Genomic DNA, 57671 nt, shown 5'->3' with positions numbered 1-57671 from the left:
TGCAGTTAAGTTATAGTGTCCCCATGCAGAAAATACTTGTTGACCTGGTGCATAACCATTTTCCGCTGGATCAGCTGTATAAGCTGTAGCTTCTACATAAATTTCTTTCCCACCAGCAGTTGGCTTAGAAGATGGTTCAGGTTGTGCAGTTTTTGTAGGTTCTACCTTCGAATTATTATTAGCAACTGGTTCAGCTGGTTTATTAGCTTTTTCTTGTTTTTGCTTTTCAGCAATTTCTGCTTGTGCTTTCGCTAAAGCTTCTTGCTCTGCTTTTGCAGCCGCTTCTGCTTTTGCACGCTCTTCCGCTGCGATTCTTGCTGCTTCTTGCTCACGAGCAATCGTTTCTTGTACTGCCTTCATATTTGACTCAATTTTAGCTTTCTCTTCCGCAGCTAAATTAAGTTGACTTGCAACCTGATTATATTTAGCTTGAACTACTTGTAAGTTATCTTGACGTTTTTTCAAGTTATCTTGCAGTTCAGCTTGTGCTTTTGCTAATTTTTGTTTGTCTACTACTAAAGATGCTTCTTTTTCGTCAATTGTTTTCTTATCTTCTTCAATTTGACGAAGATCTTGTTCTTGTAGACGTAAAATTTCTTTATCAGCTTCTAGAATAGTAGAAACTGCATTCATACGTTGTAAGAAGTCTGCAAAGTTTTTTGACTCTACCACAACTTCTACTACTAAACTTGTATTTGAACTGTTTTGAACAGAAACCATACGTTTTCTCATAATATCTTTACGAGCAAGGACTTTATCCTCTAAAACGACAATTTCTTGCTTTTTTTGCTCAATCTGCTTATGTGTTTCATCGATTTTACGTTGAATAGCAGCTTGATCCTCTTTATTTTTTGCAATTGTATTATTTAAATTATGTAGTTCGTTTTCGATACCTTTAATTTCTTTACTAACAGCTTGCTTCTCTTGCTCTTTCTTTTGCATTTCTGCATCGTTTTGTTGCAATTGCTGTTGCATGTTGTTAAGTTTCTCGTCGTTTGACTCTGCTTTTACAGCGACTGTACTAGAAAGAACGATAATTCCTGCTAATACTAGACTACTGATTCGCTTAAAATAGTTCATAATCCGACTCCCTTCTTATACAGTTATACATGATTTATTTTACAGTTTGTTTACAAAACGATTAAATACAGTTTATTTTTCGTGACGAAAAAACGAAAATTATGAATAAAATGTAATAGATTCTTAAATATTTAACAATTCCTATATTTAAAAAATACAAAAGATGCTAAAATCCAAATATAGAGAAAATATAACTTTTGAAGGCGGTTGAAATAAATATATGTTTACTCAAAAGAAATCACTCCAACATACAATTGCTCAATTAGAAGAGCGTATACAAGAATTAGAAGCAGAATTGAAACAAAAAGATATTGAAAAACAAGAGACTATTTCTACTATCCACGATCGTGTACAAAGCGTTGTACAAGAGCATCAACTTGTAAATAACCAACACAATACACTCCAAAATTTAGTTCAACAATTAAGTTCATGTTTCGAAAATGTTTCAACACGTACGACACATTCCAATGAGTTAAATAATGAAATGTTGCAAAAGGAACAAAGCTTAATTCAGTCTATTTCAGAAATTATTGACTGCTCTAATGAAGGAAAAGAATCCGTTCACCGCTTACTTATTGTAATTAATAAATTAGGTGAACAATCTCAACGCACGTCTAATAGTATGAATCATCTAAGCGAACGCTCAAAAGAAATCGAGCAAATTGTAGAAGTCATTCAAAACATTGCAGCACAAACAAATTTACTTGCTTTAAATGCGAGTATTGAAGCCGCACGTGCTGGAGAGCACGGTAAAGGATTCGCTGTCGTTGCCAATGAAGTAAGAAAACTAGCGGAAAGTACAGCAGAAAGCACAAAAAACATCGGCAACTTAACGAAAAAAATTCAAGAAGAAATTGAAAAAGCATACGATAATACAAAAGATAATTTACATTTAGTCGATGAAGGTGTAGAAATGAGCGCCGATACAAACGCTAGAATTGAAAATATTTTAGTTATGATTCAAACGTTACAAAATGGCGCTACAAATGTTATTAAGGCTATTGAAAACCAAAAGTCTTGTAATGATGACATATTACGAGAATTCGCTAACACACAACAAATGTTCCAAAAATTAAATACTACTATTATGAATCATATTCATGATGCTGAAAAAGTCGATGTTCAATTGTCTAAAAGTCTTCAAGAAACAGTAACTTCTTAATTAAAAATAAAAATCCCTTATACTGCTATAAGGGATTTTTATTTTATTTCGAATATTTATTCCTTTTCAATATTCATCCATATCTTTGTTATAATGGAAAAGTTGTTTCTTTCAACTAATAAACAAGGAGGTTATTATGGAACAATTTTACTACGTTTTAAAATATTTAATTCTCGGTCTGTTCCAAGGACTAACAGAACCAATTCCGATTTCTTCAAGTGGTCACCTCGTTTTAGCACAACATTTGCTAGGACTAAAAATAGAAGGATTTAGCTTCGAACTACTTGTTAATTCAGCTTCATTATTAGCTGTATTACTTATTTATAGAAATGATTTAATTCGTCTAACGAAGAATGGTCTCTCTTATATATTTACAAGAGCAGAAGACGCAAAATCAGATTTCTTCTTTATTATTTATCTTGTTATTGCAACCATTCCAGCAGGTGTTATTGGTGTTTTATTTAAAGATTACATCGATCAGTACTTAAAAGGTGTGAAGATGGTTGGGATTTCTCTTCTTATTACTGCTGTCGGCCTTTGGATTATTAGAAATTTACGCGGTCGTAAAAATGATGGCGACCTTTCTATGAAAGATGCAATCATCGTCGGATTAGCACAAGCTTGCGCACTGATTCCCGGAATAAGCCGATCTGGTGCCACAATCGTAGCAGCAATGTTACTTGGGATGAAGCAAGAAACAGCTCTTCGCTTCTCATTCTTACTATACATTCCTGTTAGCTTAGGTGGCTTATTGTTAAGCATTACAGACATTGCAAATGATCCAAATCTAGACACATTATTCGTACCATATGTCGTTGCATTCATCGCAACATTTATCATGACGTATATTTCACTAAAATGGTTTATGAACATTATGGCAAAAGGAAATTTAAAATATTTCTCTTTCTATTGTATTATCGTAGGTGTACTTACTCTTATTTTCTTATAAAATGAAACTTACAAATTGAAAGCGAGTCATTCTATTACACTAGATGACTCGCTTTTTTATACCTTTATTAAGTTAAAATCTATCGTTTACTTTGAATTTTCTGAATAGTATGATATCATTTAAGTTCACTATTATAGTAATTCTATCTTTCCTACTATTATCGTAAAAGAGGTGTTTATATGTTTATAGTTACTAAACTCATTCACATGAAGTACGAATATGAAAATGAGCTACTTTATGGGCTTAAACAATATTATCCTTCCCCCGGAACGAACGGTTGTATTAACATAGAGTTTTCACCTGTTCATCATACAAATGATAAGGCAGAATATATGATTCGTATGTTATGGAAAACACAACAAGATTACCATACATGGCTTTCTCAAAGAGAAAACAATGAAACTTTGAAGCAAAAAATACAAGGCTATATCCTTTCTTCCAAATCAAATGCTACCTATGTGCATTAACCCTTCTTTTTTTATTCCTTACGAGGGGGAAAATGATAAAGTGAAACTTTAATCAGCCCTCGTCAATCGGGCTGTTCACAAATAACAAGATAAGGACCCTCTTACTTTTCATACTGTAAGAGGGCTTCTCTTATGCATACACTTTCTTTTCTTGACAATACAAACGAATAACATGTTTATTTTGTTGAAATACATCATGCGTCAGACGAATAATAATAAAGTTTCTTTTTGTTTGATCATCATGAACAAAAATCTGTTCTCCCTCCTGAAAACGCCATGCACTTTCAAAAGTCGTAATATGATCCCCACTTACAGAAAAAAGTTCATATCGCATCTCTTGTACCCTCTCTCAACTTACATAATCATAATATCCTTATATTAAATTTATTATAACTTAATTCCTATAAAATTAGTAATTATTTCTATTTCGAAAGATTTTAACTTTGTATTTAAATATTTTTAGCGCTATAATGATAAACGAATTTTTATTGAAAGGAGTTTCACTTTGACTGCATATTTATTTCCAGTAAAAACAGCATTTATTTTATTTCCCTTTTTAGCAATGTTTCTTTTAATCCCTTTTCTAATATTTAATTATCGAAAATACGGTTATTTAAATAAATGGCGCTCATTTATTTTATACTCATTATTACTTTACTTATTAAATGCCTATTTTCTTGTTATTTTGCCGTTGCCACAAACGTTTGATACTTGTAGCCTACAATCGGCTAATACACAACACATGCAACTCTCACCATTTTATTTCATACAAGAGATTAGTAGTCATACATCGGCAGTTTTAACGAAACCGGCTACTTATTTCTACTTATTAAAAGAGTCTGCTTTTTTACAAGTTGCATTTAATGTCCTATTAACTGTTCCATTCGGTATTTACTTACGTTATTATTTCCGACGTAGTTTCTTACAAACAATTTGCATTTCCTTTTTCTTTTCACTATTTTTCGAGCTAACACAAGTGACTGGATTATACGGTATATACAATTGTGCATACCGATTATTCGATATCGATGATTTGTTTTTAAATACATTAGGTGGCGTAATTGGTTTTATCATTGCACCAATATTTACGTACTTCCTTCCGAAGACAAACGAGTTAGATAGTCATATTGATTTAGAAACGAAACCAGTCGGATTTATTCGTCGCCTTATCGCGATGCAAATTGATTGGATCTTCTTATCTATCGTTGTACCTGTCGTTAAAAACAAAGGAAATTCTTTCTTCGTTTCTAATATGCAATCTTACACCAATATGTATGAACTCATTTTCATTACGTGTTCAATCCTTATTTATTTTATTGTTTTTCCATACTTTACGAATGGAAAAACAATTGGGAAAGCATTGCTTCGCATTCATTTGAAAGGAAAATCAGATCGTATTACATTAAAAGAACTATTTATTCGCTACGGTATATTTTATTTTGCGTTAGGCGGAATCAATTATATTCTTTCTAGTAGCTCTATGTTAAATCATACAGAACCTTTAGTATTACTCGTTACATTGTTATTCCTATTTATCATTAACGGCCTATTCATTATTCATGTTTTACTGCATGTATTTAGCCGTGATAAACTACTATTTTATGAACATATTAGTCATACAAGAAATGCAATTACACTAAAAAAAGCTGACAAATAATTATTTGTCAGCTTTTTCATATACATAATGTGAAACTTTAATCAGCCCTTCCCAAACGGGCGGTTATCTCCCAGCGAATTTTGAGACGGGAGTGTTACTGCCCGTTAATGCGGGATAAATAACTTTTCTGCATAAGGATTAAAAAACATTCCAAGTTCATCTAGAGACTTCCTCGCCTGTAAAAACGAATGAAACTCTGGATATATATCTTGTAATTGCTCATACGATAATGTATGCATTTTCCCCCAATGCGGACGCCCTTCATACTTCAGAAAAATTTTTTCCACTTCGCCAAAGTAAGCAGCATATTTCATACCTTTATACATATGAACAGCGATATACGCTGAATCTCTTCCATAGGCTGGACTAAGCCAGATATCATCACCTTTCACATAGCGGCATTCGATCGGGAAGTGCACCTTATACTTTTTCTTTTCAATAAGATTTGAGATTTCTTCTACAACCGTCCTCATATACTTTGAAGGAATGCTATACTCCATTTCATAAAATGGTACCGTACGTGATGTAGCAAATACTTCATAGCTCGGGCCAATTATTTTTGTGTTTGGTACAGCCTTAGCTGATAATCGACTCACTCCTTTACTTATAGACGGAAACCATTTACACCCTTTAGATAGCAAAGAGAACATCCTATTTTCAAGTAACTCCACCTTTAGTTTATGCCATTTCAAATCACTGCCTTGATTCGTTGTTTCGTTCGTAAGTTTTACTTGTACTTCATCAGAATAAGGAAAAACGAAAAATTCAAAGTGACGATGCTTCTTATATTCTTCTAGTTTGTTCATTACAGTAGATAATGACTGTTTTTCACTTTCATAAACGAGTGAATACGCTGGAATAACCTTCAATTTTATCTTTACAATGATACCTAACATTCCAAGTGACAACTGAAACGCTCTCCAATATTCCACATTCACAGTTTCCGAACAAACTATACTCTCACCTGTAGATAAAACTGCGGTAATCTCTATAACTTGTGTTGATAAACTCCCAAAGGTAACACCCGTCCCATGAGTTCCCGTACTAATCGCTCCTGCAATAGATTGTGAATCAATATCCCCTAAATTTTCTTGCGCATAACCTTTTTCCTCAAGTAACTTTCCTAAATCATATAACTTTGTTCCTGCCCACACTTCAGCGACCATCTTCTCTTCATCAATATTCACAATGCCCTTCAATTCATCTAAAGAAACTAAAACTTCTTCGGTTTGCACAAGGGGTGTAAACGAGTGTCCTGAACCAACAACACGAATTTTCCGCCCCTTTTTTCGTGCAAGCCCCACTACTTCTACTACATCTTGTATACTTTCTGGATACATCGTATAATGCGGCGTTCCTTCTACATTCCCTGTCCAATTCCTCCACTTTTGCCCCTTTATAGAAAACATTGGCCATCCCCCCGATATGTTGAATACTCCCCAACAATCTCTCCTTTTTTAACACGATACAAAAAAGGAAAGCGCTCACATAATTCACCAGCCTTACTATGACGAAACAAAATGGACTCTCCTATATCCACTCGTTCCTCGCCGCTATAAAAAATTGGCGTTTGTACCTCGCCAGCACCTTCTAAAGCTAATAGTTTTGCACCCTTCGGTCTCCAAACTTCAGGCTCTTTATCTTTTCCAACTGCTCCTGAAGCAATATATCCACCACCTAGGCAAGTGTAAATAAACGGGACTGGTTTACGCACAACTGGTAAGGCAAATCCGACCGCTGGATGAAATTTCACCTCTTTATAATAATCAAACAGCTTCGGAGAATAAAAAGCAGAACCTATTGTAATCTCTGAAACTGAATTATCTTTCTCTGTTGTTTTTATGCTTCCTGTTCCCCCTCCATTTACAAACCTTAGCTCAATACCAAGGTTTTGTATTGCTTTTACAATATGTTCTCTTCTTTCTTTCACTTCTAACACTGATTTCTTCTTTAAATACGAAATCACTTTACTTTTCAGCCATTGATTCGGTATATGATCGCCCACCCCAGCAATTTGAGCTTCATAACCCATCACACCATCTAACATTAAATATGATGACCTTCTCACCTTTTCTACTACTTTCAACGCATCCTGCACATTTTTTACTGGGGATCTTTGTACACCAAAATGAAATTTTAAAAAACGACTACTCATATCAATATCCAAACAAACACGAAAACATCCTTTAGATTTCTCAGCAATTTTTTCTAAATACACAATATGCTCTTCACAATCCACCATACAAGTTATAATGAAACCTTTCTTTGTTAGCAAACTAATTTCATACAAAGCTCTTTCATCATAAGCAGGATATCCGAGCAATAAATCATTAAATCCTTGTTCTATTAAAAATAAAATCTCTCTAGGTGAAAAGCACATAATACCTTGAAATCGATCATTTGCAGCTAAAATCTTTTGCATAATCGGAACAGAACGTAACGATTTACTCGCTATACGAATCTTCTTATTTCCACTTAACTCTATAATCGATTGAATATTTCTATCTAAAGCCACTTCATCCAAAAATGCACACGGTAATGGAACTTCTTTAAAAATTCCTCGATCCACATTTTTCTCTCCTCTTCTCAATATGTCTTATACATATTGGAAAGAAAGTATGATTTTCCTGTTTGCAAATAAAAAAAGTTTCTTCTTTACGAAGAAACTTTTTGAAACTACTTCATAGAAATAGTCGCCTCTACTGGATAATGATCAGAGTAATCATTATACGTATATTTTTGGAACCACGATGTAACAGTCCATTGTGGAGATTTCGGCTGTAACACCTTATTCTCTATATACGATGGGTTCGCATGGTCTTTGCTTGCAATAATATAATCTAAATATTCGGCAGGACTATCAGGGAAATTATATTTTGCAATACTGTTTGTCGTTGCATCCCAAGTCGCTGTATGTCCAGTATAAGATGGTACAGAAGCGTTCAATGTTTTAAACATAGATGCATACTCTGAATCATTATTGTTCTCTGCATTTATCTTATTTACGTTCATATCACCACCAATTAACACATACTCATTATTTGGTATATTTTTATTTTTAATAAAATCTTGAATTTCTTTTAATTGGTCTGTACGTACAGATGCAGGTGAAGTTTTTCCGCACATACTATCTTCCGCTTGCAAATGCGTACCAATTACATGAACAAAGCGATCATTTTTCTTAATTTTCGTGTATACAAATCCTTTATTCGATAAATTATCTGGCCCGCATCCTTTTGCAAATACATATTGAATCTTTTCAGCGATTGGCCATTTGCTCACAATGGCAACGCCACCATCTTCAGGAGTTGAAGATGAATAGTTTCCTAACGTTTTATCCCATTCACTTCCACTACTACGACCTAATACTGCTGTTTGATTTGGATATTCTTTCTTTAAATTCCCTAATAAACGATCTGAAGCGCTATTATCAAACACTTCATTTAATATAACTACATCTTGATTCTTTATATAATCTGCCGCCCCGATTAAATCAGCACGCTCAGTTTGTCCCCAGTTCGGATATAAGTTTGTTGATAGCATATATACATTATGCGTCATCACTTTTAATGTATCATTTTGATTTGTAGATGCTTCTGCTTGAGCTGCCGTTCCGCTATATAAAGCTCCTAAACCAACACCTAAGCTAAGTACACCTTTTAGCAATTTACCTTTCACGTTTCATACCTCCATGTATTGTATAGTGATAAAAAGGCCAAATACTCTATTCTGAGATTTGACCTTTTTTAAATACTTAACGATTTCCGTACGTATCAAACCAAAGCTGAATATATCCAGCAGTAACACGTTGTGCATCCATTAAACGCTTACCTGTCATTGGTGTAACTTCAGCGCGCCATTTATCTGCATATTCTTGTGATACAGCAGCTCTCACGAACCAATCTTTCGTATTATCATTTACAATGCCAGCGTAATCTTGTTTCGCAACTACTGCCGCTCCATGAATCCAATCTTCTGGATTCGTACCTTTCCAGTTCCAATATCCATTTCCATCCGTTACTTTATAATTATCTTTTATCGTATCTACAAAGTTTTCATATTTAGAATGGAATCCCTGTGGATACGAAAGATTCGTAAAGTTTGCCGCATGCATTGGTTGGTTTACATCACCTAAATAATGAAGAGATAATCCTAAATAGAAGAATGCTTGTTTCATATCTTTATTTTTGTAAGACTCACCAGCTAATTTAAAATATTTAGCTCCAGTTTCCTTTGCCTGCTTTGCATACGGAATATAAGTTTTCCCATTGTCAGGGTCATAGAAATGTGAAGCAAATGTGCTATTATCATAATAAGGATTTTCATAGTCAGCAGCATAAATACCGTTCTCTAACTCAGTACGCCATTCATTTAATAGTGCAACTCGATCTTGTTTTACAAGTGTTGTATTACGAGACATAATATCAATTGCACGATTTACAATCCATAAATGAGAATTCACGCCTTCTTTATGTTTATCTTCAGCAGACCAGCGCGGAATAACTCCAAATCTCTGTCCCCCATCATTTTCATGAGCAAATGCAACACTTTGTAATGGAGCAACTAATGTAATAGCCGCTGCTAAAGCAAGTACTTTCTTTTTCATATAAAATCCTCCATTTTATAATTGAATTATTGTAAACATTTTGTTAGGATCCTATGATGTCGTCCGGTTAACCTATGACTAGAATATCCCACCTTTCACGAAATTTCTATCAATAAATTAAAATATGCAAATGTTCATATCATTATAACTTTATACACAGTGAATATAATGAATGAATACACTTTCATTTTAATAAACTATTATTAAGGCTTGTCTAAACTAATGTAAAAAAAGAGTAAAGCACCCACATGCTTTACTCTTTTTTTCTATTCGATAATATACTTGGCAATTGTACATTAACTGCTAACTTATGAATAAATCCAAACACTAATCCAATGCCAATAAAAATGTATAAGATTGTAAATATCTTTCCGAAATCAGTTTGCGGACTAAAATTCCCATCACCGACAGTCGTCAACGTGACCACACTAAAATATAAAGCGTCAATAGGACGTAATCCTTCAACTGTACTATAAAAAATCGTACCCGATATTAAAGTCAAAATTGTTAATATGAATAATACTTGAAATTCTTTATCTTTCCACGCTCGTAAACAAGCTCTTAACATTCGCTTTAAAGTTAACAAAAATGAAAGCATTAGATTCTCCCTTCCAAACAAAAATACATTTAGTCAAAGGAAAGTCTATCACCTTTCAGTATAGAAAAAAAGTAGCCCTCTTCTATTTCTAGAAAAGGGCTACTCTATTCGATTCTATCTTATTTAGGTGAAACAAGAATTTTCACTTGTGTTTTATCTTTTACAAGTGCTTCAAATCCTTCTTCAACAACTTGATCGACTGTAATTTTTTTCGTAATTAATTTCTCTGCTTGAATTTGACCAGAGCTAATTAATTTAATAACAGCTGGGAAGATGTGACGGTATCCTAAAATACCAATAACTTCTTTTTCTTTTAATACTAAGTTATTTGGAGTAATTGTTGCGTCTTTTTCCCATACACTAACAATTACAGTTTGTCCTTCGAAGCTTGTACTTTCAATCGCTTGGCGTAGTACAACTTCAACACCTGTTACTTCAAAGCTAACATTTACACCTAAACCATTTGTTAAGTTACGAATTTCAGCTAACACATCTTGAGTTGCTGGATTTAATACATAATCCGCACCTGCTAATTTCGCTAACTCTTGACGTTCTTTAGAAAGTTCAACTGCAATAACAGGAGTTGCTCCTGCTGCTTTAGCTGCTTGGATAACAAGAAGTCCAATTGGACCGCAACCAAATACCGCTACAGCTTCCCCTTCTTTTAATTTACTTTGACGTACTGCATGAACTGCTACTGCTGCTGGTTCTACAAGCGCACCTTGTTCATACGTCATTTCATCTGGAATGTGATGAACCATATCTTCTGGTACTACTGTATATTCAGAGAAACCGCCGCCTTCTCCGCCAAGACCGTGGAAAACAAGTTGTTCACAAACATTGTAATGTCCATGTTTACAAGCTTCACATTTACCACAAGAATAAATTGGCTCTACAACAACGCGGTCTCCCACTTTATGAGATGTAACTCCTTCACCAATCTCTATTACCTCACCACTAAACTCATGACCTAAAATAACAGGTGCTTTCACATGTGTTAATGGATGTTCTTCTGTTGGAATAAAAATAGGCCCTGCTAAATATTCATGCAAGTCTGTCCCACAAATACCACACCATTTAACTTTGATTTTCACTGTTCCTGGTTTTACTGTTGGTTCTGGTACTTCTTCTACTCGTACATCACGTTGATTATGCCAAAGTAGTGCTTTCATTTTATACATCCCTCTCTATGTATATACTTAACCTGGTGAAGTTTACAATTCTATTATAATACTTCTATCCATATATTTCAAAAAAACAATCACATTCCCACTAATTTTTTACAAATAACGTTCAATATTTTGTCACTTTGTACTTTTTTCCACATCTGTTAATTCAATTTCATTGCAGGTGAAATTAGCATTGTGCCATAATAGCATAGGAGAGGTGAATATCACTTGAAATATTTTATTTACTTTATCGTTATCGTGGCATTTTTAGATACATTTTCACAATTACCTATTATGAGTACTTTCGCTCAAAGCCTTGGAGGAACTCCTCTTATTATCGGGCTAGTTGTCGGTATGTACTCATTCGCTAATATGATTGGTAATATTATTGCTGGAGCCGCTGTCGATAAATTTGGTGCAAAAAAAATCCTTTATATAAGCATGGGAATTACGAGTTTCATAGTCTTGTTATACACCGTTGTTCAAAGTGGTGAACAACTATTAGTTGTGCGCTTTATGCATGGATTTAGTGATGGCTTTTTAATTCCTGCTGCCTTTACATTTTTATCAAAACAAACAAATGCAAAAAGACAAGGAAAAGCAATGGCTCTATCTGGTGCTGCTGTTGGAACAGCGGCAATCGTAGGACCTGCTTTCAGTGGTATTATGAAAGCAACAGCTGGCGTAGAATGGGTCTTCATTACTATTTCTATTTTAATGGCTCTTGGTACAATCGTATCTCTATTCTTCTTACCAAATAACGTATCAAGAAAAGATACATCAAGAACGCAAATGATGAACAAAGAAGATATGGTTGAACTGTTAAAATCAGAACCGTTATTACAAGCATATATTGGTGCTTTCACATTAATGTTTTCACAAGGAATTGTCACTTATATGTTACCAGTAAAAGTTGAGGCATTAGCGCTTAAAGCATCTACAACAGGCATGATGTTAAGTGTATTTGGTATTACTGCTATCCTCTTCTTCTTGCTTCCAACAAATCGTATTTACGATCGATTTAATCGTTCGAAACTAATGCTAATCGGAATTGCAGTTATGGCATTCGCACTATCTTTACTCGGATTATTTGCTACAAAAGGTATGCTCTTTATCGTAATGATGATTTATGGAATTGGATTCGCAATCCTCTTTCCGTCTATTAACGCTTTACTCGTTGAAAATACTACAGACGATAATCGCGGAAAGGCATTCGGATTATTTTATGCCTTCTTCTCATTAGGAGTTGTTGCTGGCTCCTTTACAGTCGGCGCAATCGGAGCATCACCTAGCATCAGCTTCATTATCGGGACAGCATTTTTATTAACATTTGCTGGGATGATTTATGTAAGAAGCAAAGTAAAAAAGACAATGATGGGATAATCCATCGTTGTCTTTTTTAAAATGCATATTGATATAATCCGTAATATAATGGAAGCGTTGGAATAATGCCAATTAATTTAAATATAAAAGGTAATGGCTCATCTCGCTCTTCATATAAACGAAAAACAAAAACTGCAGTTAAAGTCCAAATGACGCTAAACAAGAAGATACATTTCCAAACAATCGAGGTTAATATTTGTATATCAAATACAAAACCAAAGAGCCCTATCCACGTAATAATAGATACTACAAAGTCAAACTTTTGAATTGGTGTTTGAAACATACCCCTTACTAACGAAATAATAGCTAACATTGCTACAATAACTAAATATATTTTCCAAAGCATAATGATAATCTCCTATTCAATTCAACTTTTAACTTTCAGCAAACCATATTTAATAAACAATATAGCATTATATTTTTCATAGAAATAATACAATGGATAACAAAATAAAAAGAAAATAAGTACAGTTGGTACATTGTCTACAATAGAAAAATATTTTACTAGTAATTCCTTAATACTCTCTCCAATAATAATAAACAATGGAATTATACAAATCATCGCTAATATTAAACATGGCGTTACCCTTATTTCTTTCAACTTCACCTTACAATGTGGACACCTTAATGAAAAAGGATGCGGGAGATCAATAATATGCTGTACAGTAATATCCCCTTCACACTGTGGACATCCAATTACTTCTTTCATTTATCGCTTACTTCTTTCTATCTATAAAAAGAGCCCTATCGAATAGAACTCTTTTTGCCCAATATATTACTTTTGTGTATAACCAAATAACAATGTAAATAAATTGAGCCGTAAAGGCAATAATACATCTCTTCTTTTAAACAAAAAGTTTATAAATACTGACGATACTTCGACAATTTCCTCGGAAATATTTCCTTTCCTCACATAATTTGATACACTACACATGAATAAACACTTGTATTACATAAACTAAAATAATAACTTACTGTACAAATTAAAAAGCACACTCTTCATATGAAGAATGTGCTTTTATGTTATTAACGTTTAATCCAAACAGCGCCTGCCGATTTATCTTCTGCCTGTCCAACAACTTGGAATTTAAGTCCAAGGTTTGGAACTTTTCTTCCTGCATCTGCAATTTGCTTGTTACTATATACTTTTGAATCATCAAAAGTTGTAACACCTTGTAATCCAGAATAGTTAAACTGACCACGTGTTAATGAATTTACACTCCATGCTGGTGTTTTATCAAATGAAAATGCAGCATCTGCAATTTGCATGCCCGTATTACCGTATGCTGGTTTTCCGTTTAAATTACCAACTAGCGCTTCTGGATGAGAATCTACAACACCAAGGAATCCTTCACCTGGATGCACCCCAACCCAGTTATCTTTGAAACTATCATCTGCATACCAAACGACAAGACCTGTATTATACACTGGACCTTTTCCTGCTTTTAAACCATTATCTGATCCCGCATAGTTTCTCCACTCTAAGTAGTAATAATGAGCTTTCTTCTCTGTCCCATCAGAAACAACAAAACCATTTAAATTCATTTTAGACTGTCCTTCTGCATCATCAGAAAATACAACTTGTCCATCAACAGTTACATTTACATTGTCCATCGCAAAACCTTTATATGTTACAGCCGGATCTGTAATATAGTCTAATTGTAGTTTCACTTTTTTGCCTTTAAATTGACTTAAATCATATGATTTATCAATCCATTTCCCATCTGTTGTATCTTTATCTCCTTGGACTACTTTTTCTCCAAGTCTATCAATTAATGTTTTCGTTCCATCTTCTGTTACTGCATGTACTTCGACGAAATCGCACTCTGCTTCTAACTCATAATTTGCTTTATAATCGAATTTTGCATTTGTTCCTTTTGTTAAATCAAAGAATGGTGTCTCTAACGTTGTATGCATATCATCGCCTCTTGTACTATAATATGCATGCTTTCCAAACTCCGATTTAATCGTTTCAACACTTTTACCTGGTAAGTTAACACGTACAACGCCTGGACGATTTGATTTCGTAACACTTTGATCAATATAGGTAGGAACTCCCACACCACTCTTAATTTTATCGTAATCTACTTCTAATATTTTTGCCCAGTTGCCACCCATATTCTTTTGTAAGAAGTCTTTATTTTGTGGTGAAAAACTAGTCGGTTCTGTTCCTGCGATTTTCCCTGTCCAACTACCTCCACTCATTAATGACCAAGCTTCGACTGGTGAACCATTTCCAGTATATTTCGTGTCATATTCATCTGGTAATCCAAGATCATGTCCAAATTCATGTGCAAACACACCTACAGCTCCATCTTCTGGTTCAATTGTGTAATCATGTGCTGCTACTTTACCACCAAAGTAATCTACCTTTGATTTTGTACCTTCAATCGCTACTGGATCTACTGCTAATTTTGAACGATGTGACCAGATCGCATCATCACCTAATTTACCACCACCTGCTTCTTGACCAACACCAGCATGGATTACCATTAAATGATCAATTACACCGTCAGGTTCGTTTTGATTCCCATCCCCGTTTGTATCATATCTATCAAACTGATCAAACTGAGATAAATCTAGTCCTTTCTCAGCAGCTGCATGCAAAGCTTCTTTCACTAAATCACGTGCACCTTTCGGACCTTTATTATCGTGACCACTGCTACCATCAGCTCCATAATCAGATGCTTTTCCTGGAACTGTTAGCCACTCCGTTACATATCCGTCTGTCGTATAACTACCACCAGACTGCTCTTCATAGTATTGTTTAAACGTTTTTACTTTTGAACCATCAAATAATGTATACGGCTCCTTACCGAACAACATCTTTTGATAATGTTCTCTACTAAAGTCTTTCGAATACATATAACCTGGTGTTTGATCAATATTATTATGTTTATAATCACTAAATTCAACGAGTAGCACTAATACTTTATCCGATCGAACAGATCCTTTATATGGAGCTTGCTTTGCTTTTGAAGTTGGAACTTGCCCATTTAATTGCTTTTTATTTGGTTCTGGCTTTTGCTCAAGATTAATATTTTTTTCAGTCTTTTTTACATTTTCCTTTTCTTCCATCTTTTTCTCTTTTACTTTTTTTGTGAAATCAGACGTTTCTTGTGAGTGAGCATCTGGAAGAATTTCTTTGTTCGCCTGATCTCCTTGTTTCTTTTCAATATATTGCTCGACAGCCTTTTTCGTCTCTTCTTTAGAAGATGCTGGATTAATTGTTCCTCTTTCTTTCAAAGCTTCCGCTAAACGATCTTCTTGAATTAAATTGTAATCAATTGGCGTTGTAGACACATTCTCTTTCTCTTTTGCTGGCGTTTCTGCATATGCTAACGGCGCACTCATTACAGATGTGCATCCGATAATTGCCGCAATTGCTAAAGATGATAACACTTTAAATGGCGCTTTTCTTCTCATTCTATTTCTCTCCTTTTATAAAACTTAAAATTCAGATAAATCAGTGTATTTAAATCGAAATCCCTACTTTCTGCCCTCCCTATATAAAAAGGCATAATTCTATAAACGTTAAGCTTTCTGTTATAGAATCATGCCCCTCCAGTTTTCTGGTCAGAACCTCTACCTTTTTATGTCGAAATATGAAAAATAAAAAGTGATTTGATATATATTAAATAGCTTATATAACAAATTTAAAAGACAATATGCAAAATTGCATGAAAATTCTTTTAAATAAAAAAGAATCCTAGTCAATTAAACTAGGATTCTTGATTTTCTATTATTTCTCTTGTGTTTTTTCCCAATCAGCTAAGAATTTCTCAATTCCTTGATCTGTTAATGGGTGCTTCACTAATGAAGCAATTACGTTTGCTGGGATTGTTGCAATATGTGCACCGTTTAATGCTGCGTCAGTTACGTGAACGCTGTGACGTACAGATGCTGCAATGATTTCTGTTTCGATGCCATGAATTGCAAAGATTTCTGCGATTTGACGAATTAAATCCATACCGTTATGACCGATATCATCTAAACGACCTAAGAATGGTGAAACATATGTTGCACCAGCGCGAGCTGCAAGTAATGCTTGAACTGCTGAGAATACTAATGTAACGTTTGTACGAATTCCTAAATCTGAGAATGCTTTTACTGCTTTTAAACCTTCTGTTGTCATTGGAACTTTTACAACAACGTTTGGAGCAATCTTCGCTAATTCTTTTCCTTCTTCAATCATTTTATCAGCTTCTAAGCTAATTACTTCTGCACTTACAGGTCCTTCTATAAAGCTGCAAATTTCACGAATACGCTCATGGAAATCTACGCCTTCTTTTGCTACAAGTGATGGGTTTGTCGTTACTCCAGCTACTACGCCTAATGCATTTGCCTCTTTAATTTCGTTAATGTTTGCTGTATCAATAAAAAATTTCATTTGTTATTCTTCCTTCCTAATTTTCATTTTATATTTATTTATTTTTCTTAATAAGCTCTAATTCAATCGGAATAGATTTGTCCACTTTTTTACCTTGTGTTATCTCTTTTGCTGTTTGCATCGCCTTCTCTCCGATTAATTCCGGTTTTTGAGCGACTGTTGCAGCCATACGCCCATCGTTAACCGCTTTCACAGCATCTTCTGTTGCATCAAATCCAACAACTACTACATCTGTTTTTCCAGCAGACTTCAATGCTTCAAGTGCACCTAATGCCATCTCGTCGTTATGCGCAAACACGGCTTTAATATCACCATTTGCTTGCAAAATGTTTTCCATAACAGATAATCCTTTCGCTCTATCAAAATCAGCCGCTTGTTTGGCAACTACTTTTAAAGACTTATCGGCTACGTTATGGAATCCTTTCCCACGTTCACGAGCAGCAGACGATCCAGGGATTCCTTCTAACTCAGCAACGTTTGCTCCTTCGCCGACTAATTCACGAATGTAATCACTAGCCATTTGACCACCTTCGATATTATTAGATGCAATGTGAGAAACAACCTTACCTGAATTCGCAACGCGGTCTACTGTAATAACAGGAACATTTGCTGCATTTGCCGCACTTACTGCTGAAGCAACAGCATCTGAATCGGTCGGATTAATAACAACTACATCGACACCCTTTTGAATTAAATCTTCAACATCGTTCGTTTGCTTTGCTGCATCATTTTGTGCATCAACAGCAATCAATTCGATGCCGCTATCTTTCGCTTTCTTTTCTGCACCCTTTTTCAAAGTTACAAAGAAGGGATTATTTAAAGTTGAAACAGAGAATCCAACTTTAATAGTTTTATTTCGACCTTTATCGCTAGAATCCTTTGCCCATTCTGGTGGTTCCATTGAACAACCGGCAGTAATGACCATAATACATGCAACGAGTATAAGTAACCATTTCTTCATGAACTGTCCCTCCATTACGCTTCTTTTCGGCGATCAATTAATACAGCTAGTAAGATTACAAGTCCTTTTACAACTTGTTGGAAGAAAGAAGATACACCTAATAAATTTAAACCGTTATTTAGTACACCGATAATAAGTACACCGATGAACGTACCAACAATCCATCCTCTTCCCCCAGAAAGACTTGTTCCACCTAATACAACTGCTGCAATTGCATCTAATTCGTAAGAAGTACCTGCAGTCGGCTGTGCAGAATCTAGTCGTGATGTTAAGACAATACCTGCAAGCGCTGCCAAAATTCCGGAAAGACCGTAAATCATTACTTTAATTCTTGTAACATTAATACCTGATAGTGCTGCTGCTTCTTCATTTCCACCAATTGCAAATGTACAGCGACCAAATGTCGTTTTCTTCAAAATGAAGTACAGTACTGCGAAAGCGATCATCATTGTAACAGCTGGTACCGGAATACCAAGAAAATAACCGCGGCCAAACATTTGGAACATTAAATGATCACCAAGGCCAGTGATCGGACGTCCGTCCATATAAACAAGCGTCAACCCACGAAAAATAGTCATTGTTGCTAAAGTTGCAATAAATGGAGCTACTTTTCCTTTCGCAATGATGATACCGTTTATAATTCCCATTACAAGACCTGCTAATAGTCCAACTGCCATTGCAAGGAACGGATCCATGCCACTTGCCATCATTCCAGCAACAAGTGCACTTGATAATGCTAAAATAGAACCTACCGATAAGTCAATACCCCCTGTTAAAATTACGAAGGTCATTCCGAATGCAATAAGCGCATTAATCGATACTTGACGCAGTATATTAAATAAATTTGGAATTTCAATGAACGCTGGATTTAAAACTGTAATTACGACGATAATTAATACTAAACCGATTAAAGAACCGAGTTGTTGTAATACATTCCCCTTCTTAGCCATCCTTACTCTCCCCCTGTAGCTAGTGCCATAATAGACTCTTGTGATGCCTCATCTTTCCCTAAAATGCCGCCGACTTTTCCTTCATGAATAACAAGAACTCGATCACTCATCCCTAAAACTTCTGGAAGCTCTGATGATACCATAATAACGGCATCGCCTTGCTCTGTAAGCTTATTCATTATAGAGTAAATTTCTTTTTTTGCTCCAACATCGACACCTCTTGTTGGCTCATCTAAAATGAGTAATTGCGGATGAATGCCTAGCCATTTTGCGATTACAATCTTTTGCTGATTTCCACCAGAAAGAGACTTCACTGCCTGCTCTCCGCTAGATGCTTTCACATTAAGAAGCTTCATCATATCTTCTGTAAACTGTTGTTCTAGCTCGTTGCTCAGAACACTTCCTTTTGAAAGACTTTCTAAATTCGGTAGCGATAAGTTTTCACGAATAGAGAAATCTAACACTAATCCCTCAGATTTTCTATCTTCTGTAATGAAAGCAATTCTCTGTCTAATTGCATCTATCGGACTATCAATCTTTACTTCTTGTCCATTTATAAAAATTTGTCCAGAATCTAAAGGTTCATAACCAAATATCGCTTTCATAATATCAGTGCGTCCAGCTCCCATCAAACCAGCAACACCAAGGATTTCACCTTTTCTTACTTGAAACGAAACATTTTCAAATTTCCCTTTCTTCGTTCCGTTACGCATTTCAAAAATGACATCACCAATTTGACTATTTCGCTCTGGGTAGCGTTCACCAATGCTGCGCCCCACCATCATACTCACTACTTCATCAAATGATGTTTCTGGAATTAATCTCTTTCCGACGTATTCTCCATCACGCAAAATCGTAATGGCATCACATATCGAGAAAATCTCTTCCATACGATGCGAAATGTACACGAATGAAACACCTTCTTTACGTAACTTATTGATTACTGTAAAGAGCGTTTCGATTTCACGATCCGTCAGTGCCGCCGTAGGTTCATCCATAATAATAACGCTCGCGTGTGTCATTAACGCTTTCGCAATTTCGATAATTTGCTGTTGTCCAACCGATAATTCCTCTGCTAACATAGCGCCTCTTACATGCAATCCTAGCTCTGCTAGTTGCTGCTGCGCAATCGCGTTCATTTGTCGAGTGCGTAAAATACCTGTTTTCCCATACATTAACTCTTTACCGAGAAACATATTTTCAGCTACTGTTAAATTCGGCAATATGTTTAGTTCTTGATGTATAAATGCGATGCCGTACTCTTCAGCTTCTTTCGCATTTTTAAAGGTGCGCTCTTGCCCATCAATCGTGATTGTCCCACCATCTTTTTTGTATACACCTGTTAAAATCTTCATGAGCGTTGATTTACCCGCTCCATTTTCCCCCATCAATGCGTGGACTTCCCCTGTTTCAATCATAAACTGTGCATTCTTTAAAACAGGATTGCCATTGAACGCCTTTGAAATGTTTTTCATTTCAATATGCATTCTCATCACTTCCCTTTATTAAAAAATCACGCCTGCATGTAAAATTATATTTGCATAAGGCGTAGCCTCGCCTGTACGAATAATTGCCTTCGCTTTCTTTGTATGCTCTTTAAATTGCTCATGAGATACATACTCAAATGCTGGCTCTATTAATTTCTGCTCGATCTCTTTATTTACTGCCGCATTATTTATAATGACTTCTTCTGCTAACGTCACTTTTTCGATTGCCATATCATCAGCTACAACTTGTAACACCTCTAAAAAACTCGGTTTTCCAATCTCAACAGCTAAATCAATTCGTTTTACTCCATCCGGAATCGGTAACCCGCAATCAGCAATTACAACCGTATCTGTATGCCCAAGTGAAGCAAGGACTGCCGCTATTTCACTGTTTAATACACCGTGCTTTTTCATCCAACAATCACCTGCACTTCACGTACTCGATCTCTCGTTGGCATACCGCCCTGTGCTCCAAGTTTCGTTACAGAAAGACCACCAGCAATATTCGCAAAACGAATTGCTTTTTGAAGTGTCTCTCCTTCAGAAAGTGCAACTGCTAACGCACCATTAAATGTATCACCAGCTCCAGTTGTATCCACTACATCAACAGCAATGCTAGGAACATGTACAATCTCCGTTCCATTATGGAAGCGGACACCGTTAGAACCTTCTGTCATCAATAATTTATTTGGATACTTCGCCAATAAATCTTCAATTGGTGATGTAAAATCATCTAATACGATGCGGCACTCATGTTCATTTGGCGTAATATAAGTTGCTTTTTCTAAAATTTCTTCTGATAAAACTTGTGCTGGCGCTGGATTCAACATAACAGGAATATTATGTTCCTCACAAATAGCCAATACATATTTTACTGTTTCAAGTGGAATTTCTAGTTGAAGAACAACCATATCCGCTTTTACAAGAAGGTCTTTGGAGCGATCTACAACTGATTTATTTACAAGAGCATTTGCCCCTTGTACGACAACAATACTGTTATCTTCTTCTGCTAAAACGATATGAGCAATTCCTGTCGTTCTATCTGTAACCGGTACCACATAATCGATAAAAATGCGTTCGTTCTCTAAATTTTTTCTAACTACTGTTCCATAATCATCATTTCCTACAGCTCCAACCATTGCTACATTTGCTCCTAACCTAGCTGCAGCAACTGCTTGGTTTGCCCCTTTCCCTCCTGGGATTGTATGAAACGCTTCACCAATTACTGTTTCTCCTGCTTTCGGCCGTTTTTTTGAAACAGCCACTAAGTCCATTGAAATGCTTCCTACTACTGCAATATTTGGCATCTGTTTCATCTCCTTACTTCGTTGTATTTCGTTCTATAATTTCAATCGGCAAACGATAGTGTTTCTCTTCTAATGTATTTCCTTCCATTTGCTCTAACAACAACTCTGTTGCAATTTTCCCCATTTCATATATCGGTTGTGCAACTGTTGTAATAGATGGATACATCATTTCTGTTAAAGAAATTCCATCAAATCCGATAATTTGTAAATCATCTGGAATGGCAATCCCCTTTTGAAGTGCAGCCTTTACAATACCAATGGCAATTAAATCATTCCCAGCAACAATACCATCAATATGCGGGTATCCTTCTAATAATTCCATCGCTACACGCTCACTATTTGCCGGATCAAACGTACTCTCCGCAATCATATACGAAAGATTATTTTGCGTAATAACGTCTACAAAACCTTCAAAACGTTCATTTGCAGTACTCACATCACGTGGACCGCGAATATGTGCAATATGTTTACATCCTTTATCTAGTAACAACTTTGTCGCAGCCTGACTTCCTGCATAGTTATCTGCATATACAGTAGGAATACGCTCATTAAACATACGGTCAATCGCAACAACCGGAACAGATAAATTCATGTAATTAACACTATTTTGTGGATTCGTTGCTACAATAAATCCATCTACATTATTTTGTCTAAGTACATCAATGTATTGTTTCTCTTTTTCTAAACTTTCATCAGAGTTACAAAGGACAACTGTGTAACCTTGTTTATGTGCTACATCTTCTACGGCACGTGCAACTTCTGGAAAGAACGGATTCACGATATTTGGAACAACTAAGCCAATTAAACGAGACTTTTTATTATACAGTGAACGCGCTACTGTACTAGGCTTATAATCTAACATCTCAATTGCACGCTCTACCTTTTTTAATGTATCTTCGTGAACATATCCATTTTTATTTAGAACTCTGGAAACGGTCGCAACAGATACTCCCGCTAATTTCGCAACGTCTTTAATCGTACTCATTCTCTTTTCTCCTCATTTCATGTAACCGTTTACAGAAAATAATATAACGTATTTCTAAAAATACGTCAATCATTTCTCACTAAAAAGCTTTTAAGGTTATACTCAAAAAAGCACCGCCATAAGGCGATGCTTCTTCATTACGAGTATGATACAGTTTTTTCTTTTTCTTCTACAGCAGGCTCTTCAGCATCTTTTTTACGATCTGATAGTTTAATTTTTTGTAAGAAAATCGTAAAGATGGCACCTACTACGATAAATACTAATCCTGTTAAGAATACAGTATGAAGCGAGTCTACTAAAGAGTTTTTCAAAATAGGTACAATGCTGTTAGCGAATGCTTCTGGCATTTGTTTTAATGCCTCTGGGCTAAATAGCATCGAATATAAACCTTGTGGATCTGTGTGAATCATATCTTTAAATTTCGTTACCATTTGTCCCGCTTCTTTCGGGAATGTATCTAATACAGGTACTAATTTATTTGTTAACGTTGTACCTGAAGTGTTATTCATAATTGATCCTAAAATTGTAATACCAAATGTTCCACCAATTTGACGGAAGAACTGACTTGATGACGTTACGACACCAAGGTCTTTTTTCGGGAAGCTTTCTTGTAACGCTAATGTTAATGTCGGCATTACAAGACCCATTCCTAAACCGATAACCATCATATAAGAAGTAGCTGTAAGCTTCGTTGTGTGCATATCCATCGTTGTTAATAACCAGAAACCACCGGCCATAATAAGCATACCTGCGATAATTTGTGGTTTTACACCAACTTTTAATACAAGTTGCCCACCGATAATACTCATTACAATCATTGTAATCATCATTGGAGTCATAATTGTTCCTGATTCAGCAGCACTTACTCCTACAATACCTTGCATGAAGAATGGTACGAACATAATCGCGCCGAACATTCCAATACTCATAAAGAATCCAATCGCATTCAGTATTGTAAATGTGCGATTTTTAAAGAAATGCATTGGTAAAATCGGCTCTTCAGCTTTCGTTTCAACAATAACAAAGCTAACGATACCAATTACAGCTAGTGCGAATAAACCGATAATTTGCCAAGAATCCCATGCATAATCTTTTCCGCCAAACGTTAGCGCAAGTAATAAACTTACAACACCTAGAATCATCGTAAAGATTCCAGCGATATCAATTTTAATTGGTCCTGTTTGTTTATGTGATTTTAATCCCATTGCAATAAAGATTGTTGCTAAAATACCAACCGGTAAGTTAATGTAGAATACCCATCTCCAGTTCACTGCATCTACAATCCAACCACCAACTTGCGGTCCAATTACAGAAGCAAGACCGTATAACGCACCAAAAATACCTTGCCATTTCGCACGTTCTTTTCCCGTGAACATATCTCCAATAATAATCATAGCCATTGGCATCATAATACCGCCACCAAGACCTTGAATACCACGGAAAATAATTAATTCTGTCATACCATTCGCCATACCACATAACGCCGAACCAATCATGAAAATAACTAGCCCTGTTATATATACGTTACGACGACCAAGTAAATCCGCTAATTTACCTGCAATTGGTACAACTGTCGTTGATGTTAACATATAAGCTGTCGTTAACCATGTCATTAAACTTAATCCGCCTAGGTCACCGACGATACGTGGCATTGCTGTACCAACAATTGTTCCATCTAATGCAGCAAATAGCATCGCGATTACTAAACCGATTAACAACAACTTTCTATTTTGATTTTCTTGTTGCTCCATGTAATCTCCTCAATTCCTCTTAGTTATTCTCTTTTTTCTCTTGTGTCCCGCAAATAATGGTTTCTAACTTCTCAAAGAGACGTAATAAATCTTCTCTTTCTTGCAACTCTAAATGTGAAAAGTATTTTGCAATATGCTCGTTGCGAGCTGTCATTGCCTCTTCTACTCTAGCTTTCCCCTTTTTCGTTAACTCGATGATGACAACACGACGGTCATCTTTGTCGTGATAGCGTTCTACAAGTTCTTGATCGATTAGACGATCAATCATCACTGTAATCGCGCTAGGCTTCACATACATCTTTTTTGCTAATGTTGTCGCTCTTGAAGCCCCATAATGATCTAAAATCTTTAAAATATAAAACTGCGGTGGTGTAAGTCCTGTTGCTTGCATTTGTTCTAATAACTCCGTCTGCATTTTCTTTCCAATCGAAAAGGCAAGAGCTTGAATTTTATCGATATGCGTCATATCATTTGGCATGTTATCCACCTCTTATTTAAACAATAAAATATTTAACGTATTTAAATATTAATCCCACGAACAAAATCCGTCAATACTTTTATTCATAAAAACGTTTACATTTTTGTCACAAAGTTGTATAATTTTCGACGAAGTTAATATTGACAGTCACGGAGAAACGGAGTACACGGCTATGAATCATAAAAAAGGAAACTTTTTTATATTTCATGGCCTTTTTATATTCTCTGTCTTAAAACGCTTCGAATTAATTAGGGGAGGATTTTCATTTTATGTTTTTCACACAATTATTTAAACCTGCGCCCCACGCGGAACGCTTACCAGCTGATCGCGTTGATAGCGAATACCGTAAATTACGTTTACAAGTATTCTTAGGTATCTTCATCGGTTATGCAGGTTACTACTTTGTTCGAAAAAACTTTTCACTAGCAATGCCATACTTAATCGAACAAGGCTTTAGTAAAGGGGAACTTGGGGTTATCCTTTCAGCAGTATCTATCGCTTACGGATTAAGTAAATTCTTGATGGGTATCGTATCCGATCGTTGTAATCCTCGCTACTTTTTAGCAGCTGGGCTATTTTTATCAGGTATCATTAATATTATTTTCGGCTCATTTTCTTTCATTACAACGAGCATTATACTTATGTTTGTACTTCAGTTTTTAAATGGATGGGTACAAGGTATGGGGTGGCCTCCTTGTGGTCGTACGATGGTTCACTGGTTCTCTATTAGCGAACGTGGTACAAAAATGTCTATTTGGAACGTCGCTCATAATGTCGGCGGCGCGCTTATGCCTTCTCTTGTAACATTAGGCTTATACTTCTTTGCAAATGACTGGAAAAGTATTTTTTACTTCCCAGGTATTCTTTCAATTTTAGTTGGTATTTATGTATTAATTACGATGAAAGATACGCCTCAATCTTGTGGACTACCTTCTATTGAAGAGCATACTGGAGAATATCCACCAGATGAGAAAATAAAAGATCGCGAACGCGAACTTTCGGCAAAAGAAATTTTATTTAAATACGTACTAAACAATAAATTTTTATGGTACATCGCTATTGCGAACGTTTTCGTGTATTTCGTACGTTACGGCGTTGTAGACTGGGCCCCTACTTATTTAGTAGAAGAAAAAAGCTTTACTCATAGTAGCTCACGTACTGCTTACGCTCTATATGAATGGGCTGGTATTCCAGGTACACTTCTTTGCGGATGGATGAGTGATAAACTATTTAAAGGACGTCGTGCACCTGCTGGTATTTTATTTATGGTTGGTGTATTTATCGCAGTTCTTGTTTACTGGTTAAATCCTCCTGGTAATCCAATGGTTGATAGTATCGCACTTGTCGCAATTGGATTTTTAATTTACGGACCGGTTATGTTAATTGGTCTACACGCTCTAGATTTAGCACCAAAGAAAGCTGCTGGAACTGCAGCAGGCTTAACTGGATTCTTCGGTTACTTAGGCGGAGCTGCTTTCGCTAGTGCCGCTATGGGCTTTATCGTAGATGCATTCGGATGGGATGGCGGATTCATCTTATTACTTGCATCTTGCATACTTGCAATGTTCTTCCTTGCCCTTACTTTAAATACAGGGTCAACAAAACAAAAGCAAGCTTAGGTACAAATATTATACTTATCAAAAAAGAGAGGCCATTCTTTCCAGAATGTCTCTCTTTTTTCTACATATAATACTTTTTTCTTACAAAAGATTCATTTCTCTCTTACATATGTGTTAGCGCTTCCAAAGCACTTCAACACCTAATAAAACTGCATTCTACTTTTATATAAAAAGATTTTTGAATATTTTCTCAACTCACACTTGTCAAACATTGTCATTTTATATTAAAATAACAACATACAAAATATTTAGTCTTTTCAGAAAAGATGGAGGGATAGCCATGAAGAATCCACTTCTTCGTATTGAAAACTTGCAAACTTCCTTTCGTATACAAGATCAGTATCATGCAGCAGTTGATAATGTATCCTTAACTGTTCATGAAAATGAAATTGTTGCTATCGTTGGTGAGTCAGGATGCGGAAAAAGTGCACTTGCCCTTTCTATTATGCGACTGCATAATGAGGCAAATACAAAATTACAAGGGCAGATTCACTATAGAGATAAGGACTTACTAAGCATGTCAACCGCCGAAATAAATAAAGTACGCGGTTCAAATATCGGTATGATTTTCCAAGAACCCCTTACAGCACTCGATCCTCTTATGACAGTTGGAAAACAAATCGAAGAAAACTTAGACTACCATACAAGTCTTTCAAAAGTAGAAAAAAAAGAACGCACCTTAGAACTACTCCATCAAGTTGGTATTCCAAAACCAGAACTTACATATAAACAATACCCACACGAATTATCTGGCGGAATGAGACAAAGAATTGTTATCGCAATTGCAATTGCTTGTAAGCCCGGACTCATTATTGCAGATGAGCCTACAACCGCTCTAGATGTAACAATTCAAGCGCAAATTTTAGATTTATTACGTTCCATTCAAGAACAAACGAAAATGGGCATCATCTTAATTACACACGATTTAAGCGTCGTTGCCGAAACCGCTGATCGTATTGTCGTTATGTATGCAGGACAAGTTGTAGAAACAGGAACAGTCGAAGAGATCTTTAATAACCCTCTTCATCCATATACTCGTTCCTTATTAAATTCAATCCCGTCTACATCTGCTGAAAAAGAAAAATTACATGTTATTCAAGGCGTTGTACCGACATTAGCTAAGTTACCTCGCACAGGTTGTCGATTCCAAGCACGGATTCCATGGATTAGACCTGATCAACATGAAGAAAATCCCGTTTTACATGAAGTAAATCCAGACCATTGGGTACGTTGCACTTGCTACAAACATTTCAACTTCCAACATAAGAAAGGAGATGACGTAACTCATGGCACTGCTTAAAGTAGAAGATTTAAAAGTACACTTTCCAATTAAAGGTGGTGTTTTCGGTCGTACATTAGATTACGTTCGCGCTGTTGATGGCGTAAGCTTCGAACTACAACCTGGCGAAACGTACGGAATCGTTGGGGAATCTGGGAGTGGCAAATCAACAACTGGAAAAGCAATTATGCACTTAACAAAAGCAACTGGCGGTAGCATTCATTTTAATAATAAAGATTTAACAAAATTAAGTCGCTCAGAACTAAGAGAACAAAGAAAAGATATTCAGATGATTTTTCAAGATCCTTATTCATCCTTAAACCCGAAGAAACGTGTTATGGATATTATCGCTGAACCACTTCGGAATTTTGAGAAACTCTCACCTGATGAAGAGCGTAGAGCTGTTCAAGATTACCTTGATAAAGTTGGCTTAAATCCGGAGTCTATTTATAAATATCCACATGAATTTTCCGGTGGACAAAGACAGCGGATTGGTATTGCACGCGCACTTACACTAAAACCGAAGCTTATTATCGCAGATGAACCTGTATCTGCACTTGACGTGTCGGTACAAGCTCAAGTTTTAAACTTCTTACAAGATTTACAATCTGAACTCGGACTAACATACTTATTTATTAGTCATGATTTAGGCGTAATTCGCCATATGTGTGACCGTATCGGTGTTATGTATCGCGGGCGCATTGTGGAAGAAGCAACTAGTGCTGAAATTTATAATAATCCACAGCACATCTATACGAAGCGTCTAATATCAGCTATTCCTGATATTCGTCCAGAAAACCGCGAGCAACAACGTAAATTGCGTCGTGAAGTAAGCGCTGAGTACGAAAAATCATATGAAAATTATTTCAATGAAAATGGACGTGCTTACGATTTAAAACCAATCTCGCCAACTCACCGGGTGGCATTACCATAAGGGAGTGATAAAACATGTGGAAATTTATATTACGCCGGATTTTAGTTATGATACCACAATTATTCATATTAAGCGTACTCGTCTTTACACTTGCTAAAGCAATGCCAGGTGATGCATTAAGTGGCGCTGAACTAGCAAACCCAAAAGCCGATCCAAAAGTAATTGAAGAACAACGTGAGAAACTTGGGTTAAATGATCCTATTCCCACACAATATGTAAGGTGGATTTCAAATGCCGTACAAGGAGATTTCGGTATTTCTTACGCACATAAAATACAAGTAACAGATATTATTGGGGAACGCCTTGGTAATACAGTGCTGTTAGCTCTTCTAATTCTTATTCTTACTTATTTAATCGCCATTCCACTTGGCGTTATAAGTGGACGTTGGAATGATACGTGGGCTGATCGACTCATTACACTCTATAACTTTTTAGGATTTGGTACACCCCTATTTATTTTTGGATTAGTAATGTTATTCTTATTCGGCTTTTTATACCCAATCTTCCCTACAAGTGGTAGCGTTGATCCACAAGTGGCGGCCGGATCATTTGATTATTATTTAAGTAAATTAAATCATATGATTTTACCAGCTTTATCTGGGGCATTAATTGGCACAGTAGGAACCGTACAATATTTACGAAGTGAAATTATCGATACGAAACATAAAGATTTTGTACGCACGGTAAAAGCAAAAGGTGTACCAGAATCTAAAGTATATTCCAGACATATTTTACGAAATTCATTTTTACCAATCGCAGCATTTTTAGGATATGAAATTACAGGTTTAGTCGGGGGCTCTATTATTCTAGAAAATATTTTCGGCTATCCAGGAATTGGACAACTCTTTTTCCAATCTATCACTCAACGTGATTTCAGTGTCGTAACTGCTCTTGTATTATTTACTGGATTCGCAACGCTACTCGGGACTCTTCTTTCCGATATTATTCTAAGCATCGTTGATCCACGTATTCGTATTGATTAATGGAGGTGAAGAAACGTTATGTTAGCAAATCCTGAAAAACAAACTGAAGTCATTCATTACGAAAAGAGCCCTTCTGGTTTCTCCATTATGTGGCGAGAATTTCGTAAAGATAAACTAGCAATGTTTTCTCTATTCTTTTTAGCTTTAATATTAATAGCCGTTTACACAACTTCATTTATTATGAAGCAAGAAGATATCGTCCGAGTCGATCTGTTCGCCATTTATGATCCTCCTACCGCTGAACATTGGTTAGGAACTGATTATGGAGGTCGCGATATTTTCGGACAACTAATTATTGGTACACGTAACTCCTTTACAGTTGGTTTAGCTATCACTCTTTTATCAACCCTTATCGGTCTTACGATGGGACTAATTGCTGGCTATTTTGGAGGAGTTGTCGATAACATCATCATGCGTTTTATCGACTTTATGATGATTTTACCATTCTTAATGATTGTTATCGTATTTATTTCACTTGTTCCAACTTTCAATATTACTACATTTATTCTCATAATGACGGCTTTCTTATGGGTCGGAAAAGCAAGGCTTATACGCTCTAAAGTATTAACTGAGAAAGAACTTGATTACGTATCTGCATCCAAAACGTTAGGAACACCAAATTGGAAGATTATCTTCCAGCAAATATTACCTAATTTAAGTTCTATTATTATCGTAAATATTACATTAAATCTTGCTGGTAACATCGGGATTGAATCTAGTTTGACTTACTTAGGATTTGGTCTACCAGAAAGTACACCGAGTCTTGGTACACTTGTAAGTTACGCAACAAACCCAGATGTATTGCAAGAAAAATGGTGGATTTGGTTACCCGCATCAATCATGATTTTAGTGTTGATGCTGTGTATAAATTTTATTGGTCAAGCGTTAAAGCGTGCGGCTGATGCGAGACAAAGAAAAGGATAAGGGGTGGAGAAGTTATGAACAAACCGAAACTGTACAAAGTATTAAGTACACTTGCTGCTTCAACATTATTACTATCTGCATGTGGTGGTGCTGATAGCGGTAGTAAAAAGGCAAACACAAAAAAAGTAGAAACAAATAAATTTAGTGCTGCTGTAAAAAATGACGGTAAAGAAATTAAAGACGGATCATTAACTTATGGACTCGTTTCAAATTCACCTTTCGCTGGTGTTTTAAGTAGAGTATTGTATGAAGTTGCTCCAGATTCAGAGATTATGGATTTCTTTGATGAACAATTATTAGCTACAGATAAAAACTGGGAAATTACAAATGACGGTGCTGCAACTTATACAATCTCTGAAGATAAAAAAACAATTACAATTAAGATTAAAGATAATGTAAAATGGCACGATGGTAACCCTGTAACAGCTGAGGATTTAGAATATTCTTACTTAATTATTGGTAATAGTAAATATACAGGTATCCGTTACGATACACAAATGCAAATGATTGAAGGTATGGAAGAATATCACACTGGAAAAGCTGACAAAATTTCTGGTATTAAAGTAGTCGATCCAAAAACAATTTCCATTACTTATAAAGAAGTAAACCCTTCACTAAAAACTGGTATTTGGACATATCCTACACCTAAAAAATATTTAGGTGATGTACCAATTGAAAAACTAGCTGAATCAGATAAAATCCGTCAAAATCCAATTGGATTCGGTCCATTTAAAGTGAAGAAAATCGTTCCTGGTGAATCAGTTGAGTATGAGCGTTTTGATGATTACTGGGGCGGCAAACCTAAGCTGAAAAATGTAACATTAAAAGTTGTAAATCCATCTATTGTTAGTGCATCTCTGAAAAAAGGTGATATTGATATTGCAGCAATTACTGCTGATCAATATCCGAACGTAAGTAAATTAAAAAACACACAACTAATTGGTAAAACTGACCTTGCTTACACTTATATCGGATTTAAGTTCGGACATATGGACAAAGCAAAGAATGAAGCTGTAATGGATAACGATAAGTTCAAAGACGTTCGTTTACGTCAAGCGATGGCACATGCAATTGATAGAGAAAAATTAGGAGAGAAAGTATATCACGGACTTCGCGTTCCAGCTAACTCTCCAATTCCACCATCTATGCCAAAGTACCATAATAATGATGTTGGTGCGTATAATTTCGATGTAAATAAAGCGAAAAAACTATTAGATGAAGCTGGGTATAAAGATAAAAATGGTGATGGATTCCGTGAAGATCCAAAAGGTAATGAATTGAAGATTAACTTCTTAACTAGTAGTGGTAGTGAAACAAGTGAACCGCTGGCTAAATTCTACATTCAATCTTGGAAAGATATCGGCTTAAAAGTAGAACTTGTTGATGGACGCTTACACGAATTTAATGCTATGCGTGACATGATTAAAAAAGATGATCCGAAGGTTGATATTTTTGCCGGTGCTTGGAACACTGGCTCTGACCCTGACCTTTCTGGCCTATGGGGAAAAAATGCCGGATTCAACTACCAGCGCTGGGTAAATGATGAAAATACGAAGTTATTAGACGCAGGATTATCAGAAAAAGCTACTGATGAAAAATATCGTAAAGAAGTATACGATAAATGGCAAAAATTAATTCATGACGAAGCACCGATGATTCCAATTCATTACACATTTGATTTAACAGGTGTTAATAAGCGCGTAAAAAATTATGATGTCAACACTGAAGTGAATCAAATAACTTCACATTGGAAAGACGTTACTGTAACAAGTGAGAAGCCAGAAGTAGAAAAATAATCATAAAAATAGCTCTTAGCATCTACATACATGCTAAGAGCTATTTTTTATTTTCATTGCTGTTCCTACTAATGATAACAACCAATTCCTTCCCTACTCTAATATTAAAAAATTTGATGAAACACCTTTATTAAAACAGCTAACGTAACAGATGCAGCAAATCCCCCTAGACAAATTAAGCTTACCCCTTGACTATATGACAAATTTTGAAATGATTTCATTGCTTCCATCCTCCCTATCTCCCCTGTGATACTTTTATTTTACCAATGGGAAAAATTTCATAACATCGATTTCTCTAACAACTAACTTACAAATTTGTAAGTTAACATCTTTTCAACTTATATATCTATTATTTCCACAAATAAGAGTCATTTATACATAAAAAAGACCTCAGTTATCCTAAGGTCTTCGTTACATTCTATTTCATTTTATAATCATCACCGGACATTTCACTCGTTTTGCTATTTTATGACTTACACTACCAAGCACCATCTCTTGCAATGTATTTAGCCCTCTGCTTCCAGCAATAACAAGATCTATATCTCCTGTATTTACATATTGAACAATTGTATCTCCAGGATCACCATGTAATATCGTAATTTTATAAGAAATGTTCTCTTTCTTTAATAAAACTTCAATCTCTTTTAATTTATCTTTTCGACTAGCCGATATTGTTTCTAAATCTGTTTGACCTTGTATAATATCTGATTTTGCCGTTCTATTATCTACTACGTACACAACTTCAACATTTGTTTCTTTGCTATATTTCGCAATATATGTTGCATGTTCCGCTGCTCGAAGTGCATGTTCAGAACCGTCACATGCTAATATAATTTGTTTGTACATATGCTGAATCCCCTTTTCGTTATCCTACTCGTATTATATAATAAAGCCCCCTAAAAAGGAGGCTTTTAACTAGCAATTCTTTTATTATAAGTAGCTAAATTTGCAACAAGTTTTGAGCTACGTTCATTTAATCCTGTTATACTTACTTTCACACCACTTTGTTCATACTTCATGATAACTTTATCAATTGATGCCACTGCTGAATCATCCCATACGTGCGCATGAGTAAAATTCATTTCAATTTCTTTTACATCTTCATTAAATGAAAAATTATTTATGAAATCGGCTGTAGATGCAAAGAAAAGTTGACCGTGAATTTCGTATATTTTCTTATTTTCAATATATAAATGTTTCACGTGAATCTTTGCCATATTGAATGCAAATAACACCGCACTAATTACTGTTCCGATAATTACACCTAATGCTAAATTATGTGTAATTAAGACAATCACAACTGTTACAATCATAACAAATGCGTTTCCTTTTGGTACTTTATGAATCGTTGTTACAGAGTTCCAATCAAACGTTCCGATTGAAACCATAATCATAACCGCAACTAAAGCTGCCATCGGAATATGAACGACATAATCTCCTAAAACGAATAGTAATACGATTAAAAATCCGCCCGCTACAAATGTTGATAGGCGACCTCGTCCACCTGATTTAATATTAATAACAGATTGACCGATCATTGCACATCCTGCCATTCCTCCGAAAAATCCAGCAACGATGTTTGCGATCCCTTGTCCGCGTGCCTCTTTATGCTTATTACTTTCTGTATGCGTCATATCATCTAAAACTGAAGCTGTTAATAAAGACTCTAGTAAACCAATGATTGCAAGCATAACTGCATAAGGTAAAATAATCCCTAATGTTTCTAATGTAAATGGCACATCAGGAATACTAAAGAACGGTAATTCTTTCGGTAGGCTTCCCATATCCCCTACTGTTTTCAACTGTAATCCGCTCATAAGTGCAATACTCGTCACAATAATAATTGAAATAAGCGTAGAAGGTACAGCCGTTGTAATACGTGGAAATAAATATATAATTGCAAGTCCTAATACAACGAGTGCATACATTTGCCAAGTTGCATTTTTAAAATGCGGTAATTGCGCTGTAAAAACTAAAATTCCAAGTGAATTTAAAAAACCACTCATAACAGATTTCGGAACAAACTTCATAAATGAGCTCAGTTTGAACACGCCAAAAATAATTTGGACGATACCTGTTAATATTGTTGTAGCAAATAAATATTGCAAACCATGATCTTTAACAAGCGTTACCATTAATAATGCCATTGCACCTGTTGCAGCTGAAATCATTCCAGTTCTTCCGCCAACAAATGAAATAGTAACCGCAATACAAAAGGCTGCGTATAGTCCAACTGTCGGATCCACGCCTGCAATAACAGAGAAGGCTATCGCTTCAGGGATTAATGCTAAAGCAACGACAATTCCTGATAACACGTCCCCTCTCACATTAGAAAACCAGTCATTTTTTATCGTTTGAAACAAAATACCACTCCTCTACTCCTTTATAATTTGATTTTCTCCATAAGAAAATCTAGCCGACTGCACGAAAGCTATTATATAACGAGTAGAAGATTTTTTGCTATGTAAAAGTTTCCTAAAAAAGATGTTACCTTCGTAGCTTCTTTTCCTAGAATATCAGGAAGACTTTAAATATACTATCACCTATTGTTGATTTAACGTACAACGATTTCGGATTCTACCGTATGTCAAATGAAGAGAACTTTGTTTGGATGGATGAAAAATGCACATGTAATTCAGCTCATTTAATTGAGTAGTCCAAGGATCAAGATATTAGCTACTCAAGGAATTCATTTACATTTCTATGGATATTTCCACTTCATATATGAGGTTTAGTTTGGAGGGTTTAGGATTAGAGGAGTTTATGCTAATTTAATGAAATTAGTAAAAGCACTCTTTCGAGTGCTCATTTTATGCAGATACAGTTGCTTTATCCTTACGGAATATGCCCATTAATCCACCGATTAATAATAATACGCCTGGTAATAAGTAAATTATAGAAATACAAATAAATCCACCGATAGCAGCCACAGTCATCATAATACCGCCAACCTTCGCTTTACTTCTTACCATAACAGATCCAACAATTCCTAAGATTGATAGAGCCACAGCCCCCCAACCTAAGCCAATAACAGTATTTGCTCCATCAGCTTCAAAAGCAGCTCCCATACCGCCGATTAATAAAGCAACAAATGCACAAATAATACCAAAAATACCTCCAATAAGACCTAATACAAATTCAGCTGTTCTTTTCATCTTAATCTCTCCTTATTTAGCAACTTCAAATTCAAATTTCACTGATTTCTCGTCAAATGTAAATGTAGGTTTAAATGTACCAACAAACTTATCGCCTTCTGGTACATCAAATAACATTTTGTTTGTAATTTGGTTACCTGGCGCAATATTTTCGTTTATAAACGTATTTTCCCCACCAAAGTACTCTTTGAATTGGTTGCCGTTAGTATCAGCAATTTTTAATTCAGAAGTTCCAAAATATATATCTTTTTTGCCATTATTTTTAGCATTAAAAGCGATTTCTAGTACTTTCCCTTTTTCAGCTTTTACGTATTCGTTAGGCTCAACGAATTTAGCTGAACTGAAAGTAAGTTGTAGGCCATTAACTTCTACCGTATCTCCAATTTTATAAATCTTGCTTTCAGCTTTTTCCTTTTTATCTTTCTTTTCAGCCTGTTTAGGAGCATCGTTTTTACTCACTTCTTTAACTTCAGTTTCACCACAAGCAGCTAAACTAAAAGCAAGTGCACCTGTTAAAGCAATAGTACCCAATTTTTTATACATTTCTTTTCCTCCGATTATGTAAAATGTAAGATTTCCGAAACTATCATAACAGAAACAGTTACAACTTTTTTGTCATATTTTGTCGAGGAAAATAAAAAAAGACGCTATCAGTAGCGTCTTTTCTCATTTCATTAATGTCCACCGTGTCCTTGACCACTTTCCTGAACAATTTCTAACCTCTCATCTAGTATTCCTTGTGTTTCAAATGAAATATCACTCGTACTTCCTAATAAGAAGCCATGATTATATGGTCCAAGTGTTGGATCATCTTTAAACTTCGGCTGAATAGTAGCAAGGAAGTCATACACTGGTTGTGAAGCTTTCCCTTCTTCTAACAAGACAACAGGTGCGTGTTTACCCATATGTGAAAAAGGTGCCCCAGCAACTGCTAAATCTGGTGTTTTGCTTGAAACAAATGATAAACCGTGACCAGGTTTTGTGAATCCCCAGCCAAATTTTGTTTTTTCATCTTTAAACTTCGCAAATGCGATAGAATTTTCTGTTGGATTCTCACCGCAAATACGCGTTACTTTCCCGTATTTGCTTAACTCTTTTTCTACTTCTTTTGAAACAATTTTTTCTGGTCCTAGTAAATATATATTTGCTTTATCTTTTCTCATCTTTAATGCCTCTATTGTCGCTTCTGGCACTTTATTCTTTTCTGTATAGAGTAGTGGTTCCGGCATATGAGAAATCCAGTTTACAGCGGGGGTTGTATATAAACGTCCTTCTTCTTCAGACGAACCGATAATAACACTATTTGGGTAGCTTCCTGTTATATCGGCATACTCCTTATCAACATCTTTCGCAAATATAGCTGGGTTCGTTTCTTTTATTTGTTTTACTTTATAACCTTTTAATTGTTCAAGCGCGCTAGTACCTACATCCCCCATCACCATAATTTGTGTTCCATCTCTCGTTCCGATTGGATTTAATCGTTTTATTTCTTTTAACGTCATTTCTGGTATCTTTTCTTTTTCTATAAATAAAATCGGTCCGTTATTCGGATGATGAATAAGGTCTGCACTCGCAATACCTAATTGCCACTCGCTCACTGGTACTAAAATAACAGCACCTGGCTGGTTCTCTTTATGGGTTGCTGGCCATATCGTTTGCGAAGTTAACACTGCCATTTTTAGGGGGTCATTTGTATTTAACCTCGTTACATTTTTTAGACTTGTCGTTAATAAATCATTCGATGCCCCTTGGTTCATTTCTTTTGGCGCGGTTACTTCCTGATTCATTTTCATTTTCATTCCCTTTTGCTCTGTTTTCTTCTCTTTTGTAGATTCATGATTTTTATGGTCTGTATTCGTTTGCCCACATGCAGCAAGACCAACTGCTGTAATTATTGTTATCCCAAAAATTCGGGTCATTTTTTTCACTATACCGCCTCCGTATTAATCATTTTTGAGCCAATATGATTACCCAAAATGTCATTTCAACTCCACAATAACAAGCAATTCTGAAGAAATTATGCAGACACATCATAATCTGCACCATTTCTTCATGATTTTGCATTACACTTTAAGTAACGATTATAAATATGGAGGGCTCTCTATGATTGATATACTGCTCGTAGACGATGAACCGAGAATGCTTGAATTATTAACGCTTTATCTTACTCCAATTGGATATAACTGCGTATGTGCGACTTCCGGAGAAGAAGCTATTTTACATATAGAAAATCGAAACTTTAAATTTGTTTTACTCGATATTATGATGCCAAAGATGGACGGATGGGAAACGTGCAAAAGAATCCGTTCATTTAGTAACGTTCCTATTATTATGGTTACCGCTCGTGATCAAACAGTAGATGTCATCCAAGGATTAAAACTCGGAGCGGATGATTACGTAACGAAACCTTTCCATGAAGAAGAACTTTTCGCAAGAATTGAAGCCGTTTTAAGACGTACAAATGAACATAAACAAATCCAATATCACGGTATTGTATGGGATGAAACAAAACACTTCGTTTCTGTCCATAATGAAGAACTCCTTCTCACACCAATTGAATTTTCTTTACTCGGATTATTTTTACGCCATGTGAACTACGTATTAAGCCGTGATCAGCTCATCGAACGAATTTGGGGATTAAACACAAATACAGAAGATCGCACAATCGATTCACATATTCGTAATTTGCGTGATAAATTGCGAAAAGCAAATTTCCCTATTGATCATCATTTAAAAACTGTGTATGGGGTAGGTTATAGGTGGGTTGATACCGAATATTTAGGAGCGAAACAATGAAGCGAATTTCTATTCAATTCGGATTTTATTTTTTAATTGTTACAATTTTAATTGAAAGTGTTCTCTTTATTTTGCTTTATTATAGCCTCGTAAACACTAGAGTAAATGAAGAAATGACGGCTTTATTGAAGCGAGGAAATAGTCACCGGGATGTACTTGAAAAATATTATGATGAACAAACCATCTCTCACGTAGCATTAATGGAATCTGAAGCTGAAACAACTGTCGTTATTACAAATACAAATAAAAAAATACTAGCTAAATCTAACGAAATAAACACGACTATAAACGATCATATTAGTAAAATGCAAACTCGAACAGACCATAATGGAGCGATTATAGAAAATCATTGGAAAACATCTAATTATATATGTACAGTTAGCCCCATTGTGGTAGATGGAAAACATAAAGGCTATGTGTACATGTTTCTTGGAACAGAATCAATTGAAAAGTTGGTTAATGGATTAACGAAACAATTCATTATTGCTGGTATCATCACGTTTCTACTCACAGTCATCACAATTTTCCTATTATCACGTTTATTAACAAAACCATTGTTACACATGAAACATGCCACTGAAAAAATGAGTAAAGGCGATTTGTCCGTTTCGTTAACGACTACTCGAAATGATGAAATTGGTGAACTAGCATCATCTATTCAAACGCTCGCAAATGATTTACATTATATGAAAACAGAGCGAAGTGAATTTCTAGCAAGTGTTGCTCACGAATTACGAACACCTTTAACATACGTACGAGGCTATGCTGACATTGCTTTAAAAGAAAGCACCTCTCCTGAGCAACGTTTGCGATATTTATCAATTATAAAAGATGAGTCTGATTACATTACAAACTTAGTTCAAGATTTATTTTCACTTGCACAAATGGAGCAACATAACTTTTCTATTCAAGTAAAGGAAGTGCATTTACACACCTTCCTTACTCGCATAGCTGAAAAAGTAAACGCCATGTATAAAGAAAGATACATTAAAGTTTCTTTCTCTTGTTCTCCTACACTGCTAGTAAACTTAGATGAACAGCGATTTGAACAAGTTATAGTAAACATTTTAAATAACGCTTATAGACATTCAAAAGAACATTCTCATATAAACATTTCTATTACAGAAGAACATAAACGTATCTCCATTACAATTGAAGATGAAGGCGAAGGCATTCCTCCTGAAGACCTCCCTCACATTTTCGACCGCTTTTATCGTGTTGATAAAGCTAGATCACGAGCTACAGGTGGAACTGGTTTAGGACTATCTATCGTGAAGGAAATTGTAGAGCTACACGGCGGGAATATTACAGTAACGAGTGAAGTCAATCACGGGTCTTGCTTTATAATTTCATTACCATCTATAAAGAAACACGACTATCATCAGTAGTCGTGTTTCTTTATCATTTTACTTTATAATATAAATTTACAAATTGCCCAAAACGTTTCGTATCCGTTAAAGTTAAATTAATTTCTGGATTCTTTTCTTTAAATAATGGGACACCTGAGCCTAATATATGCGGTGTAATCGTAACAATATATTCATCAATTAGATTATTTTTAAAGAATTCTCTCAGTAGCTCTCCTCCACCAACCATCCATATTTTAGATCCATCTTGTGCTTTTAACCTTTTTGTAAACTCCACTACATCTTCATTTACAAACTCTACATGTCCGTTCGTGCCTTTTTCTGAATTAGAAAACACATAACATTTTTTATCTAAATACGGGAATGTCTCTGTATGCTCTACTACATAATCATACGTTCTCTTTCCCATTATTATTGTATCAATTGTTTCATACATTTCTGTATAACCGTTATCTCCCTCTCCTTCGGTTTCCATTAACCACTGTAAATCATCATCTTCTTTCGCAATATATCCATCCAAGCTAGCGGCTATAAATAAAACTATTTCACGTGACATATTTTTTCCTCCTTACATCTCATCTTGATAACATTATGCTGTAAACAATATACTAACAATAAAACACGACAATTTATGTCATGTTTAAAAAGAAAAAAGGTGATACATTTGTCAAAAGCTAAACGCTTATTAGATATTCTTATATTTGCTTCTGCAAAAAAAGCATTTACAGCTCAAGAAATAGCCGATGAATTTAATATTTCCGTTCGTACTGTCCATAGATATATTTTAGATTTAAGTGATATGGGATTACCCATTTACGCTGAACAAGGTCGCAACGGAGGATATAAAGTATTAACGAATAGAGTAATTCCGCCTATTTTATTTACCGAAGAAGAAGCAGTCTCCATCTTTTTTGCCTTTCAATCTTTAAGCTACTACAGAGACTTACCTTTTAACACAGAAATAAATTCCGTTACACATAAACTATATAGCTCCCTACAACATGATGCGAAAGCGAAAGTTGATAAAATACGTTCTTATATCGCCTTTTGGAATCCGAAGAGAACAATTGATACACCACTTTTAAACGAAGTGTTAACAGCGGCGATTGAAAATAAAAATTTACACTTTCAATACGAATCTAAATCCGGGGTAAAAACAAAACATGTTCATCCTATCGGTGTATATGCTCATGACGGGCTATGGTACTTACCGTCCTATGACTATGATAGGAAAAAAGTATTACTGTATCGTATCGATCGTATTCTTTCTATATTATCAACGGAAGAAAATGAGGATACATTCATGAATTTAGAAGAGTGGTTTGCCTCTAACTCTAACGTAGTACACAGTCCTACTCAGTTACATGTTTTACTGACAACAGAAGGCGTACGCCAATGTAAAAGCGTTCCTTATCTTGAGGAATTCGTTATAGTAAACGAGGATGGGACAGGATATATAAATTCAACAATTGATAAAGGTGAGATTAACTTTATTACTCCTTTATTTTATAGACTTGGAAAAGATGCAAAAGTTTTAGAACCGAAAGAATTGATAGATGGTTTACGTATACGTGCGAAAGAAATTTTACATATGTATGAAGACGAAAAAAGCTGCTAAATATAAGCAGCTTTTTGTGTATTTGTTCCTATTGTTTTGACTGTTGACGAATATCAATCCACCAACGATATGACGCATTCATATTTTCAGTACTTCCATTCCCTCTGTAATGGAAAGCATCCAAAAAGATTGAATCTAGTTTATCTTCATCTACAAAGTAACCTAAGTTAACTTTTACCGTTTCTCCTGGTCGGATACTGCCAATATTGTAGAAGCTTTTCCCATCTCCGTGAGGCTCTAAATAATCAACTTCTCCCGTCATAATACGCGTTGCATCCATTCCCTCTTCTTTAGCGTATTTCCATGCATTCCCTTCAAATTTAAGCTGCTTTATGGATGGATGCATATAGATTTCTTCTGTCTCCTGTTTACCAATATTTCTCACTGTTGTTGTCAAGTAGACAAATTTAACATTAACTAATTGCGAATCTACTAATGTATCAATTGAATCTTTACCATTCCCTAATTTATATACATCCCGTCTGTACGATAGCAGTTTTCCCGTCTGATCTAAAGCCTTCTTCTTGCTTAATATCCCTAGGCCAAGTTCATTAAAGTTCTCTTTTTTAAAATCTTTAATCGAATCAAAAACTTCAACTTTTTCTATCACATATTCAATTTGGCTGTTATCCATAGATATCGTTACTGGAACCTTTTGCCCTATATGAAATAGTCGTTTGCTATCTTTTTTCAAAGGAATCACTTTAGATTTTTTAGGTTCATCCGCTTGGCTAAAATACTTTTTATCATAATTTGATATATGTGATGCCTTTTCTTTTGACGTGGGCTCAAGTGAAATATTCCCTAAGACATCTATCATTTGTTCTTCATTTATAACTGATCCAATAAAACTTTCTAACATAATCCCTTCTTTCTCAAAAAAGAGAAAGACCTTCCTATCAAACATTACATTGTTGTTTCCAGTTTCTTTATGAACAATTACTGCTTTCTTGCCACCTATCTCTTTTTCTTCGTAGCTTTTTGAATATAAAGTTTGAAAGTCCGCATTTTCCCCTACTCTCCAAAGACTAAATGAAAAGCCTCCATTTGCGTCGTTATCTTTAAATGAATATTTCATAGCAGAGTCATCAATTGCTTCCATATTTTCTGGTAATTTATCAATTTTCAGCTTATACCACTTATCAGCCTTTTTCGTGTCCTTATTTGTTACCGACACATTTACTTCATAATTTTGTTTTTGAACAATCATATTATAGACTTTTACTGCACCAAAAACGGTTGTCGGCATACCAATCAATAAGCAGGCAGCAGCGATTAACATACGATGTCTTTTACTCTTTTTCTGTGGTCGCTCGCCCTTCAGCTTCATTTCCTCCATAAACAGTTTCTTTTTGCGCGTATATGTATGTGAAAATTCATGTTGTTCTTCGGATTTATCAAAATCATCTAAAGCAATTTTTTCAGCAAGTTCATATATTTCTTTGGAGTTCTTTGAATTCGTCATGTTGTATACCTCCTATCATATTTTGGACTCGTTTTCGAGCGCGTTCAAACTGCTTGCGGACATTAGCCTCCGTAATCCCCATGACACTTGAAATTTCTTGATACGTTAAGTTATAGAAGACTTTGTACTTAAACACCTGTCTATTAGATTCGTTTAACTCTTTTAGCAATGCATCAATTTGAACCTCAGACATTTTACGTTTTTCCCACTCTTCAATATTTTCATCTACTGCTTCTACAGATTCTCTTTCATATTCTTCTAAAAATGTTTCATGTCGTTTGTTTTTCCGGTAACTATCAATCGCCTTGTTTTTCGCAACCCTCAAAATGTAGCATTTAAGCTCTTGCGTGTTCAAGATATGGAGCTTTTCCAAGTTCTTATAAAGAGTAATAAACGTCTCTTGAACTGCATCTTCTGCCTGCTGAATATTATTTAAAATAGAATAAGCTACATAATAAATTTTTTGTTCATACAACTCGTATAGCTCTTCCATCTTTTCGTAATCATTGTTTGTACCTTTCATATAATTCCTCCTCTCATTCTATATAACGAATGAGCAATATACTTTGTGACACTGAAAAATCTTTTTATAGATAAAATTTAATAATAGAATAAACAAAAGCTCAATTTCTCTATTTTAACTGAGAAATTGAGCTTTTGTTTATTAGAATTTTCCTGCCTATTCCATTAAGAACATCACACTTACACCTTTTCAGTAAGCAGTATTTGTTCTATCGCTTCTTTTAACAAATTCTTTGTCTCTTCAAAGTTATAACTCTTCTTTTCTCCCGGTTGTACCGTATAAAACTCAGCAAATGAGCGCTCTTTATATCTCGGGACAACATGCATATGATAGTGCGTGAGTTCGTTAAATATTCCACCATTCTGACAAATTGTAATTCCGTCCGGTTCATATACTGACTTAATCGCTTTTGTAATAATCTTAGAAGCATCCATAATTGATTTTGCTACAACATCATCTAATTCGTCTACTTCTAACACATGCTGCTTCGGCACAATTAAAGTATGCCCCGGATAGAAAGGTGCATGATCTAAAAAGCACGTTACATAGTCATCTTCATATACTTTATATATTTTTTCCTCTTCGTTTGCTAATTTACAACCCAAACAGTCCATTACACTTTCCCCTCTTTCTAAAACATAAAAACGTGAGAATACGGATCTCACGTTTTTATGTTTCACTTTATTAGTTCAATTGTTTCCGTAACTTTTATACTATCTTTTACCGATTGAACAATCGTACAATTTTTCACTGCAAGTTGCAGCGCCTTGTCCAACTGCTCTTCTGTAATGTTTTGTGCTTTAATTTTATAGTGCAAATGAACACTTTCAACTGGTTTTGATAAAGCTTCACTTCTACCAATTTCAGTTTCAATCGTAAACGTATCGTATGTAATACGTTTCTTTTCTAAAATTGTTCGAAAGACAATTGCACTACATCCTGCGATAGAAGAAATGAGTAATTGTAACGGTGAATATCCATTTTCTTTTCCAATCGCTAATTGACCATACGATAAATCTGCTTCTATATCATCGTGTTTGATTGTTAGTTTCATTTGTTTTGTCCATCTCCACTTTCATCGGTTTCTGCCGTTTCTTACTAATATAATAATAATATATATAGCAGAAAATGATAAATGGAATACCGCAGTATAATGCCATTCTTTGTTCAGGAATAAACGCTAAACTAATAACAACGATGCTATTTGTAATTAAAGCTAAAATTGGAACAATCGGGTATAGTGGTGTTCTATACTTTAAGTCCTCTAACTTTCCTCCGCCTTTTATATACTGACTTCTAAAGCGAAGTTGCGATAGAGCAATAATGATCCAACTTGAAACAGCCGATAAACCAGCTATCGATAATAAGTACATGTATACTGTATCTTCAGCAAGGAAACTTGTGAATAGGGATAATCCAGCTACCGCAATCGTTACAACTAACGCTGTAATTGGAATACCACGTTTATTTACTTTCTTGAAAGAAGTTGGTGCCATTCCTTCATTTGCAAGTGACCATAATATACGAGTTGCCGCATATAATCCTGAATTCGCTACAGATAGTAACGCTGTAATAATAACGAAGTTCATAATATCAGCTGCGTATGGAATACCGATTTTATCAAATACGACTACGAATGGACTTTCAATTACCCCTGCTTCTTTCCAAGAAATTAACCCTACTAAAATTGTCATTGTTAAAATGAAGAATAACATAATGCGCCATACTGTATTACGAATTGCACGTGGAATTGTTTTTTCTGGATTTTCACTTTCTCCCGCTGCAATTCCGATTAACTCTGTTCCTTGGAACGAGAAGTTAACTGTAATCATTGTAAGTAATACGGCAGCTAGTCCATTCGGGAAAAGTCCACCATCGCTTACAAAGTTAGAGAAAAGAGGTGCTGCTTCTTTTCCGTCATATGATATAAACCCTAATAATGCACCACCACCAAGAACAACAAACGCAAGAATTGTCACTACTTTAATACTAGAGAACCAAAATTCTAATTCAGCATAACTTTTCGCCGAAATTGCGTTTGAAGCATATAAAATAACGCCGAATACGAGACACCATACCCAAACATCAACATTTGGAAACCATCTTTTCATCATTAAACCGATTGACGTTAATTCTAGACCCACTGTTACTGCCCAGCCGAGCCAGTATAACCAGCCAATCATAAAGCCCGTTCCTGGTCCAATAAACTTCGTTGCATACTTTTGGAAAGATCCTGAAACCGGCATCGCTACCGTTAACTCTCCAAGACAAAGCATTGTTAAATACATAATAAATCCGCCTACTAAATATGAAAGGATGGCTCCCCCTGGTCCAGCCTGATTAATAGTGTAACCTGAACCTAAGAAAAAACCAGTTCCGATTACACCACCAAGTGCGATCATAAATAAATGTCTACTCTTCATCGTGCGATGTAATTTCTCATTCGTTGGTTGCTGCATCTAAATCCTCCCCCTACCATACCCCTATATCTTGTTAAAATTTTCTGATAATAAAAATATACACGAAAGCGATTACAATTTCTATATAAAATTAAAACTTTTCTGATAAAATAATGTAAAAAATCTAATTATCGCAAGATTTAGATTCTATTTAGAGGAAAATAAGGATAATCAAGGAAAAAACCCTCACATATATTGTAAGGGTTAACTGAGTTCTAATCTTCTGGATAAAATTGATAAACTATAATTTACGATAAAGTACATACAAGCTACTAATATAAATGTTGGAATCATGTAATTCACATTTTGCCCGCTAATAATTTGAGCATTATGCATAAGCTCAGGGAGTGATATAACAACCGCTAGCGACGTATCCTTCAGCAATGAAATAAATTGACTGACAAGCGGCGGAACCATTCTCCTTAATGCTTGTGGCAAAATAATATGCCAAAGCGCTTGAACATACGTTAATCCCGAAGATCTTGCGGCTTCAACCTGCCCTTTTTCAATAGACAATAGACCACTTCTAACAATTTCAGATATCATTGCTGCTTCAAATATTGTTAAAGCAACAATTGTTGCTGTTATAATTTCTAATTTCAAGCCTGCTTCTGGAAGTGCAAAATACGTGAAAAATATAATTAAAAGTAGTGGTAAATTTCGAATTACTTCAACGATAATTCCTAATACTTGTGAGACGACAGGTATTTTCATGTAGCGCAATATCCCTATTACACTACCAATAATAAAGCTAAGTACAATTGCTACAAGCGCTACCTCTAATGTTATAAGTAATCCTTTTAATAAAAATAGAATATGATCTCCTGTAATTGCTCCCTTGAAATCCATTTACACCGCCCCCTTTGCCAAGCGTTTTTCTAAATAACGCACTAGCATACTGAGCGGAATTGTTAATATTAAATAAAACATCCCGACAAATATATAAACATCAAACGTAACAAACGTCTTCGTTGAAATTAAATCGCCTTGATACATTAAATCAGCACCAGCAATAATTCCAAGTATTGAGGAGTTTTTAACTAAATTGAGAAATTGGTTTCCTAAAGGGGGAATTACAATTTTCACAGCTTGGGGTAAGACAACATAATACATCGCCTGCACATACGTTAGCCCTGAAGAGCGAGCTGCTTCCATTTGCCCTTTCGCAACTGATAAAATACCAGCACGAATTACTTCTGCAATAAAAGCTGCCGTATATACCGTAAGCGTAACTGTTCCTGCTACAAAACCATTTAAAGTAATTCCTATTACAGGTAAAGCAAAATAGAATATAAATGCAATTAATACGAGTGGAATATTTCTTACAAACTCCACAAAAGCAGATCCTATCCAATTTAAAATACGAATAGGTGCAATACGCATTACTGCCAAAATTACTCCTAAAATAAAACTGCCTATCAATGCAATTACACTAGACATAACTGTATATTTAAATCCTTCTAAATACATATCAATGTTATTCGTTAATATAGAAAAATCAGGCACATATTCTCCCCTCTTTCTTTACAAGAAGAGGATGAGTACTCTCATCCTCTCACTTTTACTATCTATTTTTCTGGTTTTTGTCCAATCCATTTCTCATATAATTTGTCATACTCCCCGCTTGCTTTCATGTCTTTAATTAAAGTATTAATCTCTTTCGTTAAATCATCTGCCCCTTTTTGCACTGCAATTCCGTACGGTTCATCTGTGAAAATTTTTCCTACTACTTCATAATTAGAATCTTGTTTTGCCATTCCGTAAAGGATCGCATTATCTGTCGTTAACACATCACCTTTACCTGCCTTTAACGCTGTAAATGCTTCACTATAATTTTCAAATTCTAATACAGTCGCTTCTGGTGACTTTTGACGAATGTTATTTGTAGATGTTGATCCTTTTACAGCTAATACTTTAACGCCTTGTTTTATATCATCGACACTCTTAATATTGCTTCCTTTTTTCACAAGTAACGATTGTCCTGCTTTAAAATATACATCTGAAAAATCCACTTCTTTTTTGCGTTCTTCCGTAATTGTCATTGTTGCAATAATTGCATCAATATCACCATTTTTCAGCATTGGAATACGTGTTTTAGACGTTACTTCTTTCAGCTCTAGCTTCTTTTCATCTCCAAGAATCTTTTTCGCAAGTGCCTTCGCGACATCAACATCGAATCCTTCTACCTGCCCTGTTGAAGGATTTTTTAATCCAAATAAATTCGTATCATTCTTCACCCCAACTACTAATTTCCCTCGTTTCTTAATTTGCTCAACAGCCCCGCCTTGCTTCGTATTTGTTTCCTTTGCCTCATCTTTCTTACTTCCGCATCCAGCAACAACAAGCACGAATAAACATGAAAATACGATTAAAGTAAATAATTTTTTCATTTTAAGCATGAAATTCCTCCTCTAATGATTTAGCACCCGACTTAAAAATAAACGAGCTCTTTCTTGTTCAGGATGTACAAAAAATTGCGCCGGTGTTGTATCTTCAATAATTTGACCATCATCCATAAATAAAATCCGATCTGCTACTTCTCGCGCAAATCCCATTTCATGAGTGACAACGACCATTGTCATCCCTTCTTTAGCCAGCGCTTTCATAACATCAAGTACCTCTCCAATCATCTCTGGATCAAGAGCAGACGTAGGCTCATCGAACAGCATAATTTCCGGCTGCATCGCAAGTCCTCTAGCAATTGCTACCCTTTGCTGTTGTCCTCCGGATAATTGATGCGGATATACATTAGCCTTCTCCGGGATTCCTACTTTCTCTAAATAAAACATTGCTGTTTTCTCTGCTTCTTCTTTGGAAACTTTATTTACTTTAATCGGTGCTAATGTAATATTTTGCAGAACTGTTTTATGTGGGTATAAATAAAAATGTTGAAAGACCATCCCAATATTTCGCCGCAATTCATTCATGTCCGTTTTTTTATTGTGTACCTCTGTATTTTGTACAATTAATTCTCCATCTGTAATTGCCTCTAATTGATTTATACATCGAAGCAATGTACTTTTTCCTGATCCTGAAGGCCCGACAACTACTACCACTTCGCCTTTTTTCACTTGCACATTAATATTTTTCAAAACTTGAAAGTTACCATAATATTTATTTACATTACGAAACTCTATCAACATACTCCCCCCTTCCACTAACAAAGCATGTACATTCTTTTTATATTCAAAAATAGGCAAAAAAATAACTTCCAGCTTCATTTTGTCCATAAAAAAAGCAAAGGGATCTTCCCTTTGCTCCTTCGTTCCTATTCTATTAAGATACTTCCTCTTTCTTATCTTTTCCGTATTCATGCTCCCAGAAATCAGCATTTTTAATACCTAATGGTCCTGGGTCAAATACTGGATCTTTTCCTTCTTTTTTCTGCTTTTCATAATCCTTTAATGCGACTAATGCAGGTTTTTGTAATAGTAAAATCGCAATGATATTTACCCATGCCATAATTCCTACACCGATATCACCTAAAGCCCACGCCGTTGCTGCTGTTTTAATACAGCCGTAGAATACAGCTCCTAAAAAAACAAATTTTAGTACCATAGACAACCAAGGACGGTCTTTATCTCGATTTAAGTACGCGATATTCGTTTCTGCAATGTAGTAATACGCCATAATTGTTGTAAACGCGAAGAATAATAACGAGATTGCAACGAAACCATTTCCAAATCCAGGGAAAACAGATTCTACCGCCGCCTGTGTATATCCTGGTCCTGGCTGAGCACCATTTAATTTATTAACGATAAAGTTTTTTCCGCTTGCATCAAATACGTTATACATGCCTGTAATAATCATCATAAATGCTGTTGCTGAACAAACAAATAATGTATCAATGTAAACGGAAAATGCTTGTACTAAACCTTGCTTAGCTGGATGTGATACTTCGGCTGCAGCTGCTGCGTGTGGTCCAGTCCCTTGTCCTGCTTCATTGGAATAAATACCACGTTTTACCCCCCAAGAGATTGCTAAACCGATAATACCACCGAAAGCAGCTTCTAATGCAAATGCACTTCTTATAATTAACATAAATGCTTCTGGCAATTTTTCAATATTCATAGCAACAATGACGCAGGCTACTAAAATATAGCCTATTGCCATAAAGGGTACGACAACTTGCGCTACGTTAACAATTCGCTTTACTCCACCGAAAATGATAAGAGCTAATACGACAACTAATATAGCCCCTGATACGGTAGTATTAATACCAAAAGCAGTTTCTAAACTTACAGCAATACTATTTGCTTGCACACCTGGTAATAACAGCCCTGTTGCAAGAATTGTCGCTGCAACGAATACTAAAGCATACCATTTAACTCCTAGACCTTTTTCGATGTAATAAGCAGGACCACCTCGGAACTGCCCTTGATGTTTCGTCTTATATATTTGTGCTAATGTCGATTCTACATAAGCAGAACCTGCCCCTAAAAAGGCTACTGCCCACATCCAAAATACAGCTCCTGGTCCACCAAATGCAACCGCTGTTGCTACCCCAGCGATATTTCCTGTTCCAACGCGTCCTGATAATGAAAGTGCTAACGCCTGAAATGAAGAAACACCAGCCTCTGATTTTTCTCCTTGAAATGTCAGCTTCACCATTTCTCCTACGTGCCTTACTTGTAAAAACTTCGTTCGAATGGAAAAATATAAACCTACTCCTAAACATAAATAAACAAGTGCTGGACTCCAAACAATATTATTTAACCAATTTACGAAAGCTTCCAACATTCCCCCTCCTTCTTTATAAAGAATATTCAGAATATATATAAAATTATAAGTGTATACCTAATCTAGGACAATATTATTTTAATAAAATAAACATATTTTTGTATAAAAAAACAAAGTATATATTTGTTTTATATACTTTGTTTTGAACTAAATGTATTATATATTCACAATTACTTCTCTTTTAATAATTCTTTCGTATAGCTCTTCTGATAATTTCAAGAAGTTATCTGGCATATCTTTTCCCTTAAACTTCTTTTGAAGCGTTCCATATAAACCTATATCACGTAAACGTAAAAATAGTGGTAACGATTCATACCAACTATTCGCAAGCTCATGTTCATATTCGTATCCTTTTCTTAACACTTGTAGCTGTTTACGAGCAAAATCTGTCTTCTCTTCCACTGTCCACGGTGTAAATAGAACAGAGTAGTATAGAACCATCGCTAAATCATGTATAAAGTAATTATAAGCCGCATCATCAAAATCAAAGATTGTTAGCTCTTTACCATCATAATGAAAATTACCTTGATGGATATCACCGTGCATAAGACCAAACGTTTCTCTTTCAACTGGAAGGGCCTTAATTTCATCCATTAATACCGCTGCAATCTTTTTCACTTGATCATCTTCTAATTCATTAACAATTCCACTTTCGTCTTCTTCCCACGTATCACGGTAGTCTGTTTCAGGATAATCCATTGTAAGGCGATGTAGTTGTCCAATTGCTTTTCCCCACGCTTCAAAGTAAGCCTCTCCCCAATAAGGTGATTCCTCTCCTTTTACTTGCTCGCCTTTTGCATATGTAAATAAGGAAGCGAAAAAGAGCGTCCCATCCTCTGCTACGATTTCTTCTACGAGATTTTGAGACTTTGAATAAAGAGGTCCCGCTACCTTTGCTCCGTTCTCCGCAACATATCGTAAAAAGTCTAGTTCAGCCTCTACCTCTTGTTTAGAGCGATGAGAAGAATGTGTTAAACGTAATACGTAATCTTCATCATTATCACCCTTCGCCTTAAAAATATAATTCTCAAAATCTCCAAGTGGCTTTTCTTCTACTGTTACATGAAATTCTCTTGCCGCTCTTGCTAAAATTTCCTTTGTAAAAACACGTTCTACAGCTATTTCCATATGTATCCCTCCTATATATCTTCTTAATTCGACACAAATGTTAGAAGTACTGCTATGAAATTGAATAATGCACAAAAGACAATGTAACGTAACTTTCAATCCTCTTTTTTAAAAAAATAATTCAAGCATAAATTTCTCACAAACGACAAAAATTAACAGAAACAATTGCACTTTAAAAGAGGTGGAAATTATGACCGAGAAAAAAGAACAACAAGAGAGTAAAAACCAAAAGCATATGTTTCCATCACTTCCGGAGAACATTAATTACATTGAAAATAAACTTTCCCATTCTGATGATATAAAAAAATTAGATCTCCCTTTTCAAAATGGAAAAGGAACAATCTTATATATCGAATCTTTAGCAGATCCAAATCTAATTCATCAATTTGCTCTTGAACCATTATTAACGCGTTCTGATTTGTCCTTAGATAAAGCCTTTTCCACATTAAATATGAAAAAAGAAACGAATTTAAATTATGGGGTACAGCTCTTATTACAAGGTAAATCATTATATTTTCATGAACATGTCGACAGTTTTTGCATTTTCGAAACAGCTTTATCTTTAAAGAGAGCTATAACAGAGCCTGATAATGAAGGGATTGTACGCGGACCACATACTGGTTTTGTAGAAGATTTAGCAACGAATTTAGCCTCTATTCGTAAACTCATTAAGAGTCCAAATGTAGTTGTTAAATATTTTACACTCGGTGAAGAAATGCACACGAAAGTAGCTATTGCTTATATGCAAAACATAGCTAATGACGATTTAGTTACAGAAGTAAAAAGAAGGTTAGAAACTATAAAAACCGATTCCCTTATGGCACCAGGTTATATACAAGAATTTATAGAAGATAATTCTTTCTCGCCATTTCCACAACAATTAAATACAGAGCGACCAGATAGAACTGTCGCTAATTTAATGGAAGGTCGAGTTGCTATATTATCTGATGGAGATCCAACAGCACTTATCGTTCCTGTTACGTTATTTGCTTTCTATCAATCACCAGACGACTATAATAACCGCTGGATTGTTGGTTCTTTCGTCCGAATGATTCGCCTAGTGAGCTTCTTGATTGCCTTTCTCTTACCAGCTATATATATCGCAACCGTCGCTTTTCATCCTGATGTGCTGCCACTTGAACTCGTTTATACAATTAAAGCTTCTTTAGAAAAAGTGCCGCTTCCTCCTATTTTTGAAGCTCTCTTAATGGAATTAATCTTTGAATTATTACGGGAAGCTGGTATTCGCTTGCCAAGCCGAGTTGGACAAACAATCGGTATTGTAGGCGGTTTAGTAATTGGTGATGCGATTGTAAAAGCCGGACTCGTTTCTTACACAATGATTATTGTTGTAGCTTTAACTGCAATTGCGTCTTTTCTCGTTCCATCCAACGACATGAGTTCAGCAGTTCGTATTCTTCGTTTTCCACTAATGATCCTTGCTGCTATATTCGGATATGTTGGAATTTCATTTGGCTTAATTATAATTTTCGTTCACTTATGTCAGCTTCATTCTTTTCATACACCATATCTTTCTCCTCTTGCACCAATGAATATAAAAGATATGAAAGATGCTTTTGTCAGACTTCCAATTTGGTCATTTGGGGAACGACCACATGATTCAAAGCCGAAAAAAATGCAAAGACAACTTGTAACGAGGGAGGATGAGAACAGTGACAAACACGCAAAGTAAAATTTCGCTAGTGCAATTTACCTTTTTCGTTATTCAATGTCAAATCGGAGTTGGTATACTTTCTTTACCAAACCGTCTTCACCCGATAGCGAAAGGTGGCGGATGGATTTCTGTTCTCATCGCTGGGCTCGCGATTCAACTTATCATTTTCCTTATGTGGTTCTTATTAAGAAGGTTTCCTAATACAAATATATATGAAATTGTTTGTATGATGTTTGGTAATAAACTTGGAAAACTATTAGGATTCTCTTATGTTTTTTATTTTACCCTTATAGGTATGACCGTTATGTTAAATGCTTGTAATGTCATTAAAGTATGGGTTTTGCAAGCAACTCCTTGGTACGCAATTCTCATATTATTTACAATAGCTTGTTGTTATGTAGCTTATAATACGTTTAAAGTCATTGTACGATTTTATGTTATGGCCTCTATTCTCATTTTACCAATGGCCCTTTTAATTGCCCTTGGGCTCACGCGAGCTGATTTTTCTTATATTTTCCCCATTACAGAGGCTGGATGGTTGAATATTATTCAAGCATCTAAGGAAACAATTACAGCCATGTATGGTTTTGAAATTATTCTTATTGCTTTTCCAAAAGTAAATGGGAATCCGATTGCACGGCTAAAGGCCATTTCTATCGCTAATGGATTTGTAACTCTTTTTTACACTTTTACCGTTTGGATTTGCTTTATCGTATTTAGCCCAAAGCAAATTGAGCTTATTCCAGATCCAGTCGCCTACTTATTGCGATCCTTACATATCGGGATTATAGACCGTACTGATTTAATATTCATACCAATTTGGATGATAACTGTCGTAGCTTCTATCGCTAGTTGTTACTACGTTGCTTCTATAGGCATTGGGCATATATTCAACCTTACTAATCATAAAAAATCTGTTCCAATTGTTGGACTTATCTCTTTTAGTATCGCCTTATTTATAGATACACCTGAAGAATTAAAGTCGATTGCAAATTTCACTGATAAATTCACTTATATTTTCATTGTCTTTCTTCCTTTTTTATTTCTTCTTTATTCCTTATTAAGAAATAAGAAAGGAGCTCCATATGCACAAAAAAACAGTTAAATTATGTAGTATCTTATGTGCTAGCTCACTTCTTTCTGGTTGCTGGGATCAAGAGCCTTTAAGGGAGGCTAGATTAGCTTATAGTATTGGATTTGATATTACAGAAGAAAATCAACTTCAGCAAACGGTTGAACTTGTAAGAAGTTCAGGAAGCGAACAATCTTCATTTGAAAATGAAATACATTCAGCAACTGGCCATAACATACGAGACACTAGCGATACTTTGAAAGAAAATGTGACTGGAAACATTCGATATTTCAAATACGGTTTGCAACTTTTGGGAACAAAAATTCAAAAAAAAGGAATATTTCCTTTTTTAGATATTAGTTTTCGAGACCCCACAAACCCTACTGCTCTGGTAAAACTTATTTCAGTAGATGGTGAAACAGCTGAAATACTAAAAAAAAAGAAAGTAGGAAATTTACTAATTGGAGATTTCCTAAAGAAAAAAGTGAAAAGTTTAGAAGATATGAGTGTGTTCCCAAAGGAAACTTTAGAAACAGCTGCTACAAAAATGTTAGATCCGGGTAAAGATTTCACCCTCCCTTCTATAAAAATAAAAGGAAAAGAAGTTATCACAAACGGGTTATCTTTATTTAATAAAGATAAATTAACTGGACATTTACCTTTGAAACAATCTGTTTTATTCGTGTTATTAACTGGAAAAATGGGAACAAGTGCCCGTATCACCCAAAAACTTACTAGCGATGAATCAGAGACGACATCTGATTATTTAACGATGGAAATTAGCAATCGGAAATTAAAACGAGACTTAAAAATAACAACAGATAAAAAAGGAAATGTTTATGCTCACATTAAGCTTCAACTAAAAGTTATAGCGCTTGAGGCTCCAAGAGATAAGCTTTATAAAATGTGGGAACGAAAAAAACTAAATAAAGAATTATCAAAGCAACTTACGAAAGAAGCGAAACAAATAACAAAAAAGCTACAAAAAGCAAACTGTGATGCTTTCGGTATCGGCAGACACCTTATCGCTTATCACCCTGATTTATGGAAGAAAAAAAATTGGGATAAAGATTATGCAAAAGTAAAGTTTAAACCTGAAGTAGAAGTAAGCATTTTGTATAGTGGTGTCTTAAAATAAAAGGTTGTATGCCTCCTCGGCATACAACCTTTTATTTCGTATATCTATATACAATTGATTCATATGGCCTTAAGTTAAGATTATTAACATCCACACTTGAATCTTTATAATTTGATAATACTATCTCTTGTTCCATTCCATCCAATTGAATATTCACTGGTACGGAATATGTGATGTCTTCTCCATAAAAGTTATTTACAACAAGTAATACTTCATTCTCTACAGCACGTGTATATGCCCAAATCTTAGGATGATTTACATCTAAAATAGCATACTCTCCTTCTGTAATAACATCATATGTTTTTCTTAGTTCAATTAGTTTTTTATAATGATAAAATACAGACTCATTATCTTCTAATGCCTTCTCTACGTTTATTTCTTTAAAGTTTTCAGCGACCGAAATCCAAGGTGTGCTTGTTGTAAACCCGCTATTTATTTCTTCATTCCACTGCATCGGAGTGCGAGAGTTGTCACGAGATTTCTGCTTTAAAATCCCTATAATCTCTTCTTTTGATAGCCCTTCTTTTAGCTTTATATCATATATATTTAACGATTCCACATCACGATATTGCTCGATGGACTCAAATTTAGGATTCGTCATACCGATTTCTTCCCCTTGATAAATATAAGGCGTTCCTTGCAGCATGTGCATGGCTGTCGCTAACATTTTTGCAGATTCGTTTCGGTACTTTCCATCATCACCAAAGCGTGACACGATGCGAGGCTGGTCATGGTTACACCAAAATAACGCATTCCATCCTCCGCCCTTTTGCATTTCAATTTGCCAGTTAGACATAATCTCTTTTAATTTAATAAAATCAAACTCTGCTTTCGTCCACTTATCACCATTCGGATAATCTACTTTTAAATGATGGAAACTAAACGTCATGCTTAATTCATTGCGCTCAGGGTTAGAATATTTAATACAATTATCAATTGTCGTAGATGACATTTCTCCAACTGTAATTACATCTGTTCCTGCAAAAACATTTCGGTTCATCTCTTGTAAATATTCATGAACACGCGGACCATCTGTATAATACTTGCGTCCATCACTTGTCGCAGTATTACCTTCATCGTTTAAGAAGTATTGGTCTTTTGAAATTAAGTTAATGACATCTAATCGGAATCCCGTTACCCCTTTATCCAGCCAAAAACGCATCATATCATATACTTCTTCACGAAGTTTTTCATTTTCCCAATTTAAATCAGCTTGTGTTTCATCAAATAAATGTAAATAATATTGCTCCGTCTTCTCATCATATTTCCAAGCAGATCCACCAAACTTAGACTGCCAATTATTTTTTTCATCACGCCAAATATAGTAATTACGATATGGACTATTTTTATCTTCCTTCGCTTCTTTAAACCACTTATGTTCAGTCGAACTATGATTTACAACAATATCAAGCATAATCTCAATGTTACGTACTTTCGCTTCTGCTAAAAGTTCTTCAAACTCTTCCATCGTTCCGTAAGATGGATCAATGCTGTAGTAATCACTTACATCATATCCATTATCATTTTGTGGTGATTGGTATATCGGTGTTAACCATATATAATCCACTCCGAGTTCTTTTAAATAATCTATTTTCTCTGTAACACCTTTTATATCCCCGG

Annotated in this window: 56 protein-coding genes (2 of these 56 only partly in view); 17 read left to right on the top strand and 39 right to left on the bottom strand. The window is 35.3% G+C overall.

Annotation, left to right across the window (positions count from 1 at the left end):
* Nucleotides 1–1080, bottom strand: the 5' portion of a protein-coding gene (locus tag MHI26_RS03470; RefSeq protein ID WP_061668131.1) for a 3D domain-containing protein. It extends 201 nt beyond the left edge of the window; 1080 of the gene's 1281 nt are visible here — the first part of the coding sequence; it begins with the start codon at nucleotides 1078–1080; the stop codon falls past the left edge of the window.
* 220 nt (nucleotides 1081–1300) lie between these two features.
* Here MHI26_RS03470 and MHI26_RS03465 point away from each other — a divergent pair, with 220 nt between their 5' ends.
* The 3 genes from MHI26_RS03465 to MHI26_RS03455 all read left to right on the top strand — a co-directional run bounded on the left by MHI26_RS03465 (nucleotide 1301) and on the right by MHI26_RS03455 (nucleotide 3658).
* Nucleotides 1301–2242, top strand: a complete 942-nt coding sequence (locus tag MHI26_RS03465) for a methyl-accepting chemotaxis protein (protein WP_000495034.1) — start codon at nucleotides 1301–1303, stop codon at nucleotides 2240–2242.
* A gap of 136 nt (nucleotides 2243–2378) precedes the next feature.
* The gene (locus MHI26_RS03460) at nucleotides 2379–3191 is read left to right on the top strand and encodes an undecaprenyl-diphosphate phosphatase (RefSeq protein ID WP_000434794.1); all 813 of its coding nucleotides are present in this window, start codon (nucleotides 2379–2381) and stop codon (nucleotides 3189–3191) included.
* A 179-nt stretch (nucleotides 3192–3370) separates the two neighbouring features.
* Entirely contained in the window at nucleotides 3371–3658 is a 288-nt protein-coding gene (locus tag MHI26_RS03455) for a hypothetical protein (RefSeq protein ID WP_000471254.1), read from the top strand.
* Nucleotides 3659–3788: 130 nt separating this feature from the next.
* Here MHI26_RS03455 and MHI26_RS03450 read toward each other — a convergent pair whose 3' ends face one another.
* On the bottom strand, nucleotides 3789–3992 hold the full coding sequence (locus MHI26_RS03450; RefSeq protein WP_001268332.1) for a hypothetical protein: 204 nt from the start codon (nucleotides 3990–3992) through the stop codon (nucleotides 3789–3791).
* A 171-nt stretch (nucleotides 3993–4163) separates the two neighbouring features.
* Here MHI26_RS03450 and MHI26_RS03445 point away from each other — a divergent pair, with 171 nt between their 5' ends.
* Nucleotides 4164–5315: a VanZ family protein gene (locus MHI26_RS03445; protein ID WP_000128029.1), complete on the top strand. Its 1152-nt coding sequence runs from the start codon at nucleotides 4164–4166 to the stop codon at nucleotides 5313–5315.
* Nucleotides 5316–5419: 104 nt separating this feature from the next.
* On the opposite strand, the gene MHI26_RS03440 is transcribed toward MHI26_RS03445, so the two are convergent.
* The 6 genes from MHI26_RS03440 to bdhA form a co-directional block, all read right to left on the bottom strand.
* The gene (locus MHI26_RS03440; protein WP_061668130.1) at nucleotides 5420–6724 is read right to left on the bottom strand and encodes a D-arabinono-1,4-lactone oxidase; all 1305 of its coding nucleotides are present in this window, start codon (nucleotides 6722–6724) and stop codon (nucleotides 5420–5422) included.
* Complete coding sequence (locus MHI26_RS03435) at nucleotides 6712–7884, bottom strand: amino acid deaminase/aldolase (RefSeq protein WP_000373744.1); 1173 nt, start codon at nucleotides 7882–7884, stop codon at nucleotides 6712–6714. The genes MHI26_RS03440 and MHI26_RS03435 overlap by 13 nt, the downstream gene beginning before the upstream one ends.
* 107 nt (nucleotides 7885–7991) lie before the next feature.
* Nucleotides 7992–8993, bottom strand: a complete 1002-nt coding sequence (sph, locus tag MHI26_RS03430; RefSeq protein ID WP_000676784.1) for a sphingomyelinase C — start codon at nucleotides 8991–8993, stop codon at nucleotides 7992–7994.
* A gap of 76 nt (nucleotides 8994–9069) precedes the next feature.
* Nucleotides 9070–9921 (bottom strand): phospholipase CerA, encoded by an 852-nt coding sequence (cerA, locus tag MHI26_RS03425; protein WP_000730997.1) that lies wholly within the window; start codon nucleotides 9919–9921, stop codon nucleotides 9070–9072.
* Nucleotides 9922–10174: 253 nt separating this feature from the next.
* The gene (locus MHI26_RS03420) at nucleotides 10175–10519 is read right to left on the bottom strand and encodes a potassium channel family protein (RefSeq protein ID WP_000948207.1); all 345 of its coding nucleotides are present in this window, start codon (nucleotides 10517–10519) and stop codon (nucleotides 10175–10177) included.
* 119 nt (nucleotides 10520–10638) lie between these two features.
* Nucleotides 10639–11691, bottom strand: coding sequence for a (R,R)-butanediol dehydrogenase (bdhA, locus tag MHI26_RS03415; protein WP_000645827.1), 1053 nt, complete (start codon nucleotides 11689–11691; stop codon nucleotides 10639–10641).
* A gap of 225 nt (nucleotides 11692–11916) precedes the next feature.
* Between bdhA and MHI26_RS03410 the strand changes: the two genes are divergently transcribed.
* Nucleotides 11917–13071 (top strand): MFS transporter, encoded by a 1155-nt coding sequence (locus MHI26_RS03410; RefSeq protein WP_000873271.1) that lies wholly within the window; start codon nucleotides 11917–11919, stop codon nucleotides 13069–13071.
* Between the two features lie 16 nt (nucleotides 13072–13087).
* Here MHI26_RS03410 and MHI26_RS03405 read toward each other — a convergent pair whose 3' ends face one another.
* The 12 genes from MHI26_RS03405 to MHI26_RS03350 form a co-directional block, all read right to left on the bottom strand.
* Nucleotides 13088–13417: a hypothetical protein gene (locus MHI26_RS03405; RefSeq protein WP_000964465.1), complete on the bottom strand. Its 330-nt coding sequence runs from the start codon at nucleotides 13415–13417 to the stop codon at nucleotides 13088–13090.
* 21 nt (nucleotides 13418–13438) lie between these two features.
* Entirely contained in the window at nucleotides 13439–13780 is a 342-nt protein-coding gene (locus MHI26_RS03400) for a hypothetical protein (RefSeq protein ID WP_000665760.1), read from the bottom strand.
* Between the two features lie 317 nt (nucleotides 13781–14097).
* Nucleotides 14098–16497: a M6 family metalloprotease immune inhibitor InhA2 gene (gene inhA2, locus MHI26_RS03395; RefSeq protein ID WP_061668129.1), complete on the bottom strand. Its 2400-nt coding sequence runs from the start codon at nucleotides 16495–16497 to the stop codon at nucleotides 14098–14100.
* Nucleotides 16498–16813: 316 nt separating this feature from the next.
* Entirely contained in the window at nucleotides 16814–17461 is a 648-nt protein-coding gene (fsa, locus tag MHI26_RS03390) for a fructose-6-phosphate aldolase (protein ID WP_000667666.1), read from the bottom strand.
* A 34-nt stretch (nucleotides 17462–17495) separates the two neighbouring features.
* Complete coding sequence (gene rbsB / locus MHI26_RS03385; RefSeq protein WP_000758975.1) at nucleotides 17496–18422, bottom strand: ribose ABC transporter substrate-binding protein RbsB; 927 nt, start codon at nucleotides 18420–18422, stop codon at nucleotides 17496–17498.
* A 14-nt stretch (nucleotides 18423–18436) separates the two neighbouring features.
* On the bottom strand, nucleotides 18437–19372 hold the full coding sequence (locus tag MHI26_RS03380; protein ID WP_061668128.1) for an ABC transporter permease subunit: 936 nt from the start codon (nucleotides 19370–19372) through the stop codon (nucleotides 18437–18439).
* Between the two features lie 2 nt (nucleotides 19373–19374).
* Nucleotides 19375–20859: a ribose ABC transporter ATP-binding protein RbsA gene (gene rbsA / locus MHI26_RS03375; RefSeq protein ID WP_000546781.1), complete on the bottom strand. Its 1485-nt coding sequence runs from the start codon at nucleotides 20857–20859 to the stop codon at nucleotides 19375–19377.
* A gap of 18 nt (nucleotides 20860–20877) precedes the next feature.
* Complete coding sequence (rbsD, locus tag MHI26_RS03370) at nucleotides 20878–21273, bottom strand: D-ribose pyranase (protein ID WP_000716149.1); 396 nt, start codon at nucleotides 21271–21273, stop codon at nucleotides 20878–20880.
* Nucleotides 21270–22166: a ribokinase gene (rbsK, locus tag MHI26_RS03365; protein ID WP_001132865.1), complete on the bottom strand. Its 897-nt coding sequence runs from the start codon at nucleotides 22164–22166 to the stop codon at nucleotides 21270–21272. Before rbsK ends, rbsD begins: the two co-directional genes overlap by 4 nt.
* Nucleotides 22167–22179: 13 nt before the next feature.
* Entirely contained in the window at nucleotides 22180–23151 is a 972-nt protein-coding gene (gene rbsR, locus MHI26_RS03360; RefSeq protein WP_061668127.1) for a ribose operon transcriptional repressor RbsR, read from the bottom strand.
* A gap of 137 nt (nucleotides 23152–23288) precedes the next feature.
* Nucleotides 23289–24902 (bottom strand): MDR family MFS transporter, encoded by a 1614-nt coding sequence (locus MHI26_RS03355; RefSeq protein WP_000437647.1) that lies wholly within the window; start codon nucleotides 24900–24902, stop codon nucleotides 23289–23291.
* A gap of 19 nt (nucleotides 24903–24921) precedes the next feature.
* Nucleotides 24922–25380, bottom strand: a complete 459-nt coding sequence (locus MHI26_RS03350; RefSeq protein ID WP_001132365.1) for a MarR family winged helix-turn-helix transcriptional regulator — start codon at nucleotides 25378–25380, stop codon at nucleotides 24922–24924.
* A gap of 269 nt (nucleotides 25381–25649) precedes the next feature.
* On the opposite strand from MHI26_RS03350, the gene glpT reads away from it, so the two are divergent.
* The 6 genes from glpT (at nucleotide 25650) to opp4A (ending at nucleotide 32915) form a co-directional block, all read left to right on the top strand.
* Nucleotides 25650–26999: a glycerol-3-phosphate transporter gene (gene glpT, locus MHI26_RS03345; RefSeq protein WP_000466388.1), complete on the top strand. Its 1350-nt coding sequence runs from the start codon at nucleotides 25650–25652 to the stop codon at nucleotides 26997–26999.
* A 280-nt stretch (nucleotides 27000–27279) separates the two neighbouring features.
* Entirely contained in the window at nucleotides 27280–28299 is a 1020-nt protein-coding gene (locus MHI26_RS03340; RefSeq protein WP_061668126.1) for an ABC transporter ATP-binding protein, read from the top strand.
* Nucleotides 28286–29212: an ABC transporter ATP-binding protein gene (locus tag MHI26_RS03335; protein ID WP_061668125.1), complete on the top strand. Its 927-nt coding sequence runs from the start codon at nucleotides 28286–28288 to the stop codon at nucleotides 29210–29212. The genes MHI26_RS03340 and MHI26_RS03335 overlap by 14 nt, the downstream gene beginning before the upstream one ends.
* A 14-nt stretch (nucleotides 29213–29226) precedes the next feature.
* Nucleotides 29227–30195 carry an oligopeptide ABC transporter permease gene (opp4B, locus tag MHI26_RS03330; protein WP_000265441.1) on the top strand — a complete coding sequence of 323 codons (969 nt, stop codon included), beginning with the start codon at nucleotides 29227–29229 and terminating at the stop codon, nucleotides 30193–30195.
* Between the two features lie 18 nt (nucleotides 30196–30213).
* A complete protein-coding gene (locus MHI26_RS03325; RefSeq protein WP_061668124.1) occupies nucleotides 30214–31119 on the top strand; it encodes an ABC transporter permease in 906 nt (301 codons plus the stop codon).
* A gap of 14 nt (nucleotides 31120–31133) precedes the next feature.
* Nucleotides 31134–32915 (top strand): oligopeptide ABC transporter substrate-binding protein, encoded by a 1782-nt coding sequence (gene opp4A / locus MHI26_RS03320; RefSeq protein WP_061668123.1) that lies wholly within the window; start codon nucleotides 31134–31136, stop codon nucleotides 32913–32915.
* 104 nt (nucleotides 32916–33019) lie between these two features.
* Here opp4A and MHI26_RS03315 read toward each other — a convergent pair whose 3' ends face one another.
* The 6 genes from MHI26_RS03315 to MHI26_RS03290 form a co-directional block, all read right to left on the bottom strand.
* Nucleotides 33020–33136, bottom strand: coding sequence for a DUF4027 family protein (locus MHI26_RS03315; protein ID WP_000834733.1), 117 nt, complete (start codon nucleotides 33134–33136; stop codon nucleotides 33020–33022).
* A 202-nt stretch (nucleotides 33137–33338) separates the two neighbouring features.
* Nucleotides 33339–33761 (bottom strand): universal stress protein, encoded by a 423-nt coding sequence (locus tag MHI26_RS03310; protein ID WP_061668122.1) that lies wholly within the window; start codon nucleotides 33759–33761, stop codon nucleotides 33339–33341.
* A gap of 65 nt (nucleotides 33762–33826) precedes the next feature.
* Complete coding sequence (locus tag MHI26_RS03305) at nucleotides 33827–35278, bottom strand: SulP family inorganic anion transporter (protein ID WP_061668121.1); 1452 nt, start codon at nucleotides 35276–35278, stop codon at nucleotides 33827–33829.
* Between the two features lie 447 nt (nucleotides 35279–35725).
* Complete coding sequence (locus MHI26_RS03300) at nucleotides 35726–36070, bottom strand: DUF4064 domain-containing protein (protein WP_000831286.1); 345 nt, start codon at nucleotides 36068–36070, stop codon at nucleotides 35726–35728.
* A gap of 12 nt (nucleotides 36071–36082) precedes the next feature.
* The gene (locus tag MHI26_RS03295; protein ID WP_000277056.1) at nucleotides 36083–36613 is read right to left on the bottom strand and encodes a DUF4352 domain-containing protein; all 531 of its coding nucleotides are present in this window, start codon (nucleotides 36611–36613) and stop codon (nucleotides 36083–36085) included.
* Between the two features lie 131 nt (nucleotides 36614–36744).
* Entirely contained in the window at nucleotides 36745–37998 is a 1254-nt protein-coding gene (locus MHI26_RS03290) for a hypothetical protein (protein ID WP_061668120.1), read from the bottom strand.
* A gap of 175 nt (nucleotides 37999–38173) precedes the next feature.
* Between MHI26_RS03290 and MHI26_RS03285 the strand changes: the two genes are divergently transcribed.
* Both MHI26_RS03285 and MHI26_RS03280 read left to right on the top strand, forming a co-directional pair.
* On the top strand, nucleotides 38174–38866 hold the full coding sequence (locus MHI26_RS03285) for a response regulator transcription factor (RefSeq protein ID WP_061668119.1): 693 nt from the start codon (nucleotides 38174–38176) through the stop codon (nucleotides 38864–38866).
* Nucleotides 38863–40254, top strand: coding sequence for a sensor histidine kinase (locus MHI26_RS03280; RefSeq protein WP_061668118.1), 1392 nt, complete (start codon nucleotides 38863–38865; stop codon nucleotides 40252–40254). Before MHI26_RS03285 ends, MHI26_RS03280 begins: the two co-directional genes overlap by 4 nt.
* A gap of 13 nt (nucleotides 40255–40267) precedes the next feature.
* Here the strand turns inward: MHI26_RS03280 and MHI26_RS03275 are convergent, their stop codons facing one another.
* Nucleotides 40268–40789 (bottom strand): dihydrofolate reductase family protein, encoded by a 522-nt coding sequence (locus tag MHI26_RS03275; protein ID WP_061668117.1) that lies wholly within the window; start codon nucleotides 40787–40789, stop codon nucleotides 40268–40270.
* A gap of 75 nt (nucleotides 40790–40864) precedes the next feature.
* Here MHI26_RS03275 and MHI26_RS03270 point away from each other — a divergent pair, with 75 nt between their 5' ends.
* Nucleotides 40865–41851 carry a helix-turn-helix transcriptional regulator gene (locus tag MHI26_RS03270; protein ID WP_061668116.1) on the top strand — a complete coding sequence of 329 codons (987 nt, stop codon included), beginning with the start codon at nucleotides 40865–40867 and terminating at the stop codon, nucleotides 41849–41851.
* 28 nt (nucleotides 41852–41879) lie between these two features.
* Here the strand turns inward: MHI26_RS03270 and MHI26_RS03265 are convergent, their stop codons facing one another.
* The 11 genes from MHI26_RS03265 to MHI26_RS03215 all read right to left on the bottom strand — a co-directional run bounded on the left by MHI26_RS03265 (nucleotide 41880) and on the right by MHI26_RS03215 (nucleotide 52166).
* Nucleotides 41880–43316, bottom strand: coding sequence for a DUF4367 domain-containing protein (locus tag MHI26_RS03265; protein ID WP_061668115.1), 1437 nt, complete (start codon nucleotides 43314–43316; stop codon nucleotides 41880–41882).
* Nucleotides 43282–43839 (bottom strand): RNA polymerase sigma factor, encoded by a 558-nt coding sequence (locus MHI26_RS03260; protein WP_000679165.1) that lies wholly within the window; start codon nucleotides 43837–43839, stop codon nucleotides 43282–43284. The genes MHI26_RS03265 and MHI26_RS03260 overlap by 35 nt, the downstream gene beginning before the upstream one ends.
* Nucleotides 43840–44018: 179 nt before the next feature.
* Complete coding sequence (locus MHI26_RS03255; protein ID WP_000340514.1) at nucleotides 44019–44453, bottom strand: HIT family protein; 435 nt, start codon at nucleotides 44451–44453, stop codon at nucleotides 44019–44021.
* A gap of 62 nt (nucleotides 44454–44515) precedes the next feature.
* A complete protein-coding gene (locus MHI26_RS03250; protein WP_006918002.1) occupies nucleotides 44516–44893 on the bottom strand; it encodes an OsmC family protein in 378 nt (125 codons plus the stop codon).
* The gene (locus MHI26_RS03245; protein WP_001187109.1) at nucleotides 44868–46298 is read right to left on the bottom strand and encodes an amino acid permease; all 1431 of its coding nucleotides are present in this window, start codon (nucleotides 46296–46298) and stop codon (nucleotides 44868–44870) included. The genes MHI26_RS03250 and MHI26_RS03245 overlap by 26 nt, the downstream gene beginning before the upstream one ends.
* A 204-nt stretch (nucleotides 46299–46502) precedes the next feature.
* On the bottom strand, nucleotides 46503–47147 hold the full coding sequence (locus MHI26_RS03240) for an amino acid ABC transporter permease (protein WP_000345973.1): 645 nt from the start codon (nucleotides 47145–47147) through the stop codon (nucleotides 46503–46505).
* Complete coding sequence (locus MHI26_RS03235) at nucleotides 47148–47804, bottom strand: amino acid ABC transporter permease (RefSeq protein ID WP_001112668.1); 657 nt, start codon at nucleotides 47802–47804, stop codon at nucleotides 47148–47150.
* Nucleotides 47805–47866: 62 nt separating this feature from the next.
* Nucleotides 47867–48697 (bottom strand): glutamine ABC transporter substrate-binding protein GlnH, encoded by an 831-nt coding sequence (gene glnH, locus MHI26_RS03230; RefSeq protein ID WP_000916491.1) that lies wholly within the window; start codon nucleotides 48695–48697, stop codon nucleotides 47867–47869.
* Nucleotides 48698–48709: 12 nt separating this feature from the next.
* The gene (locus MHI26_RS03225; RefSeq protein WP_327896246.1) at nucleotides 48710–49528 is read right to left on the bottom strand and encodes an amino acid ABC transporter ATP-binding protein; all 819 of its coding nucleotides are present in this window, start codon (nucleotides 49526–49528) and stop codon (nucleotides 48710–48712) included.
* 46 nt (nucleotides 49529–49574) lie between these two features.
* A complete protein-coding gene (locus MHI26_RS03220; RefSeq protein ID WP_000387159.1) occupies nucleotides 49575–51035 on the bottom strand; it encodes an alanine/glycine:cation symporter family protein in 1461 nt (486 codons plus the stop codon).
* Nucleotides 51036–51194: 159 nt separating this feature from the next.
* Nucleotides 51195–52166: a phosphotransferase enzyme family protein gene (locus MHI26_RS03215; RefSeq protein ID WP_061668113.1), complete on the bottom strand. Its 972-nt coding sequence runs from the start codon at nucleotides 52164–52166 to the stop codon at nucleotides 51195–51197.
* A gap of 190 nt (nucleotides 52167–52356) precedes the next feature.
* Between MHI26_RS03215 and gerKA the strand changes: the two genes are divergently transcribed.
* The 3 genes from gerKA to MHI26_RS03200 are packed head-to-tail and all read left to right on the top strand — an operon-like array spanning nucleotide 52357 to nucleotide 56051.
* On the top strand, nucleotides 52357–53859 hold the full coding sequence (gene gerKA, locus MHI26_RS03210; RefSeq protein ID WP_061668112.1) for a spore germination protein GerKA: 1503 nt from the start codon (nucleotides 52357–52359) through the stop codon (nucleotides 53857–53859).
* Entirely contained in the window at nucleotides 53840–54946 is a 1107-nt protein-coding gene (locus tag MHI26_RS03205) for a GerAB/ArcD/ProY family transporter (protein WP_000185803.1), read from the top strand. Before gerKA ends, MHI26_RS03205 begins: the two co-directional genes overlap by 20 nt.
* Complete coding sequence (locus MHI26_RS03200; protein ID WP_000549144.1) at nucleotides 54927–56051, top strand: Ger(x)C family spore germination protein; 1125 nt, start codon at nucleotides 54927–54929, stop codon at nucleotides 56049–56051. Before MHI26_RS03205 ends, MHI26_RS03200 begins: the two co-directional genes overlap by 20 nt.
* Before the next feature lie 31 nt (nucleotides 56052–56082).
* Here the strand turns inward: MHI26_RS03200 and treC are convergent, their stop codons facing one another.
* A protein-coding gene (gene treC, locus MHI26_RS03195; RefSeq protein WP_061668111.1) for an alpha,alpha-phosphotrehalase crosses the window boundary here: on the bottom strand, nucleotides 56083–57671 show its 3' portion. 73 nt of this gene lie beyond the right edge of the window; only the last 1589 of its 1662 coding nucleotides appear in the window; the start codon falls outside the window, past its right edge — the gene reads right to left on this strand; the stop codon is at nucleotides 56083–56085.

Origin of the sequence: Bacillus sp. FSL K6-1218, assembly GCF_038006445.1 — a bacterium.
GTDB classification, from domain to species: Bacteria; Bacillota; Bacilli; order Bacillales; family Bacillaceae_G; genus Bacillus_A; species Bacillus_A thuringiensis_S.
The sequence above is the reverse complement of the archived record's forward strand: the minus strand, read 5'-3'. Positions and strand labels throughout refer to the sequence as shown.

Coding starts and splice junctions, on each gene's coding strand:
- cerA (WP_000730997.1), bottom strand. CDS start 9,921: ATGAAAAAGAAAGTACTTGCTTTAGCAGCGGCTATTACATTAGTTGCT.
- MHI26_RS03225 (WP_327896246.1), bottom strand. CDS start 49,528: ATGGACAAAATGAAGCTGGAAGTTATTTTTTTGCCTATTTTTGAATAT.
- glpT (WP_000466388.1), top strand. CDS start 25,650: ATGTTTTTCACACAATTATTTAAACCTGCGCCCCACGCGGAACGCTTA.
- MHI26_RS03215 (WP_061668113.1), bottom strand. CDS start 52,166: ATGGAAATAGCTGTAGAACGTGTTTTTACAAAGGAAATTTTAGCAAGA.
- MHI26_RS03245 (WP_001187109.1), bottom strand. CDS start 46,298: ATGCAGCAACCAACGAATGAGAAATTACATCGCACGATGAAGAGTAGA.
- MHI26_RS03250 (WP_006918002.1), bottom strand. CDS start 44,893: ATGAAACTAACAATCAAACACGATGATATAGAAGCAGATTTATCGTAT.
- MHI26_RS03465 (WP_000495034.1), top strand. CDS start 1,301: ATGTTTACTCAAAAGAAATCACTCCAACATACAATTGCTCAATTAGAA.
- rbsA (WP_000546781.1), bottom strand. CDS start 20,859: ATGCATATTGAAATGAAAAACATTTCAAAGGCGTTCAATGGCAATCCT.
- MHI26_RS03350 (WP_001132365.1), bottom strand. CDS start 25,380: ATGCCAAATGATATGACGCATATCGATAAAATTCAAGCTCTTGCCTTT.
- MHI26_RS03270 (WP_061668116.1), top strand. CDS start 40,865: ATGTCATGTTTAAAAAGAAAAAAGGTGATACATTTGTCAAAAGCTAAA.
- MHI26_RS03380 (WP_061668128.1), bottom strand. CDS start 19,372: ATGGCTAAGAAGGGGAATGTATTACAACAACTCGGTTCTTTAATCGGT.
- gerKA (WP_061668112.1), top strand. CDS start 52,357: ATGACCGAGAAAAAAGAACAACAAGAGAGTAAAAACCAAAAGCATATG.
- MHI26_RS03335 (WP_061668125.1), top strand. CDS start 28,286: ATGGCACTGCTTAAAGTAGAAGATTTAAAAGTACACTTTCCAATTAAA.
- MHI26_RS03275 (WP_061668117.1), bottom strand. CDS start 40,789: ATGTCACGTGAAATAGTTTTATTTATAGCCGCTAGCTTGGATGGATAT.
- MHI26_RS03340 (WP_061668126.1), top strand. CDS start 27,280: ATGAAGAATCCACTTCTTCGTATTGAAAACTTGCAAACTTCCTTTCGT.
- opp4B (WP_000265441.1), top strand. CDS start 29,227: ATGTGGAAATTTATATTACGCCGGATTTTAGTTATGATACCACAATTA.
- MHI26_RS03460 (WP_000434794.1), top strand. CDS start 2,379: ATGGAACAATTTTACTACGTTTTAAAATATTTAATTCTCGGTCTGTTC.
- glnH (WP_000916491.1), bottom strand. CDS start 48,697: ATGCTTAAAATGAAAAAATTATTTACTTTAATCGTATTTTCATGTTTA.
- MHI26_RS03260 (WP_000679165.1), bottom strand. CDS start 43,839: ATGAAAGGTACAAACAATGATTACGAAAAGATGGAAGAGCTATACGAG.
- MHI26_RS03285 (WP_061668119.1), top strand. CDS start 38,174: ATGATTGATATACTGCTCGTAGACGATGAACCGAGAATGCTTGAATTA.
- MHI26_RS03310 (WP_061668122.1), bottom strand. CDS start 33,761: ATGTACAAACAAATTATATTAGCATGTGACGGTTCTGAACATGCACTT.
- MHI26_RS03240 (WP_000345973.1), bottom strand. CDS start 47,147: ATGGATTTCAAGGGAGCAATTACAGGAGATCATATTCTATTTTTATTA.
- opp4A (WP_061668123.1), top strand. CDS start 31,134: ATGAACAAACCGAAACTGTACAAAGTATTAAGTACACTTGCTGCTTCA.
- MHI26_RS03400 (WP_000665760.1), bottom strand. CDS start 13,780: ATGAAAGAAGTAATTGGATGTCCACAGTGTGAAGGGGATATTACTGTA.
- rbsB (WP_000758975.1), bottom strand. CDS start 18,422: ATGAAGAAATGGTTACTTATACTCGTTGCATGTATTATGGTCATTACT.
- MHI26_RS03450 (WP_001268332.1), bottom strand. CDS start 3,992: ATGCGATATGAACTTTTTTCTGTAAGTGGGGATCATATTACGACTTTT.
- rbsD (WP_000716149.1), bottom strand. CDS start 21,273: ATGAAAAAGCACGGTGTATTAAACAGTGAAATAGCGGCAGTCCTTGCT.
- MHI26_RS03295 (WP_000277056.1), bottom strand. CDS start 36,613: ATGTATAAAAAATTGGGTACTATTGCTTTAACAGGTGCACTTGCTTTT.
- MHI26_RS03405 (WP_000964465.1), bottom strand. CDS start 13,417: ATGCTTTGGAAAATATATTTAGTTATTGTAGCAATGTTAGCTATTATT.
- MHI26_RS03255 (WP_000340514.1), bottom strand. CDS start 44,453: ATGGACTGTTTGGGTTGTAAATTAGCAAACGAAGAGGAAAAAATATAT.
- rbsR (WP_061668127.1), bottom strand. CDS start 23,151: ATGAGTACGATTAAAGACGTTGCGAAATTAGCGGGAGTATCTGTTGCG.
- MHI26_RS03355 (WP_000437647.1), bottom strand. CDS start 24,902: ATGGAGCAACAAGAAAATCAAAATAGAAAGTTGTTGTTAATCGGTTTA.
- MHI26_RS03265 (WP_061668115.1), bottom strand. CDS start 43,316: ATGACGAATTCAAAGAACTCCAAAGAAATATATGAACTTGCTGAAAAA.
- fsa (WP_000667666.1), bottom strand. CDS start 17,461: ATGAAATTTTTTATTGATACAGCAAACATTAACGAAATTAAAGAGGCA.
- MHI26_RS03300 (WP_000831286.1), bottom strand. CDS start 36,070: ATGAAAAGAACAGCTGAATTTGTATTAGGTCTTATTGGAGGTATTTTT.
- inhA2 (WP_061668129.1), bottom strand. CDS start 16,497: ATGAGAAGAAAAGCGCCATTTAAAGTGTTATCATCTTTAGCAATTGCG.
- MHI26_RS03200 (WP_000549144.1), top strand. CDS start 54,927: ATGCACAAAAAAACAGTTAAATTATGTAGTATCTTATGTGCTAGCTCA.
- MHI26_RS03455 (WP_000471254.1), top strand. CDS start 3,371: ATGTTTATAGTTACTAAACTCATTCACATGAAGTACGAATATGAAAAT.
- bdhA (WP_000645827.1), bottom strand. CDS start 11,691: ATGAAAGCACTACTTTGGCATAATCAACGTGATGTACGAGTAGAAGAA.
- MHI26_RS03315 (WP_000834733.1), bottom strand. CDS start 33,136: ATGAAATCATTTCAAAATTTGTCATATAGTCAAGGGGTAAGCTTAATT.
- rbsK (WP_001132865.1), bottom strand. CDS start 22,166: ATGCCAAATATTGCAGTAGTAGGAAGCATTTCAATGGACTTAGTGGCT.
- MHI26_RS03440 (WP_061668130.1), bottom strand. CDS start 6,724: ATGTTTTCTATAAAGGGGCAAAAGTGGAGGAATTGGACAGGGAATGTA.
- MHI26_RS03280 (WP_061668118.1), top strand. CDS start 38,863: ATGAAGCGAATTTCTATTCAATTCGGATTTTATTTTTTAATTGTTACA.
- MHI26_RS03420 (WP_000948207.1), bottom strand. CDS start 10,519: ATGCTTTCATTTTTGTTAACTTTAAAGCGAATGTTAAGAGCTTGTTTA.
- MHI26_RS03325 (WP_061668124.1), top strand. CDS start 30,214: ATGTTAGCAAATCCTGAAAAACAAACTGAAGTCATTCATTACGAAAAG.